52 protein-coding genes (1 of these 52 cut by a window edge) are annotated in these 57357 nt (G+C 67.7%); 37 read left to right on the top strand and 15 right to left on the bottom strand.

What is annotated here, in order from left to right:
* Positions 1-515, bottom strand: partial view of an enoyl-CoA hydratase/isomerase family protein gene (locus HFP15_RS25190; protein ID WP_168519215.1) — the 5' portion only. It extends 250 nt beyond the left edge of the window; the window shows 515 of its 765 coding nt (coding positions 1-515); it begins with the start codon at positions 513-515; its stop codon lies off the left edge, out of view.
* Between the two features lie 131 nt (positions 516-646).
* On the opposite strand from HFP15_RS25190, the gene HFP15_RS25185 reads away from it, so the two are divergent.
* The 6 genes from HFP15_RS25185 (at position 647) to HFP15_RS25160 (ending at position 7146) form a co-directional block, all read left to right on the top strand.
* A complete protein-coding gene (locus tag HFP15_RS25185) occupies positions 647-1867 on the top strand; it encodes an acetyl-CoA C-acetyltransferase (protein ID WP_168519214.1) in 1221 nt (406 codons plus the stop codon).
* Positions 1868-1992: 125 nt separating this feature from the next.
* Complete coding sequence (locus HFP15_RS25180) at positions 1993-2703, top strand: enoyl-CoA hydratase/isomerase family protein (RefSeq protein WP_168519213.1); 711 nt, start codon at positions 1993-1995, stop codon at positions 2701-2703.
* Positions 2704-2716: 13 nt separating this feature from the next.
* On the top strand, positions 2717-3676 hold the full coding sequence (locus tag HFP15_RS25175) for a phosphotransferase family protein (protein ID WP_168519212.1): 960 nt from the start codon (positions 2717-2719) through the stop codon (positions 3674-3676).
* Positions 3677-3690: 14 nt separating this feature from the next.
* Positions 3691-4983, top strand: coding sequence for an acyl-CoA dehydrogenase family protein (locus HFP15_RS25170; RefSeq protein ID WP_312871741.1), 1293 nt, complete (start codon positions 3691-3693; stop codon positions 4981-4983).
* Entirely contained in the window at positions 4983-5780 is a 798-nt protein-coding gene (locus HFP15_RS25165) for an enoyl-CoA hydratase/isomerase family protein (RefSeq protein WP_168519211.1), read from the top strand. The genes HFP15_RS25170 and HFP15_RS25165 overlap by 1 nt, the downstream gene beginning before the upstream one ends.
* 22 nt (positions 5781-5802) lie before the next feature.
* Positions 5803-7146 (top strand): MFS transporter, encoded by a 1344-nt coding sequence (locus tag HFP15_RS25160; RefSeq protein ID WP_168519210.1) that lies wholly within the window; start codon positions 5803-5805, stop codon positions 7144-7146.
* An 11-nt stretch (positions 7147-7157) separates the two neighbouring features.
* On the opposite strand, the gene HFP15_RS25155 is transcribed toward HFP15_RS25160, so the two are convergent.
* The 4 genes from HFP15_RS25155 to HFP15_RS43950 are packed head-to-tail and all read right to left on the bottom strand — an operon-like array spanning position 7158 to position 10601.
* A complete protein-coding gene (locus HFP15_RS25155) occupies positions 7158-8054 on the bottom strand; it encodes a cyclase family protein (protein ID WP_168519209.1) in 897 nt (298 codons plus the stop codon).
* Complete coding sequence (locus HFP15_RS25150) at positions 8051-8488, bottom strand: Zn-ribbon domain-containing OB-fold protein (RefSeq protein WP_168519208.1); 438 nt, start codon at positions 8486-8488, stop codon at positions 8051-8053. Before HFP15_RS25150 ends, HFP15_RS25155 begins: the two co-directional genes overlap by 4 nt.
* Positions 8485-9618, bottom strand: a complete 1134-nt coding sequence (locus HFP15_RS25145) for an acyl-CoA dehydrogenase family protein (protein ID WP_168519207.1) — start codon at positions 9616-9618, stop codon at positions 8485-8487. Before HFP15_RS25145 ends, HFP15_RS25150 begins: the two co-directional genes overlap by 4 nt.
* Positions 9615-10601 (bottom strand): acyl-CoA dehydrogenase family protein, encoded by a 987-nt coding sequence (locus tag HFP15_RS43950; protein ID WP_168519206.1) that lies wholly within the window; start codon positions 10599-10601, stop codon positions 9615-9617. The genes HFP15_RS25145 and HFP15_RS43950 overlap by 4 nt, the downstream gene beginning before the upstream one ends.
* 163 nt (positions 10602-10764) lie before the next feature.
* Here HFP15_RS43950 and HFP15_RS25135 point away from each other — a divergent pair, with 163 nt between their 5' ends.
* The 6 genes from HFP15_RS25135 (at position 10765) to HFP15_RS25110 (ending at position 17097) form a co-directional block, all read left to right on the top strand.
* The gene (locus HFP15_RS25135; protein WP_168519205.1) at positions 10765-11523 is read left to right on the top strand and encodes an SDR family NAD(P)-dependent oxidoreductase; all 759 of its coding nucleotides are present in this window, start codon (positions 10765-10767) and stop codon (positions 11521-11523) included.
* Positions 11524-11557: 34 nt separating this feature from the next.
* The gene (gene fabG / locus HFP15_RS25130) at positions 11558-12307 is read left to right on the top strand and encodes a 3-oxoacyl-ACP reductase FabG (RefSeq protein WP_168519204.1); all 750 of its coding nucleotides are present in this window, start codon (positions 11558-11560) and stop codon (positions 12305-12307) included.
* A gap of 49 nt (positions 12308-12356) precedes the next feature.
* Complete coding sequence (locus HFP15_RS25125) at positions 12357-13034, top strand: GntR family transcriptional regulator (RefSeq protein WP_168519203.1); 678 nt, start codon at positions 12357-12359, stop codon at positions 13032-13034.
* Positions 13035-13076: 42 nt separating this feature from the next.
* Positions 13077-14420: an amidohydrolase family protein gene (locus HFP15_RS25120; protein ID WP_168519202.1), complete on the top strand. Its 1344-nt coding sequence runs from the start codon at positions 13077-13079 to the stop codon at positions 14418-14420.
* Between the two features lies 1 nt (position 14421).
* Positions 14422-15411 carry a zinc-binding dehydrogenase gene (locus HFP15_RS25115; protein WP_210717821.1) on the top strand — a complete coding sequence of 330 codons (990 nt, stop codon included), beginning with the start codon at positions 14422-14424 and terminating at the stop codon, positions 15409-15411.
* A 69-nt stretch (positions 15412-15480) separates the two neighbouring features.
* Positions 15481-17097, top strand: coding sequence for a thiamine pyrophosphate-binding protein (locus tag HFP15_RS25110; protein ID WP_168519201.1), 1617 nt, complete (start codon positions 15481-15483; stop codon positions 17095-17097).
* A gap of 84 nt (positions 17098-17181) precedes the next feature.
* Here HFP15_RS25110 and HFP15_RS25105 read toward each other — a convergent pair whose 3' ends face one another.
* Together HFP15_RS25105 and HFP15_RS25100 are read right to left on the bottom strand one after the other, a co-directional pair.
* Complete coding sequence (locus HFP15_RS25105) at positions 17182-18366, bottom strand: ABC transporter substrate-binding protein (RefSeq protein WP_168519200.1); 1185 nt, start codon at positions 18364-18366, stop codon at positions 17182-17184.
* Positions 18367-18457: 91 nt separating this feature from the next.
* Positions 18458-19657, bottom strand: a complete 1200-nt coding sequence (locus HFP15_RS25100; protein ID WP_168519199.1) for an ABC transporter substrate-binding protein — start codon at positions 19655-19657, stop codon at positions 18458-18460.
* Positions 19658-19981: 324 nt separating this feature from the next.
* Between HFP15_RS25100 and HFP15_RS25095 the strand changes: the two genes are divergently transcribed.
* The 5 genes from HFP15_RS25095 to HFP15_RS25075 all read left to right on the top strand — a co-directional run bounded on the left by HFP15_RS25095 (position 19982) and on the right by HFP15_RS25075 (position 25198).
* Complete coding sequence (locus HFP15_RS25095; protein WP_168519198.1) at positions 19982-20896, top strand: branched-chain amino acid ABC transporter permease; 915 nt, start codon at positions 19982-19984, stop codon at positions 20894-20896.
* Positions 20893-22563 carry a branched-chain amino acid ABC transporter ATP-binding protein/permease gene (locus HFP15_RS25090; protein ID WP_168519197.1) on the top strand — a complete coding sequence of 557 codons (1671 nt, stop codon included), beginning with the start codon at positions 20893-20895 and terminating at the stop codon, positions 22561-22563. The genes HFP15_RS25095 and HFP15_RS25090 overlap by 4 nt, the downstream gene beginning before the upstream one ends.
* Entirely contained in the window at positions 22560-23255 is a 696-nt protein-coding gene (locus tag HFP15_RS25085) for an ABC transporter ATP-binding protein (protein WP_168519196.1), read from the top strand. The genes HFP15_RS25090 and HFP15_RS25085 overlap by 4 nt, the downstream gene beginning before the upstream one ends.
* A 4-nt stretch (positions 23256-23259) precedes the next feature.
* A complete protein-coding gene (locus tag HFP15_RS25080; protein ID WP_168519195.1) occupies positions 23260-24510 on the top strand; it encodes a YbfB/YjiJ family MFS transporter in 1251 nt (416 codons plus the stop codon).
* Positions 24511-24673: 163 nt separating this feature from the next.
* Positions 24674-25198 (top strand): nuclear transport factor 2 family protein, encoded by a 525-nt coding sequence (locus tag HFP15_RS25075; protein WP_168519194.1) that lies wholly within the window; start codon positions 24674-24676, stop codon positions 25196-25198.
* A gap of 1 nt (position 25199) precedes the next feature.
* On the opposite strand, the gene HFP15_RS25070 is transcribed toward HFP15_RS25075, so the two are convergent.
* Positions 25200-26318: an NDMA-dependent alcohol dehydrogenase gene (locus HFP15_RS25070; RefSeq protein ID WP_168519193.1), complete on the bottom strand. Its 1119-nt coding sequence runs from the start codon at positions 26316-26318 to the stop codon at positions 25200-25202.
* A 316-nt stretch (positions 26319-26634) separates the two neighbouring features.
* On the opposite strand from HFP15_RS25070, the gene HFP15_RS25065 reads away from it, so the two are divergent.
* The 6 genes from HFP15_RS25065 (at position 26635) to HFP15_RS25040 (ending at position 34482) form a co-directional block, all read left to right on the top strand.
* Entirely contained in the window at positions 26635-26955 is a 321-nt protein-coding gene (locus tag HFP15_RS25065; protein WP_168519192.1) for a Zn-ribbon domain-containing OB-fold protein, read from the top strand.
* Positions 26956-26972: 17 nt separating this feature from the next.
* A complete protein-coding gene (locus tag HFP15_RS25060; RefSeq protein WP_210717820.1) occupies positions 26973-28118 on the top strand; it encodes a thiolase family protein in 1146 nt (381 codons plus the stop codon).
* Between the two features lie 56 nt (positions 28119-28174).
* Positions 28175-28864: a GntR family transcriptional regulator gene (locus HFP15_RS25055; RefSeq protein WP_168519190.1), complete on the top strand. Its 690-nt coding sequence runs from the start codon at positions 28175-28177 to the stop codon at positions 28862-28864.
* A gap of 117 nt (positions 28865-28981) precedes the next feature.
* Entirely contained in the window at positions 28982-31849 is a 2868-nt protein-coding gene (locus HFP15_RS25050; protein ID WP_168519189.1) for an FAD-binding and (Fe-S)-binding domain-containing protein, read from the top strand.
* A 33-nt stretch (positions 31850-31882) separates the two neighbouring features.
* Complete coding sequence (locus tag HFP15_RS25045; protein WP_168519188.1) at positions 31883-32689, top strand: GntR family transcriptional regulator; 807 nt, start codon at positions 31883-31885, stop codon at positions 32687-32689.
* A 140-nt stretch (positions 32690-32829) separates the two neighbouring features.
* Entirely contained in the window at positions 32830-34482 is a 1653-nt protein-coding gene (locus HFP15_RS25040; protein ID WP_168519187.1) for an amidase, read from the top strand.
* 41 nt (positions 34483-34523) lie between these two features.
* On the opposite strand, the gene HFP15_RS25035 is transcribed toward HFP15_RS25040, so the two are convergent.
* The 3 genes from HFP15_RS25035 to HFP15_RS25025 are packed head-to-tail and all read right to left on the bottom strand — an operon-like array spanning position 34524 to position 36762.
* Positions 34524-35306, bottom strand: a complete 783-nt coding sequence (locus HFP15_RS25035) for an SDR family NAD(P)-dependent oxidoreductase (protein ID WP_168519186.1) — start codon at positions 35304-35306, stop codon at positions 34524-34526.
* On the bottom strand, positions 35303-35683 hold the full coding sequence (locus HFP15_RS25030; protein ID WP_168519185.1) for a metal-sulfur cluster assembly factor: 381 nt from the start codon (positions 35681-35683) through the stop codon (positions 35303-35305). Before HFP15_RS25030 ends, HFP15_RS25035 begins: the two co-directional genes overlap by 4 nt.
* Positions 35680-36762, bottom strand: coding sequence for an amidohydrolase family protein (locus tag HFP15_RS25025; RefSeq protein ID WP_168519184.1), 1083 nt, complete (start codon positions 36760-36762; stop codon positions 35680-35682). Before HFP15_RS25025 ends, HFP15_RS25030 begins: the two co-directional genes overlap by 4 nt.
* A gap of 195 nt (positions 36763-36957) precedes the next feature.
* Here HFP15_RS25025 and HFP15_RS25020 point away from each other — a divergent pair, with 195 nt between their 5' ends.
* On the top strand, positions 36958-37740 hold the full coding sequence (locus HFP15_RS25020; protein ID WP_168519183.1) for a helix-turn-helix transcriptional regulator: 783 nt from the start codon (positions 36958-36960) through the stop codon (positions 37738-37740).
* A gap of 7 nt (positions 37741-37747) precedes the next feature.
* On the opposite strand, the gene HFP15_RS25015 is transcribed toward HFP15_RS25020, so the two are convergent.
* Positions 37748-38776: a zinc-binding dehydrogenase gene (locus HFP15_RS25015; RefSeq protein WP_168519182.1), complete on the bottom strand. Its 1029-nt coding sequence runs from the start codon at positions 38774-38776 to the stop codon at positions 37748-37750.
* Positions 38777-39005: 229 nt separating this feature from the next.
* On the opposite strand from HFP15_RS25015, the gene HFP15_RS25010 reads away from it, so the two are divergent.
* From HFP15_RS25010 to HFP15_RS24990, 5 genes are all read left to right on the top strand, one after another.
* Entirely contained in the window at positions 39006-39242 is a 237-nt protein-coding gene (locus tag HFP15_RS25010; protein ID WP_168519181.1) for a hypothetical protein, read from the top strand.
* An 86-nt stretch (positions 39243-39328) separates the two neighbouring features.
* On the top strand, positions 39329-40504 hold the full coding sequence (locus tag HFP15_RS25005) for an NAD(P)/FAD-dependent oxidoreductase (protein ID WP_168519180.1): 1176 nt from the start codon (positions 39329-39331) through the stop codon (positions 40502-40504).
* Complete coding sequence (locus tag HFP15_RS25000; RefSeq protein WP_168519179.1) at positions 40504-41658, top strand: thiolase C-terminal domain-containing protein; 1155 nt, start codon at positions 40504-40506, stop codon at positions 41656-41658. Before HFP15_RS25005 ends, HFP15_RS25000 begins: the two co-directional genes overlap by 1 nt.
* Positions 41659-41699: 41 nt before the next feature.
* Positions 41700-43346, top strand: coding sequence for a class I adenylate-forming enzyme family protein (locus tag HFP15_RS24995; protein WP_168519178.1), 1647 nt, complete (start codon positions 41700-41702; stop codon positions 43344-43346).
* Entirely contained in the window at positions 43339-44550 is a 1212-nt protein-coding gene (locus HFP15_RS24990) for an acetyl-CoA C-acetyltransferase (RefSeq protein ID WP_168519177.1), read from the top strand. The genes HFP15_RS24995 and HFP15_RS24990 overlap by 8 nt, the downstream gene beginning before the upstream one ends.
* A gap of 20 nt (positions 44551-44570) precedes the next feature.
* Here HFP15_RS24990 and HFP15_RS24985 read toward each other — a convergent pair whose 3' ends face one another.
* Positions 44571-45896, bottom strand: a complete 1326-nt coding sequence (locus tag HFP15_RS24985; protein WP_168519176.1) for an MFS transporter — start codon at positions 45894-45896, stop codon at positions 44571-44573.
* A gap of 547 nt (positions 45897-46443) precedes the next feature.
* Between HFP15_RS24985 and HFP15_RS24980 the strand changes: the two genes are divergently transcribed.
* The 5 genes from HFP15_RS24980 (at position 46444) to HFP15_RS24960 (ending at position 49836) form a co-directional block, all read left to right on the top strand.
* The gene (locus tag HFP15_RS24980; RefSeq protein WP_210717819.1) at positions 46444-46656 is read left to right on the top strand and encodes a ferredoxin; all 213 of its coding nucleotides are present in this window, start codon (positions 46444-46446) and stop codon (positions 46654-46656) included.
* Between the two features lie 29 nt (positions 46657-46685).
* Positions 46686-47411, top strand: coding sequence for an SDR family NAD(P)-dependent oxidoreductase (locus tag HFP15_RS24975; protein ID WP_168519175.1), 726 nt, complete (start codon positions 46686-46688; stop codon positions 47409-47411).
* A complete protein-coding gene (locus HFP15_RS24970) occupies positions 47411-48595 on the top strand; it encodes an NAD(P)/FAD-dependent oxidoreductase (protein WP_168519174.1) in 1185 nt (394 codons plus the stop codon). The genes HFP15_RS24975 and HFP15_RS24970 overlap by 1 nt, the downstream gene beginning before the upstream one ends.
* 6 nt (positions 48596-48601) lie before the next feature.
* A complete protein-coding gene (locus HFP15_RS24965) occupies positions 48602-48820 on the top strand; it encodes a ferredoxin (RefSeq protein ID WP_168519173.1) in 219 nt (72 codons plus the stop codon).
* A gap of 122 nt (positions 48821-48942) precedes the next feature.
* On the top strand, positions 48943-49836 hold the full coding sequence (locus tag HFP15_RS24960; RefSeq protein ID WP_246272003.1) for a FadR/GntR family transcriptional regulator: 894 nt from the start codon (positions 48943-48945) through the stop codon (positions 49834-49836).
* A 32-nt stretch (positions 49837-49868) separates the two neighbouring features.
* On the opposite strand, the gene HFP15_RS24955 is transcribed toward HFP15_RS24960, so the two are convergent.
* Both HFP15_RS24955 and HFP15_RS43945 read right to left on the bottom strand, forming a co-directional pair.
* On the bottom strand, positions 49869-50879 hold the full coding sequence (locus HFP15_RS24955; RefSeq protein ID WP_210717818.1) for an aldo/keto reductase: 1011 nt from the start codon (positions 50877-50879) through the stop codon (positions 49869-49871).
* Positions 50880-50901: 22 nt separating this feature from the next.
* A complete protein-coding gene (locus HFP15_RS43945) occupies positions 50902-52122 on the bottom strand; it encodes a cytochrome P450 (protein ID WP_312871740.1) in 1221 nt (406 codons plus the stop codon).
* Positions 52123-52366: 244 nt separating this feature from the next.
* On the opposite strand from HFP15_RS43945, the gene HFP15_RS24945 reads away from it, so the two are divergent.
* From HFP15_RS24945 to HFP15_RS24935, 3 genes are all read left to right on the top strand, one after another.
* Positions 52367-55168, top strand: a complete 2802-nt coding sequence (locus HFP15_RS24945; RefSeq protein WP_168519172.1) for a branched-chain amino acid ABC transporter permease/ATP-binding protein — start codon at positions 52367-52369, stop codon at positions 55166-55168.
* Entirely contained in the window at positions 55165-55905 is a 741-nt protein-coding gene (locus HFP15_RS24940; protein WP_210717817.1) for an ABC transporter ATP-binding protein, read from the top strand. Before HFP15_RS24945 ends, HFP15_RS24940 begins: the two co-directional genes overlap by 4 nt.
* A gap of 81 nt (positions 55906-55986) precedes the next feature.
* Complete coding sequence (locus HFP15_RS24935; protein ID WP_168519171.1) at positions 55987-57342, top strand: ABC transporter substrate-binding protein; 1356 nt, start codon at positions 55987-55989, stop codon at positions 57340-57342.
* Positions 57343-57357: the final 15 nt, after the last annotated feature.

Raw genomic sequence — 57357 nt, 5'->3', positions numbered from 1 at the left:
TAGTAGCGGCCACGGTTCGGGCCCAGGACGTGGGTCCACACGACATGTGCGCCGTCGCCGGGCACGACACCCTTCGCGAAGTGGCCCCGGTCGGAGAACACCGCGGTCTCGGAGGCCACCACCACGTCAGACATGATCGGCAGCTCCGAATGAAACCGGACCGGCCCGTTGATGGCGGCGACGACCGGCACGGTGATGGCCAGCAGGGTGGTCAGCAGGCGGGTGCCCTCGTAGAGGATGTTGTCCCAGCTCTCCGCGGTGGTGACCTGGAAGGTCGTGAAGTCGAGGTCGTCACACCACGCGTCACCGGCGCCGGTGAGTAGCAGGACGCTGTTCTCCCGGTCGCCGGCGATGTCGGTGAACAGGTACGGCAGCTCGTCATGGACTTCCTGTGTCCACACCAGACTCTCGCCATCGGTGTGCAAGGTCAGCTCGAGGACGCCGTTTTCGTCGCGCTGCATCGCGGCGTGCGGATACCTCTTCGAGTACTGGTCGAAATCGGGCGCGTGACGCATTGACCATCCTCTGCGCGAGTTCTGTGTGATAGTTTTTGATGTGTGATCAAATGCTTCGTTGCAGACGGTAGCCCCGCCACTTGGCATGGTCAAGCGCTCTCCGGAGCGCTGTCACGACGGGAGCTGTCTTGGTGAGGGACGCGGTGATCGTCGCCGCGCACCGATCGCCGATCGGCCGGGCGGGCAAGGGGTCTCTGGCCACGCTTCGGCCCGACGACCTGGCGGCGCAGATCGTCCGGGCGGCTCTTGCCGGCCTGCCCGGCCTGGAACCGCCCGAGATCGACGATCTCGTACTCGGATGTGCGCAGCCGGCAGGAGAGTCAGGCTTCAACATCGCTCGGGTCGTGGCCGTGCTGCTCGGGCACGACCACTTGCCGGGGACGACGGTCAACCGTTACTGCGCATCGTCGTTGCAGGCCGCGCGGATGGCTTTTCACTCGGTCGCGGTGGGGGAGGCCGAGATCGTGGTGGCGGGCGGTGTGGAGACGGCATCGCGGTTTGATCGAGGAACCGCGAACGGGTGGCCCGACACCCAGAACCCCGTCTTCGCGGAGGCCGGCCGCCGTAGTGCCGCGACGGCGGCAGGCGGAGCGGAGGGCTGGACGGATCCGCGTGAGAAAGGCTGGCTGCCGGACCTCTATCTGGCGATGGGTTTGACCGCCGAGAACGTCGCGCGAGTGGCGGACGTCAGCCGCGCCGATATGGACCACTTCGCCGCCCGTTCTCAGCAACGCGCCGTGGCCTCGATCGACGACGGATTTTGGGCGCGGGACATCACTCCGGTCGTGCTGGCGGATGGAACCGAGATATGCGCGGATGACGGACCTCGGCGCGGGGTCACCTTCGAGAGCCTGTCGACACTGAAACCGGTCTTCCGCGAGGACGGCAGGGTGACCGCGGGTAACTGCTGCCCGCTCAACGACGGCGCGGCCGCTCTGGTGATCACAAGCGCCGATAAGGCGCGGGATATGGGGTGGCCGCCGCTGGCGCGCATCGTTTCGTCCGCGGTCAGCGGCCTGTCGCCAGAGATCATGGGACTGGGCCCGGTCGAGGCGACGCGGCGTGCCCTGTCCCGTGCTGGGATGACCCTCGACGATGTGGATCTGGTCGAGATGAACGAGGCCTTCGCCGCCCAGGTGCTCGCCGCACAGCGTGAACTCGGTCTGGACATGGACCGGCTCAACACCCACGGTGGTGCCATCGCCCTCGGGCATCCTTTCGGCATGACCGGCGCGCGCCTGATTCGCACGCTGATCACAGCACTGCGGGCTGACGACGGTCAGGTGGGCGTCGCCACGATGTGCATCGGCGGCGGTATGGGCATGGCGATGGTTGTGGAGCGGCTGTCTTGAGCGCCATCCGTGGCGGGGTTCAGTCTCGCGTCGCTTGGGTTCCGCGAACTTACGCAAACCTCTGTCTGTGATGTAAAATCTGTGATTAAATTTTGGCCGTGGTAAACGGAAGGTGGGCGTACTAGATGACGACGGGCATGACCGCCGTCCCGCCGCGGCGTTCCGGCGGCGTGGCGACGATCGAGCTGGGCGGTAGCGGGGGTTTCCACCCCCCGGCTGTCGCCGCGGCCGCTGACCTCCCGCGTGCCCTGCACGGATTGCTCGCCGATCGCACGGTTCGTGCCGTGCTGCTGTGCGGTTTCGGCAGTGCGGCAGTCGGCGCTGGGACCAGCCCGTCCCCCGCGGTCGCGCAGATGCCTTCGGACGTGGCCTGCTCGGTCGTCACCACGGTGCGAACCGCGCCGGTGCCTTTCGTAGCTTCGGTGGAGGGCGAATGCGTGGCAACCGATGTGCTGATCGCGCTCGCGTGCGACCTGGTCGTCGCCGCCGACTCCGCCTCGTTCGCGATTCCCGCGGCGAGCTTGGACGCGGCGCTGAGCGGAGACCTGGGGCCCTTGCTCGTCGACCGGATCGGGATCGGACGAGCATCCGAGCTGTGCCTGCTCGGCGACAAGGTCAGTGCGAAGCAGGCACTCGACTGGGGTGTGCTCAACGCCGTGCATCCGGCTGGGGAGACGCGCGCCGCGGCGGCCGCGCTTACCGCGCGGCTCGCCGCCGGGCCGACGGTGGCGCTGGCGAGCACCAAGCAAGTGCTGGCGTCGGCGGCACGCTCGGCACCGGGTGTCCGGCTCGACCGCGCGGCGACCGAAGCGACGAACGGGGACGGCCGTGGTTAGCACGGATGAAGCCTTGCGCGCGAGGCTGGAGGACTTCTGCCGGCTCGAGTTCGGGGCGGGCGACTTGAAGGTCACCGCCCTCAACCGGATTCCCGAAGGCCACTCAGGCTTCACCTATTTCGTCGACCTGGAGTGTGCGCCGTATCCGCGGCTCGTACTCCGGCTGCCGCCGCCCGGTGCCCAGCCCAAGGGGCCGGCCGACGTGGCCCGCCAGGGCCGGATCATGTCCGCCCTGCGCGCCCGCGGGCTGCCAGTGCCCGCCGTGCCGGTGATCTGCGACGACCCGCAGGCCCTCGACGGGCGGCCCTTCATCCTCATGGAGGCGGTCGACGGCGTGCGTGCCGACGTCGCCGCGTCTCGCGAGGACAACACCGAGTTGGCCAGGGCCGCCGTGGCCGCCATGAAACAGCTCCACGCGGTCCCCGCCGAGGGGACCGGGATCGCGGGGGAATCCGTTGCGGGGCTACCGGAGGAACTGAACCGCTGGAGCAAGCTGATCGACCGGGCGCCCCAGGAGCTGACCGCCCGCGCGGACGAGCTGAGGCGGAGCCTGGCGAAGACGATGCCACCCGGCTCGCCTCGCGCCGGGTTGGTGCACGGTGACTTCACCTTCGGCAACCTGCTTTTTCGTGGCACCGAGGTGGCCGCGGTGCTGGACTGGGAGATCGCCGGGCTGGGCGAGCCGTTGCTGGACCTCGGCTCGCTGTGCGTTATCGCCAAGCGACACGACTTCCCGAAAGACCCGAACCCCAGCGGCGCCGTTCGCGCGTCGGTCGAGTGGTTGATCGACGAGTACGGCGCGGCCAGTCAGCCCGTGGAGTGGTTCGTGGCGCTGAGCTACTTCAAATACGCCGCCATCGTCGGCTACAACACGATGCTGCACCGCCGCGGCAAACGACCCGACCCCATCTACGACCTCATGCCCGATACCGTGATCGGCCTGATCGACGGTGCGCTCGAGATCCTGTCGTGAAGAGGAACTGAACTGTGGACTTCAGTGTTGACCCCGAATTCGAACCGCAGCTCGAGTGGATGCGGACTTTCATGCGTGAGGAGATCCTCCCGCTCGAGGTCCTCGAGGCACCCGCGGAGGTGTTCAGCGAGTTGATCGCCGGACTCCAGGAGCAGGTGAGGGAGCGGGGCTTGTGGGCCGCGCACCTGCCGCCCGAGCTCGGCGGGCAGGGTTTCGGACAGCTCAAGCTCGCGCTCATGCACGAGATCCTCGGTGCGACTCACTGGGGCCCGCTGGTCTTCGGCAACCAGGCTCCCGAGTCCGGCAACACCGAGCTGATCGCGCTCGCGGGAACGCCGGAGCAGAAACAACAGTGGATGGAGCCGTCCCTGCGCGGCGAGATGTACTCCGGGTTTTCCATGACCGAGCCGGGCGCCGGATCCGATCCGACCCGCCTTGCCACCACGGCCGTACTGGACGGCGACGAGTGGGTCATCAACGGGCACAAATGGTTCACCGGCCACGGCTACATCGCGGACTTCGTCATCGTCATGGCCGTGACCGATCCCGATGCTCCACCCCATCAGCGTGCGTCCATGTTCATCGTGCCGAAGGGCGCTCCCGGCTTCGACCCGGCGCGCAATATCCAGAACCTGCACGATGTCCCGAACCACCCCTTCGGCTTCGGCGAGTCCGAGGTGTTCTACCGGGACTGCCGGGTGCCGAAGGAGAACCTGCTCGGCGAGCGGGGCGGCGGCTTCAAACTCGCACAGGCGCGACTGGGACCGGGCCGGATCCACCACTGCATGCGCTGGCTGGGACAGGCCAGGCGGGCGTTCGACATGCTCTGTGAGCGGGCTCTGCAGCGGGAGGTGTTCGACGGGCAGCTCGCCGACAAACAGACGGTGCAGAACTGGATCGCCGACTCGGCGGCCGAAATGCAGGCCGCCCGGCTGATGACCTTGCACGCCGCATGGCGGATGGACCAGTTCGGCGTCAAACAGGCCCGCACGGACATTTCATTGATCAAGTTCTTCGGTGCGAAGGTGCTGCACGACGTTGTCGACCGCGCCCTGCAGGTCCACGGCGCACTGGGCTATTCCGACGACCTGCCGCTGGCGATGATGTACCGACGCGCCCGCGCGGCACGGATATACGACGGCCCGGACGAGGTGCACCGCAGGACGGTCGCCCGCCAGGTCCTCAAGGGCTACCAACGCAATCCCGGCCTCTGGCCCGCCGAACACATCCCGACGCGCCGGGAGGCGGCCGAAAAGAAGTACGCCGAGGTGCTGGCCGCGCATGCGCAGCGCGCGTCACGGGCCTGATGGCCGGCGAGGGGCCCGCGGTCCGGTACGAGGTGCGGGCAGGCATCGCCCACATCCGCCTCAACCGCCCGGAGGTGCTCAACGCGTGGACACCGGATCTGGGGCGCGAGCTGCTTGCCGCGGTCCAGTCGGCGTCAGCGGACCCGGACGTGCGATGTGGCCTTGTGACGGGAGCAGGTCGCGCGTTCTCCGCGGGCGCGGACGTGAACAACGCGCGTGAGGTCACGCCGGAGGGCGCCCCGGATCTCTCGGTCCGCCTCCTGACCATCTACAACCCGATCGCGTTGGCGATTCGGGGGTCTCGCACGCCCTTTATCACGGCGGTGCAGGGTGCGTGCGCCGGGCTCGGCGTCTCGCTGGCTCTGGCCTCCGACGTCGTGATCGCGGCCGAGGACGCCTTCTTCCTGCTGGCCTTCATCAAGCTCGCGCTGTCCCCCGACGGTGGAGTCACGGCCTTTCTGACCGAACGGGTCGGGACGACCCGCGCCGCTGAGCTGTGCCTGCTCGGCGAGCGACTCGACGCGCGCCGGGCTCAGGACTGGGGGCTCGTCCGGTCCGTGCACGCTGTCGACGAGCTTGCTGCCGTGGGCGAGGAGCTGGCGGCCCGGATCGCCGCCGCCGATGCGGACGTGATCGGCAGGGCGAAGCGCAATCTGGGCCTCCACCGGCTGCCGGTGCTGCGCCGCCACCTGGAGCTGGAAGCGCGGATGCAACACCGGCACGGCATGACCCATGACTATTCGGAAGGGCGGGCCGCCTTCGCGGAGAAGCGCCCGCCGGAGTTCACGGGTTCCTGAACTCGCGAAAAGGAGCATTGGCATGAGAAGCCCGGACAGGGCCGTCCCCACGGCGGGACGGCGGAATGAAGCTCCGTCTGCAGCGGAATCGGCAACAGGAACGCGAATACGCCAAGTGGTCGTCGGTGGCGCGGTCGGCTCGTTCGTCGAGTGGTACGAGTTCGCTGTCTACGGTGTTCTCGCGTCGACTCTGGCACACGTGTTCTTTTCGGGCGTCGGCGGTATCGGTGCGTTATTGGCGACTTTTGCTGTTTTCGCGCTCGCGTTTGCCGCGCGGCCGTTGGGTGGGATTCTCTGGGGAAACGTCGCGGACCGTCTGGGCCGGCGCAGGGCGCTGACGATGACGATTCTGACGACCTCGATTGCGACTGCGCTCATCGGTGCCCTGCCGAGTGCCGCGGCGGTGGGAATCATCTCGCCGGTGCTGCTCACGCTGCTTCGCATGGTGCAGGGGATCGGTGGTGGCGGCGAGACTCCGGGCGCAGTGTGTTTCGTCGCCGAGCACTCCAAACCCGAACGGCGCGGCCTGAACGTTGCCGCCGTACAGGCCGGAGCGGTGGCGGGCACGTTGGCGGGTGCCTTGCTGCCCGGGATCATGACCCTCCTCGTGGCAAGCAACACGATGGCGGCCTGGGGCTGGCGCGTCCCGTTCCTCATCGCGTTGCCGCTCGGCTTGATCGGTCTGTACATCCGGAATCGCCTCGAGGAGACGCCGGCGTTTGCCGAGTTGGCGGAAGCGGGGAATCGGGCCAGCGCTCCGATTCGCGAGGCCCTCACGGATCGTGACAACCGCATAACTCTGGTCAAGGCTATCGGCATCCAGGCATTTGGTGGCGTAACGTTTTATCTGCTTCTTGGTTATCTGCCGAGTTACGCCAGCAACACTCTCCATTTGACCGGATGGCGAAGCTTCTCACCGACGATTATCGCGGTCGGAATCGCACTGATAACAACCTTCCTCGGCGCGTGGCTGTCCGACCGTGTCGGCCGACGGCGACTGCTCATCGCGATCGCCGTCGGGTTCATCGTGCTGTCGTACCCGTGCTTCATGTTGATCACGTCGGGAAGTCAGGGGATGCTGACGATCGGGCTGGTGGTGTTCGGCGCGCTCGCCGGCGCCGTCGTCCCCATCATCGCGGTGACATTCGTGGAGCTGTTCCCGACCAGGACGCGGACGACGAATTTCGGGATAGCCTTCAACGTTTCTCAGGCAGTCTTCGCGGGCTCGACCCCACTCCTGCTGACATCCCTGCAAAGCGCGACGAGCAGTCCCATGATCGGTGGCTATTTTGTTGCCGCGGTCTCCGTGCTCTCGTTGGTGGCGCTGCTGGCGATCAAGGAAACCGCGGGAGCGGCGCTCGACTGACCATCGCTGATTCACAGCACGGCCAGCGGGTTCAGTGGGCTGCCGACCGCACCGCGGATCTTGAGCGGTGCGGCCACGAACAGGAATTCGCCTGCGTCGTGCTCGGCGAGTTCTTCCAGGTTCAGCAGTTCCATCAGGTAAGTGCCGCAGTCTCGGATGAGCAGTTTGTGGCACTCGGGCGCCACGGATCCACCCTCGAACCGGTCGTGGGCGGTCTGCACCTCGACGGCCACGTTGTCCGACGCGATCGCCGCGATCTGCTGCTCGGCCAGCCAACGCGCGGCGTCCAGGCCGATGCCGGGCGAGGTCGCGAAGTACCGGGCAGGGTCGGTGTCGAACACGGCCCGCCACCCGGTGCGGACCACGACGACGTCGCCTGCCCTGATCGAAACCCCCGCGGCCCTCGCACAGGCACGCAACTCGTCGGCCGAGATGGCGTGGGTGTCGGCGAGGTGCGGCACACCCAGGTACCGCGCAACGTCGAGGAACACCCCACGCGTCACCAGGTGGCCCAGATTCTCGATGCCGAGCCGGGTGGCACCGTAGCTTCGCACCTTGTCCGCTGGGAACCCGTTGTAGAGCGCGCCGTCGTACCACAGGTGGCCGAGCGCGTCGACGTGCGTCGTGCCCTGGCAGGCCATGAACAGGTAGTCGTCGGCCACACCGTGACTGCTGCCGTGGATGTTGTAGCCGCTGGCGAAGTCGCCACCGTCGAGGCTCATGAGATGGGTGGCCGGGGTACGGGCCGGGGCAACCGGAACCCGGTCGCGGCGGATCTCGTCGGCGAGTGAGACGACGACGCCGCTGCGGACCGCCGACAGCGCGGCCAGTAGTACCTCGGGAGTGGCGAAGTTCGCGGCCCCGCGCTCGTCGTCCTCGCCCCAGCGGCCCCAGTTCGACGATGTCATGACGGATCCCTCCGAAGTGGACGGAAGCGGGGGAGCGCGATGGAGATGCCCTCCGGTCCGTCGCCCTTGTGGTCCACGACCAGTTCGACCTCGAGCCCGATGTGCACGTCGTCCGGGGAGCACCCGACGATGTCGCTGAGCACCCGCAGATGCGCCTGCTCGGACAGCTCTATCCATGCGACCGCGTAGGGCGCTCGTGCCGCGAAGGCAGGCGAGGTGGCGTGGTGCACGACGACGAACGACTCCACCGCGCCGCGCCCGCTGACCGGCTCGAAGGAGGTGTCGAAGCTGCCGCAAGCAGCGCAGATCGGTGCCGGGAAATGCTGGTAGCGGCGGCAGTCGCGACATCGCTGGATTCGCAGCTCGCCCGCCGCGACGCCGTCCCAGTACGGCTGGGTGTCCGCATCCGGCGCGGGCAGCGGTATCGCCGTCATCGCGGCAGCCCCAGCAGCCGCTCGCTGATGATGTTGCGCTGGATCTGGGCCGTCCCGCCGTAGATGCTCTCGGCCCTGGCGTCGATCCACGCCTTATACCAGTAGTCGACGTTGGCGCCCACCGCCGCCGCGACGAGATACCCGAACTCGACCAGCCGCTGGTGGGTCGCGGCCCACCACAGATGCGATACCGGACCGAGGTCCGCGGTCGGCTGGCCGGCCGCGACCAGGGAGACGAACCGGTAGGACAGATTACGGATACCGGCCACCTCCGCGTGCAGCCGGCCGAGCTGCTCCTGCCAGGTCCCGCGCTGCGGATGTGCTGCGCCGGCGCGCCGGATCAGCTCCGCGATTCGTGCGAGCTGGGCGGAGAAGAGTACGTACTTGCCACGCAGCGCGTAGCTCCGTTCGGACGACAAGGTGGTCATCGCCACTCGCCAGCCGTCTCCTGGTTCGCCGACCACGGTCGCGGACCGCACGACGGCACCGTCGAGGTGCAGCTCGTTGAACTCGGCATCACCGTTGGCCTGCTCGATGGGCGAGACCCGCACCCCGGGCTGATGCATATCCATCAGGAACATGGTCAGGTTCCGGTGCCGTGGTGCCTCGAGGTCGGAACGGGCCAGCAGCAGGCACCAGTCCGCGTGCTGTGCCTGCGTCGTCCAGAGCTTGGTGCCCGAGATCCGCCAGCCGTCGCCGTCGCGGACGGCCGTGGTGCGGATGCCGGCCAGATCGGAGCCAGCGTCCGGCTCGCTGAAGCCCTGGCACCAGATCTCGGTGACCTTCAGCACCGGGGGAAGGAACCGGGCTCGCTGGGCCTGCGTACCGTGCGCCATGACCGCGGGCGCCATCATCTGCTGGCCGATCCGTGAGGGCGATTTGGCGAGCTCGATGCCGGCCGTCGTGGCTTCCTCGTCAAGGATCGACGCCTCGACCAGCGAGCGCCCCCGGCCGCCGTACGAGCGGTCCCAGGTCAGGCCGAGGTACCCGCCGTCGGAGAGCACACGGTCGATCTCCAGGCGCTGCTCGAAGGTCGAGGCGTGCCGCAGCTCGTCCGGAATCGATTTCGCGATCCAGGCCCGGACCTCCGCCCGGAACTCGGCCTCGACCGGGCTGTCGTCGACGTTCATGCGGTCTCCAGGATTGCGGCGCCGATGCGGGTGGCAGCGGCGGAGGCGGGGCCGATGGCCAGCTGGGCGTCGAGTGCGGCCTTGAGGAGCCAGTGCAGGTCGCTCTCCCAGGTGAAGCCCATGCCGCCATGCAGCTGCGCTCCCGTCCGGGCCGCGGCAAGCGCCGTAGTGGCCGCCTGGTTGGCCGCGTGGTCGAGCGCGAACGGGTCGTCGGCCCACCCCACGGCCGCGTAAAGCACCGCAAGCCACGCTATTTGCGTCTCCGTGTGGACGTCCGCGCAGAGATGCTTGACCGACTGGAACTGCCCGACCGGGCGTCCGAATTGCTCGCGTTCGCTGACGTATGTGACCGTCCGGTCGAGGATCTCGGCGGCGAGTCCGACGAGCGCGGCTGACCGCAGCACGCGGGACCCGGCCTCGGTCAGCGCATCCTCAGCCGCGGGCAGCCGCAGGGGTGTGTGGTCGGTGGTACCGCCACGCAAGCGCACCCGCGCCGCGCCGACGGACAGGCCGGCTACTGGTTCGGTCTCGGTGGTGGCGTCCCTGACCCGGAGCAGGGTCGCGTTCTCGCCGTCGGTCCGCTCCACGGTGTAACGGTCGAACCCCAGCCGGGCGCCGAGCGTCACCTCGGCGCCGCCAGCCAGAAAGCCTGGTCGTTCCCGCTGCTCCGCCAGCCACTTCTTGCGGCTCCCGGAATCCTCGATCCTGGTCAGAAGGCGCGGGAGCAGCCAGCCGTTCTGGACGAACTCCTCGCCTGCCGCGACCGCACCTGCTTCGCGAGCCAGCCCGGCCAGCAGAGGCAGGTCGACGGACTCGCCGCCGTCGGGCAGGCAGGCGTGCAGCCAGCCGTCCGTTCCGACCGCCGCCCAGCCGAGCGATTCGCGGTGGCCGTCGCGGAGCCGGGAGAGCGGGAGGTGACCGCGAAACGACTCGCGCGCGTACCGATGGATCTCCAGTTCGTCCGCGGAGTATCGGAAATCCACAGGCGCCTCCGATGGCTGTGCGTGCGCGTGTTCGCGCGAAACAGGGAACAGGCGGGGTACGAAACTCCTCGCCTGATTCGGAGGCTACGACCAGGCGCTGTTATTTGACAAGTGATGTTTGATGAAATCTATACTGGCTCGACCTGATGGGAAGGGAGCCGCCATGACCGGCGCCGCCGGGCAGTTCGACGGCAAAGTCGTCCTGATAACGGGCGGAACGCGCGGATTGGGACGCGAGATGGCTTATGCCTTCGCGGCGCGCGGCGCCCGGCTCGTGATATCCGGGCGCACGCCTGAAACGTGCCGTGAGATCGCCGAGGACATCACCTGGCGGACCGGCAGTGAGGCGATCGGCATCGCATGTCACATGGCGAACTGGGACGCGATCGCCGGACTCGTCGATTCGGCGTACGAGCGCTTCGGCGCTCTCGACTGCGTGATCAACAATGCCGGTATCTCGCCCACCTACGACCGGCTCGTCGGAGTCAGTGAAGAGCTCTGGGACAAGACGATAGGGGTCAACCTCAAAGGTCCGTTCCGGCTCACCACGCTGGCTGGGGAGCGGATGAAGGCCGCCGGCGCGGGGACGATCGTCAACATCTCGAGTGTCGCGTCCATCCGCCCGGCCGCGGGCTGGCTGCCGTACTCGGCGGCGAAGGCCGGGCTGAACGCGCTGACGGAGGGGTTCGCGCAGGCGCTCGGACCCGAGGTCCGCGTCAACTGCGTCGTGTGCGGTGCCTTCCAGACCGATATCGCCAGCTCGTGGGATGAGACGGCGACGGCCCAGCGGATGAAGGACACCACCGCGCTGGAGCGCGTCGGCCGTCCGGCGGAGATCGTCGGAGCCGCGATGTACCTGGCCGGCGACGACTCCGGCTACACGACCGGTGCACTGCTCCGCGTCGACGGAGGGCGTGTGTGAACGCGACAGAACTGTTCTCGGAAGGGGATTCGGCATGGCGCAGGTAGCAATCGTGACCGGAGGGGGGCGGGGTATCGGGGCCACGATCGCCCAGCGTCTCGCGGCCCAGGGGTGCGCCGTCGGGGTGCTCGATCTGGACCTGGCCGGGGCAACGCGGGTGGCCGACGAGATCGCGGAAACCGGGATGCCGTCGACGGCGATCGCGGTCGACGTCGCCGACACCGCGGCGGTCGAATCCGCGGTCGGCGCCGTTACCGATCAGCTCGGAGCGCCGTCGATCCTGATCAACAACGCCGGGGTGACCCGGGACAACCTGCTCTTCCGGATGTCCGACGAGGACTGGGACCTGGTGTTGCGGACGCATCTGCGGGGCTGCTTCCTGATGGCGCGTGCCGTGCAGAAAACCATGGTGGCGGCCGGTTACGGGCGTATCGTCAACATCTCCAGCGCGTCCGCGCTCGGCAATCGCGGCCAGGCCAACTACGCGGCCGCCAAGGCCGGAATCCAGGGCTTCACCAAGACGCTCGCGCTGGAGCTCGGGCCATATGGCATCACCGTGAACTGCGTGGCTCCCGGATTCATCGTCAGTGACATGACCCGCGCTACCGCGCGCAGACTCGGCCGCGACTGGGAGGACTATGTCGCGGAGCGGGCCGCGCAGATTCCCGTGCGCCGGGCGGGCACGCCCGAGGATGTCGCCTCCGTGGCTGGTTTCCTCTGCTCCCCGGACGCCGGCTTTGTCTCGGGCCAGGTCGTCTACGTGGCGGGTGGGCCGAAGGGATGAGTACCGGGCCGACCCTGACGCGCGGGCGGGAACCGTATGGAGTCAGGCAATGTTCAGCGGCGTGAACGGCCGGCCGCCGAAGCGGCACCGTAAGGCGTCGGACTGGGTGGTGGGCTGGCTGCGCGATTCGATCATCGCCGGGCGCTTGCAGCCGGGGGAGCAGCTCAAGCTCGTCGCGCTCGCCGACCAGGCGGGACTGAGCACCACGCCGATACGTGAGGCGCTCAGCAGGCTCCGGGACGAGGGATTCGTGGTCGGTGACTCGCACCGCACCTTCCGCGTCACCGCCCTGAGTCACGACGAGATCCGCGACTACTACCTCCTGCACGCCTTTCTCTCCGGCGTGCTGGCCGAGCGTGCGGCCACGGCGTTGTCGAAGGGCAACCTGGCCGAGCTTCGGGCGCTCGACCAGGAGATGCGCGTGCGCAGCGATTCGCACGACGCGAGCGCCGTGCACGAGCTTAACTTCGCATTCCACCGGATGATCAACGAGTGCGGCGCGACCGACGTCATGCGGCGGTTCGTCACCGTGACCACCCGGCTCGTCTCGCGGCGCACCTACCCCGAGGTGGAGGGCTGGAGCCACTCCATCGAGGATCACGCCGGGATCCTCGAGGCGCTCGAAGCACGTGATGGCGTCAAAGCGCGCGAGGCGATGGAACTGCACATCCAGAACGTCGGCCAGGCGGTAATGGACGACCTTCTCAGCGGCGGCTGGGACGGCTGAGCGACCGAGCAGGGCCGGATCCCTTGAAGCCTGAAGGCTCCATTGATAACTTGGTATCTAACACTTGATCACATATCAACACGTCGGGAGAGGGTGAGGCGCGCCATGGGCAAGCTTGACGATTACTTGCTGGAGAAAGTGCGCGAGCACGGGCGGGGTGGGCAGACCGTGACGTTCATTCCGGAGCCGGAAGCGGAGCCACTGTTCTGTCCGATCATCTCGGTGGACGACCACGCCCTCGAGCCGGCGAACCTCTTCGAGGGACGAGTACCGGCCAAGTTCAAGGACAAGGTGCCGTTCTTGGGGCCGGGCGAAAACGGCGCGCCCTGGTGGGTGATCGACGGAGTCGAAGTACCGATTCTCATGGTCAACGGAGCCTCGGGTCGTCCGATGGAGGAGTGGGCCATCGCGGCCGCGAACTTCGACGAGTTCCGCAGGGCGATCTGGGACCCGAAGGCCCGGTTGCACGACATGGACCTCACCGGCGTCTGGGCACAACTGTGCTTCCCGTCGCTGATTTGGGGATTCGCGGGCTGGAGGTTCTCGAAGATGTCCGACCCGGAAGTCGGGCTGGCGAGCCTGCGCGCCTACAACCAGTGGATGATCGAGGAGTGGTGCGGTACCGATCGCAACCGCTTCCTTCCGTGCCAATTGCCCTGGCTGGCTGATCCGGAGATCGCCGCGAAGGAGATTTACGCCAACGCCGAGCGCGGCTTCACCTCGGTGAGCTTCTCCGAGAACCCGGAAGGCCTTGGCTACCCCAACGTCTATCAGCGCGTGTGGGATCCGTTCTTCCGGGCCTGCGAGGAGACCCAGACCGTCGTCAACCTGCACGTCGGCTCGTCCGGCAAGTCGCAGGTGCCGAGCAGTTCGTCGGCCGAGGAGGTCACGACCGCCCTGTTCCCGGTCAGCGGCCTCGAAGCATTGATCGACTGGGTGTACTCCGGCGTGCTGTTCCGCTTCCCGCACCTGAAGATCGCCCTGTCCGAGGCGGGTGTGTCCTGGGTGCCGATGGCGCTGGAGCGGTTGCGGCGTGCGTACCGCCAGACCACCGGCATCGGCAAGGGCTGGCCGGCCGATCATCCGGAGCCGACCGAGATCGTCAGGCGCAACTTCTGCTTCACCTCGATCGAGGACCCCTCGGCCTTCCAGATGCTGCACCTCATCGGTGAGGACAACGTCATGGTCGAGACGGACTACCCGCACTACGACAGCACATGGCCGGACAGTCAGGCGATGATCCGCGGAGAGCTCCAAGGCCTCGACGCCGAACTGATTCGTAAGCTCTGCTATGGCAATGCCTCGCGGATCTACCGGCACCCGGCGCCGCCGGACGAGATGATCGCACGCTCCGAGGTGGGGCTGCCGACGCCGGTGGCCGTGTGACGTGACCGGGTCCGACATGTGGGCGTTCCGGCTGAGCGCCCCCGCAGTGCTCGACAAGGTGAGCGCGGGGGCGCCCGGTCCGCAGGCGCTGCTCGATGGTCAGGTGATGGTCAAGCTCGCGGCGGGCGGACTGTGCGGCAGTGACCTGCCGTTCTTCCGTGGCGCGCGCAACGACGTCGTCCCGATGGACGACGAATCCGACTACTCGATGACGCCGATCGGGGTCTCAATGCATGAGATCGTCGGCGAGGTCGTCGCGTCGCGGGACACCGCGCTGCGGACTGGTGCGAAGGTCGTGGGCTGGGCGACGGGCATGAACGGCCTTGCCGAGTATGTCGTCACCGACGGTGCGAGCCTCGCCGAGTACGACCCGGCGCTGGCAGCGGGTACGGCCGTGATGCTCCAGCCGCTGGCCTGCGTGCTCTACGCGGTCGATCAGATGGGCCAGGTCGAAGGTGTGGACGCGGCCGTGCTCGGACTGGGGCCGATCGGCTTGCTGTTCGCGCATGTGCTGCGGTCGAGGGGAGCCTCGTCGGTCGTCGGCGTTGACCGGGTGAGCCGCTCGGAGGTCGCGGACCTGTTCGGCCTCGACCGTGCGGTGCACGCCTCGTGTGACCGGTGGGCTGCCGGGATCCACGAAGGCGCCCAGCCCGGCCTGGTGGTCGAGGCCATCGGCCACCAGGTCGGCACCCTGGCCAGCGCGATCTCGGCGGTGGCGCCGCAAGGCGAGGTGCACTACTTCGGCGTGCCCGACGACGACTGGTACCCGCTCAATATGCACCAGCTGATCCGCAAGCACCTGACGCTCCGGTCGGGCACGACGCTCGACCGTCGTAACTACCTCCTCCAGGCGGGCGAGTACCTGCGCCGGTACCCGGATCTCATGAACTGCTACGTCACCGACGTCTACCCGGTGGCCGAGGCGCAGCGCGCCTTCGAGTCCGCGATCGCACCGGCCGCCGGGCGGCTGAAGATCGTACTGGAGGTCTGACCACCTTTTCCTTCGGCGGCAGGGCCCGGGGTTGTCGTGCCGTCATCACGACGACCCCGGGAGATTTCGATGACGACAGTTCATGCCGCGGTGGCCGAGGTACTCGCCGGCCACGGGCAGGCGCTCTTCGGCGTCCTCGGCGACGCGAATATGCAATACGTCGCCGACTTCATCAATGGAGGCGGCTCCTACATCGGAGCGATCGACGAGCGCGGTGCGGTCATGATGGCGATCGGCTACGCGCGCCGTCTCCACCGCGTAGGAGTCGTCACGGTCACGCACGGGCCGGGCCTGACCAACACACTGACGTCCCTGGTGGAGGCCGTCCGCTCACGGACGCCACTGGTGCTGCTGACCGGCGACACCCCGCCGGTGCCGGATTATGTCCAGCTGCTCGACGTCGGAGCGGCGGTGGCGCCGACCGGCGCCCACTACCGGCGCGTCGTGGCCGCGGAGACCGTCGCCGACGAGCTGTCCGCCGCCCTCCGGCGCGCACAGGCAGACCGGCTGCCCGTCGTTCTCGACATCCCGTTCCACCTCTTGTCCAGGGAGGTGATCCTGCCGCGGAGGCCGGGGCCCATTCCCGAGCGGCAGGCCGTACGGCCCGATCCCGACGCGCTGGACGAGGCCCTGGGTATCATCGCGTCGGCGTCCCGCCCAGTCGTGCTCGCCGGCCGGGGTGCCGCGCTGTGCGATGCGCGCGAACCGCTCCTGGCGTTGGCGCACGCGCTGGGCGCGCCGGTGGCCACGACCCTGCTCGGTCGCGACCTTTTCCGCGGCGACCCGTGTGACCTCGGCGTGCTGGGGACCGTCAGCCACGACATCGCGATCGAAACCGTCGGAGCGTCCGACTGCGTGATCGCTTTCGGGGCCGGACTGAACCAGTACACCACCGCGCACGGCTGGCTCGCGGATGGCCGCGCCGTCGTGCACGTCGATGACGACCAGGGGCGGCTCGATCGCTACACGCCGGTCACCGCCGGGATCGTCGGCGATGCCGCGGTCGTCGCCCGCGCGATGACCGAGCAGCTGGAGGCGGCCGGGCACAGCCCGTCCGGGTTCCGGTCACCGGCGCTGGCGGACCGGCTCGCCGCCCGCGACCCGCGTGCCGATTTCACCGACGCGAGTACCACCGAATTCCTCGACGCCCGCACCGCGATGATCGAGCTGGACGAGATCCTTCCCGCCGACCGTGTCATCGTCAGCGATGTCGGCCGCTACGTCATCGCGCCCTGGAAGTACCTCCACGTACCGGAACCTTTGTCCTTCACCCACACCGCGGCGTTCGGTTCGATCGGACTCGGGATCGCCGCCGGCGTCGGCGCCTCGGCCGCCGACCGCACCCGCCCAACGGTCGTGATCGCGGGGGATGGCGGGGCCATGATGGGACTCATCGAGTTCACCACCGCGGTCCGCGAGAAGCTGCCCCTGGTGGTGATCGTGGTCAACGATCGCTGCTACGGCGCCGAGTGGGCCCAGATGGAAAAGTACGGGATCGACCCCGCCCTCTCGCTGATTCCCTGGCCGTCGTTCGAGACGATGGCCAGCGCCTTCGGTGGCCACGGCCTCACCGTACGGACCGCGGGTGACCTCAAGCGCATCCCTGACCTCATCGCGGAGGGAAAGCTGCCGCTGATGGTGGATCTGCACATCGACCCGGCGGTGGTGATCGGCGACATCCGCTGAGTCGCCGCAGTACGAGTGAGCGCCCGGCTCCCTGCCCGATCGGACAGGGAGCCGGGCGCTCGGTGTCTTCGGCTTCGGCGTAGGTCAGCTGCCGCTGACTCGCTGGAAGCTGCCGTGGCGGATGGCCAGGACCTTCGGCGGCTGGGAAGTGTTCCGCTGTTGGTCGAAGGTGAAGGTGCCATCGCCGACGACGGCGGTGGCCTTGACGTTCTGCATGGCGTCGCGCAGGGCTTGGCCGGTGACCTTGCCGGGGATGGCGGCGATGGCGGCGGCGGTGGTCATCACGGACTGGAAGCCGAGGGCGGCCCAGGAGTTGGGTGCCTTGTGGTAGGTCGCCTGATACTGCTCGCGGAAGGCCGTGGCGAGCGGGGTTTCCAGCGTGGGATCGTAGTCAGAGGTCAAGATCGCCCCCGCTGCTTGCGGTCCGCCGGCGGTGATGACGCTCTGGTCGAACATGGTGGAGTAGCCCACCCAGTGCGGGTGGTAGTTGCCGCGCTCGGCCTGCTGCATCGCCGCTCCGATCGCCGGGGAGCCGGTGCAGATGTAGATCGCCTGCACGCCTTTGCTTTGCAGCGTGCTGATGGCGGAGGTGTAGTCCTGGCTGGAGTACGGCACCGAGAACTCGACCGGAGTCAGGCCGGCCTGAATGAGGTACTGCTTGGCGAAGTTCGCCAGCTGGATGTTGCCGCCGGAGTCGCTGCCGTAGATCACGCCGACGAGCTTGTCGCCGGGAAACTGGCTCGTCATGGCCGCGACCGCGGTTCGCACGGTGCGCTCGTCGGGCTGGCTCGACACGAATACGTAGTCGCCGAGTGCGGTCAGGAGGTTCGAGCCGGCCACATAGGGCACCAGTACCGGCAGCTTGGCCTGCGTGGTGATCGGTGCGATGGCCTGGGCCTGCGCCAGGTAGAGCGGGCCGATGATGCCGACGACCTTGCCGTCCTGGACGTACTGCCGGGCGACGGTGACCGACTGGGTGGGCGCGTTGGACGCGTCGGCGTAGTCCAGATGCAGCGACCGGCCGGCCGAGCCGAGGTAGGTCTTCGGATCGGCGTTGACCATCTTCTCGGCGAGCTTCTGGCCTTCCTGACCGGCCAGCCCGATCGGCGAGGCCGGACCCGAGAGATCCGAGATCGTGCCGATCTCGATCTTCTGGGCGTCCGCGTCGGCACCGGCGCCCGTGGAACAGGCGGTGACGACGACGGCGGCGATGGTCATGGCGGCGGCGCACACCAGTCGGCTGCGGGCGGTCCGGCTCGTCCAGGGCATGGGCATTCACTTCCGTTGGTGGGGCGGGTTTGTACGTGACAAGGCGGGGCGCCCGCCGATGAACGGGCGGCCCCGCCTTGCTGCTGGTCGGTCAGCTGCCGCTGACTCGCTGGAACGTGTTGTCCCTGATCGTCAACACGGCCGGCGGCTCCGACGTCAGCCGCTGTTGGTCGAAGGTGAAGGTGCCATCGCCGACGACGGCGGTGGCCTTGACGTTCTGCATGGCGTCGCGCAGGGCTTGGCCGGTGACCTTGCCGGGGATGGCGGCGATGGCGGCGGCGGTGGTCATCACGGACTGGAAGCCGAGGGCGGCCCAGGAGTTGGGTGCCTTGTGGTAGGTCGCCTGGTACTGCTGGCGGAACGTGTCGGCGAGCGGCTTCTGCAGTGTCGGGTCGTAGTCGGAGGTGAGAATGGCTCCCGCTGCCTGTGGCCCGCCGGCGGTGATGACGCTCTGGTCGAACATGGTGGAGTAGCCCACCCAGTGTGGGTGGTAGTTGCTGCGCTCGGCCTGCTGCATCGCCGCCGCGATCGCCGGCGAGTTCGAGCAGATGTAGATGGCTTGCACGCCCTTGCTCTGCAACGTGCTGATGGCGGAGTTGTAGTCGAGGCTCGCGAACGGCAGCGAGAACTCCACCGGGGTGAGTCCGGCCGCTGTGATGGCCTGCTTGGCGAACGCCGCCAGCGGGATGTGCGCGGCGGAGTCGCTGCCGTAGACGATCCCGATGGTCTTGTCGTTCGGGAACTGCTTGGTCATCGCTGTGATCGCGGTCTGCACCGTGCGCTGGTCCGGCTGGCTCGATGCGAACACGAAGTCACCGAGGTTCGTCAGAGCCTGGGAACCAGGGGTGTAGGGCACCAGCAGCGGGATCTTCGCCTGTGTCGTGATGGGGGCCAGCGCCTGGGCCTGTGCGGTGTAGAGCGGGCCGATAATGCCGCTGACCTTGCCGTCCTGGATGTACTGGCGGGCGACGGTCACCGCCTGCGCCGGCGCGTTGGACGCATCGGAGTAGCTCAGCGTGAGGGACCGGTCGGCAGACCCCAGATAGGTCTTGGGATCCTTGTTGATGAGCGATTCGGCGATCTTCTGGCCCTCCTGGCCGGCGAGGCCGATCACGGAGGCGGGTCCGGACAGATCGGAGATCGTGCCGATCTCGATCTTCTGGGTCGAGCCCGTTGAGCCGCCGGCGCTCCCGCCCGACGAACACGCGGCCACCATCGTGATGGCGACCGTCGCTGCGGCAACGGGCAGGGCAACCCGTTTCGCGCCTCGCGCCTTGCTCAGCACTGACATCGGCTTTGACCTCCATTGGTCGAAGAGACACGAAACATTTGGTACGTGATCAAATTGATAGGTGTCGCCGTAGCTTACGTCAATGGCCGGTCGGCGATGTTGCCGAAGTGTTACCGGAGGACCGTTTCTCCTGCGTAGGACCTTGCCGAGCGTATTCGAGGGCGCACATTGCGGCGTCGCTTGACGGTGTGAAGGTGATCCAAGTAGCCTCGCTCCATTCGCAATCTCTGATTTATGATCAAAGATGGCCACGGCTTGCCAGGTGTCAGCGCCGCGTTTTCGCTGGCAGGCACGCAAGGGGCTGACGGAAGGGGTTCGGAGCGAGTGGAACTACAGCTCACCCTCGTTTTCAACGGCATTGTGGCGGGATGTGTCTATCTCCTGTTCACCGCCGGCTTCACGCTGCTGTTCGGGACGTTCCGGACCGTGAACCTCGCCCAGGGCGCGATTCTGGTGTTCGGCGGTTTTGTCGGCATTTTCTTCGACAACACGCTCAAAACCCCACTGATCGTCTCGATCGTCGCGGCGGCTGTCGGGGCCGGCCTGCTCACCGTCGTGATGGACCTCGTCGTGCTACGGCCGATCGGGCGTGCGGCGGCGGCGGGGAGCCCGCACCAGGTCGGGAATGACTTCGGGCCGATGATCGTGACCCTGTCCTTCGCGGCGATCATCTACGCGGTCCTGATCCTGCTCTACGGGCACGAGTCATATTCGTTCACCGACGCAGGGTGGTTCCTCGGACCGGCGTTCGGCATCGTGTCCCGGCTCGATATCGCACTCCTGATCGTCACCGCCCTTTTCGTGTTCGCGCTGTGGTTCGTCATCAACAAGACCAGGGCGGGGGCGCGGATCCGTGCAGTGGCCGAGGACCGGGTCATGGCCGCCGGCGTCGGCGTCCGGCCCAGCCTGGTCAGCATCGCCACGTTCTTCGTCGCCGGTGCGCTCGCGGGCATCGGTGGCGTGCTGATCGGAGTGCAGTACAGCAACATGAACGTCGCCGTCGGAGACAGCTATCTGCTGATCGCTTTCGTCATCGCCACCGTCGGCGGTCTCGGCAGCCTGGCGGGTACCGCGATCGCGTCGTTCATCATCGGGATCCTGCAACAGGTCGGTGGCGCCCATCTGAGCCAGCCGGGGGTCAACCTGATCATCTACGGGCTGCTCTTCCTCACGCTGATCGTGCGACCCTCCGGCATTCTCGGCGACAAGGTCCTGACCCAGGCGGTGAGCCGTTCATGATCGACTTCAGTATTCTCACCGGTTCCGCCTTCTTGCAGGCGTTCCTGCTCATGGTGCTCGCCGCCTACAGTCAGTACGTCGTGCTCCGCGCGGGTGTGTACTCGGTCGCGACGGTCGGTTTCATGGCCATCGGTGCCTACACCACCGCTATCGCGACGACGCGGTACCACATGCCCGCGATCGCCGCGGTGCTCTTGTCGATCGTGCTCACCGTGGTCGTCGGAGCGATCGTCGGGCGGCTCATCGAGAAGTTGCGGGGCGCGTATCAGGCGATCGCGACGCTCGCGTTCGTCATCATCGTTCAGCTCGTCATCTTCATGTGGAACAGCTTCACCGGAGGGTTCTTCGGCATCATCGGCATCCCGTTCTGGGCCGACGAGACCGTCCTGTGGATTCTCGCGGCGGTCGTCCTGGTCGCTGTGGTCGGCGTGGAGCTGACCTCGCTCGGGCGCCGTCAGCGCGCGTCCTTCCACGACGAGGTCGCCGCGGCGGCATGCGGTGTCGACGTTGCACGGACGAAGCTCTGGGCGGTGATGATCAGTGCCGGTCTCGGCGGCCTGGCCGGTGCCGCGAACGCAGGCAACCAGCTCGCCGTCGACACCTCGCTGTACGGGTTCTCACTCGTCATCGTGGTGCTTTCCGCGGTCGTCATCGGTGGCAGCCGGTCGTTCCTCGGGCCGATCGTAGGGGCCTACGTCGCGACGGCCCTGCCGCTGCTGCTCAAGGAGTACGCCACGTTCTCGGGAATGGCCGTCGCGATCGTGACGATCCTGATCATGATCCTGTTGCCCCGTGGGGTGACGTCGCCGATCCCGGTCGACGCGGCCTGGCTCCACCGGAAGCTGCGCCGCCGTGCCAGGTCCGGGTCGGGCGATGCGCACGTGATCAAGGCCGGCGATGGGATCGCCCGGCACCTCGTGGCCGAGAACGTGACGCGCCATTACGGGGCGGTCAAGGCGGTCAGCGGCGTCTCCTTCGACGTCGAGACCGGCAAGGTCGTCGGGCTCATCGGACCGAACGGAGCGGGGAAGACCACGGTGATGAACCTCGTCGCCGGACTGGCCAAATTGGACAGTGGGACGATCACGCTCGGCGGGACGCCGATCGACACGCTGCCGTCGTTCCGGATCGCGCGGCTCGGGATCGGCCGCACATTCCAGACGTGCCGGCTCATCGCCGAGAGCACCGTGTGGGAGAACGTATTGCTCGCCGCCGCATCCGGCCGCTCCCGTTCCCAGCGCCGCCGGGTGTCCGACCGGGAGCGCGTATGGGGCGCCTTGGAGATGGCCGGATGCCTCGACATCGCGGACCGGATCGCGACAGACCTGCCCTACACCTTCCAGCGGCGGGTCGAGATCGCGCGGGCGCTCGCGACCGAGCCCGGCCTCGTGCTGCTGGACGAGCCGGCGGCCGGTATGCCCGAATCCGAAGCAGAACAGCTGGCGGTCATCGTCGGAGCGATCGCGGCCTCGGGCATCGGAGTCCTTGTCATCGACCACAACGTGGGGTGGATCTGCTCGATCTCCGATTACGTGCTGGTGCAGAACTTCGGCGTCACGATCGCCGCCGGCGCACCCGGCACGATCGTCGACAACCCCGCGGTGATCGACGCGTACCTGGGCGCCGCCGAAGATCGCGGCGACCCTCAGCCGGCGGGAGTCGAATGATGCTCGAAGTCGAGAACCTGTCCGTGGCCTACAAGGGGATTCACGCGGTGAACGGCATCTCCTTCACGGTTCCCGCGGGGGGTATCACCTGCATGATCGGGCGCAACGGGGCGGGTAAGTCCTCCACGGTGGGAGCCATCGCGGGGTTCGTGAAGGCCTCCGGTGGCAGGGTCGTGCTCGACGGGCGCGACCTCACGCACACGTCCACCGCCGGGCGTTCGCGCGCAGGCGTCGCGCTCGTTCCGGAGAACCGCCGGATCTTCGGCACGCTCACCGCGGCGGAGAACGTCATGCTCGGGGCACCGTCGAGTCGCGGCGACGCGCAGGCCCGCTTTGCGGAGATCCTCGAGCTCTTCCCGGCGATCAGGACCTTCCAGGGCAGGGGAGGTCATCAGCTCTCCGGCGGTGAGCAGCAGATGGTCGCGATCAGCCGGGCGCTCATGTGCAGCCCCAAAGTGCTCATTCTCGACGAGCCGAGCCTCGGGCTGGCGCCGATCGTGGTGAAGGCGGTGTTCGCCGCCATCGAGGAGCTGGCGTCGGCCGGCCAGGCGATCCTGCTGATCGAGCAGAACGGGCGGGCGGCACTGCGGATCTCCCAGCGGGCCTACGCGATGTCGCTGGGACAGGTGCACGAGCTGGACCACCGCTCCGCCGGGTTCGACGAGCGCGAACTGCACGCGCTCTATCTCTGAAGGAGTGCGATGGGGGAGGAACGCGCCGCGGCTGCCGTCGTGGGCGCCCCCGTTCGCGTTGGTGGTGCTCGCGGCGGCGGTCTCGCAGGTTTTCGGCAGGCTGACGTTCGCGGTCCTGCTGCCACAGATGACCGCGGACTATCTGGGCGACTACCAGAGTGCGGGGATCGCGAGCGCCACGAACCTCGCCGCCTACGTCAGCGGCACGGCTTTGCTCATGGCGTGTGGCGGCCGGTACACCGGCATCCGGGTACTGCGCCTTGGGCTCGCGGTGACGCTCGGTGGCCTGGTGGCCGTCGCTGTCGTGTCGTCGTTTCCCGCGCTTTGCGTCGCTCAGGCGTTCCTCGGCTTGGGTGGCGCCGGGATCTGGCTCGCCTGTGCGCCGATCGCGGCCGATCATGCCCCGGAAGGGCGGACGGGCGTGGCGATGGGCGCGATGTTCGCGGGAATCGGGTTCGGGATCGCGGCCAACGGCGGCATCGTGTGGTGCGTCGAGCACCTGCTTGGGCCGGGGCAGTGGCGTGTGGTCTGGTGGATCGCCGCGGCCGTCACGAGCCTGACGCTCGCGCTGGCCACGCGGGTGCCGCGCCGGGCAGCTGCCCGGCCGCACAGAGGCGCGGGCAGGCCGGGGCCCAGGTCGCCGGCTCGACGTTTGGTGCGTGTCCTCTGGTTGGCGTGCCTGGCCTACCTCGCGTATGGCATCGCGTACGGTACCTATGCCACCTTCCTTACCGCCGCCTTGCACGAGCGCTGGGGCCTCGACGTAGCCACCTCCGCCAATCTCTATTCGCTGATGGGTCCCCTGAACCTGGTGGGGGCGTTGCTGCTCGGACGAGCCTCGGACTCGCGGGTGGGCAGGCTGCCGACGATCGTCGCCGGGTTCGTCGCGATGGCCATCGCGTCCGCGGCAGTGGCGACCGGGCCGCCCGTTGTCGCGATGGTCTCGCCCGTCGTGTTCGGCCTGGTGATGAGCGGGATCGCGGCCGCCGTGACCGCATACGTGCTCGAGACGCTGCCGCCCATGGACACGGGGACGGCCTATGCGTCGGTGACACTCGCCGCGGCCAGCGGGCAGGTGATTGCGCCGCTGGCCGGGGGGCGCCTCGCCGATTCGGCCGCGGGGTTCACCGCGACCTATGGGATGGGATCCGGTGCGGCGCTCTGCGGTGCCATCGCGATGTTGCTTTTTGTCCGGCGGATGCGGGCGCGAACGGTCACCGGCGAAGGTCTTGCCGACGAGCGGCATCAGGCTTAGCGTATCTGTGGTCAATGACATGCGATCGGAATGATGCGGCGCCGTCACAGGGCGGGTCGCACAACCGCTCGGAGTCGCCCGTGCGCTGCGGGCGGCATGGCCTGAGTCCGAAGACTGCCGCGTTACCGGGGCGCAGTCAACTGTGGTTCAAAGGAGTTCAATGATGAATTTCGCCGCCACATCGGCAGCTGACCCCCGTCGGCCGCTCGGGCAGCGCCCGGACGCCGCGGCAATCGAGCAGTCGTTCCTCCGCCGGTTCGCCACCGACTGGTTCGATGCCTGGAACTCGCGCGACACCGACCGGGTCCTCGCCCTGGTCCACCCGGATGTGATCTGGGAGGATTCCGCGTTCTGGCGCGAGCCGATCGAGGGGCGGAAGAACGTTCGCGCTTACGTTGAGCGGATCTGGCAGATCATGCCGGATGTGGAGTTCGAGGAGATCCAGTCCTTCACCGCGCCCTCGGACGGGCGAGGGGTGCTGCTGTATCGCCACCGCGGCAGCGGTCCTCCCGGCGTAGCGCCGGACCGCCGATTCGACGTGACCGGCTGCGTGGTCTTCATGGAGTTCGTCGACGGACTGCTGTCGTGGTACGTGACGCAATATGATCTGAACGAGATCAAGCGGCAGCTCGGCACGTTCGCGGGCACTCACGGGCCCGGCGGGCCCGAGGTCGCCGCCACCGCGTAGATCACGGGTACACGATCACCCCGCGGATGTTGCGGCCGTCGAGCATGTCCTGGTAGCCCTTGTTGATCTCGTCGAGGCTGTAGGTGGTCGTGATCACCTCGTCGAGCAGCAACTGGCCCGCGGTGTACATCGACAGCATCTTCCTGATGTCCCACATGGGTGCGACCCCACCGAACATCGAGCCCTGGATTCGCTTCTGGAACACGGTGAACTCATAGACCGGGATGTCCATCCCGACGTGCTTGGTGTCCCCGAGAGCGGTGATCACGCAGATGCCGCCCTTGCGCAGCGAGGCGTACGCGTCGGCGATGTGCGCCGGCTGCAGCTCGCCGACGGTGATGATCGTCGTATCGGCACCCTGCCCGTTGGTCAGGTGCTTGGCGAGGTCCGTCGCTTCGGCGATGGACTCGCAGGCGTGGGTCGCGCCGAATGTCGTGGCCATCTCGCGCTTGAACGGCACGGGGTCGACGGCGATGAGGTTGGTCGCGCCGGCGTGGCGGGCGCCCTGCAACGCGAACGACCCGATTCCGCCCGCGCCCATGACGATCGTCGTGTCGCCCGGCCGGACCTCGCCCATATTAACGGCCGAACCCCAGCCGGTGTTCACGCCACAGCCGACCAGACATGCCCTGTCGAGTGGAACGCTCGGGTCGATCTTTACCGCGGAGGTCACCCCGACCGTGGTGTATTCGGCGAAGGTCGATACGCCACACCACTGGCCGACCGGCTGCCCGGCAAGGGACATGCGGTAGCTCGTCGGATCGTCGAACCGGGCCCCGTAGAGGAGACTCGCGTTGAGGTCGCAGAGGTTCCCACGACCGGTGGCGCACATCCGGCAGCGGCCGCACGACGGGAGAGCGGACAACACGACGTGGTCGCCCACCGCCCAGCCAGGAGTGTTGGGACCCACCTCGACGACGGTTCCCGCTCCCTCGTGCCCGCAGCACATCGGCAGCCGCTCGACGTGGTGCGTGCCCGCCGCGATGCTGTAGTCGGATCGGCACAGACCGGATGCGGCGACCCGCACGGTCAGTTCCCCTTGGCGAGGACCGTCGAGTTCGAGCTCCACCAGCTCGAACTCACCCGGAGTGGACCGCAACACCGCGCCACGCACCTTCATGAAATGTCTCCTGCGGTTTCGGGACGACGTGCGTGCACGCCGCTGACGAGTCACATCGCTCACTGATGACCACCACTCGCGTGATTGATATGTGGTGTGTGATCAAATCTAATGCTAGGATCCGCGTACACGGCGGTCAACTGCTGATCCGGTGTCCGCCCACTGCGGCTCGGCGCCGTGCACGAATTCGCGCCGACATCGACGATTGGGGATACGTGTGACCGACGCCCGCTCCGTGGCTCCGACGTTTCTGGGTCGTTCGTCCAGTGGTCGCTGGCAGTTGCTCGGGCGACGCTGCGGCGACTGCGGTGAGACGTTGTTCGGACGGGATGACGTCTTGTGCCTGCGCTGCGGGAGCGACGCGCTCGCCGACATCGGGCTCGGTGATCGCGGGACGCTGTGGGCCTTCACGGTCCTGCGGAACCCGCCGCCCGGCGACCGGCGGGCAGCCGCCATCTCTCGCGTGCCGCAACCACTCGGCCTGGTCGAACTCGACGGCATGGCGGTCCGCGTCATGGCAAGGATCGACGTGGATGTCGACCGGCTCGAGATCGGGCTGCCGCTGCGGCTCGCCGGCTCGGAACTGTACGTGGACGGCGGCGCGCCGGTGGTCGGCTACTCGTTCGAGGAGGCATGAGCGTGTCCGCTGAGCACGTGGTCGTCGCCGGGGTGGGCATGCACCCGTTCGGCAGGTTCGAGGGGGTCACTCCCGCGCAGATGGGCCAGCTCGCGGTTACCCGGGCGCTCGCCGATGCCGGAATGCGGTGGGCAGACGTCGACGCCGCGTATTTCGCGAGCATGTACCTTCCGGCCACCTCTGGCGCCCGCACGCTCAAGCCGCTGGGCGCGACCGGTATCCCGATCAGCGACGTCGAGGCGGCCTGTGCCAGCGGCGGCGTGGCCCTGAAGCAGGCGATACTCGGGCTTCGCGCGGGTGAGTACGACTGTGTGGCCGTCGTGGGTGTCGAGAAGATGCCGCGCGGGTTCATGGATCCGGCGATGATCTTCGAGCCGTGGCAGATCGAGCTCGGCCTCTCGGTGAACCCGAGCTACTGGGCGATGCGCGCGAGCCGGCACATGCACGAGTATGGGACGACCGAGACCCAGATTGCGAAAGTCGCGGTCAAGAATCACCGCAACAGCGTGCACAACGAGAACGCGATGTATCGCAAGGAGTTCAGCCTTGACGAAATCCTCGCGTCGCCGCTGGTGTGCGATCCGATCAGGCTCCTCGAGATTTGCGCCCCCAACGAGGGTGCGGCGGCGGTCATCCTGACCCGCGGCGACAGGCCGGCGCCGGACCCGCGACCGGAGATAACGATCGCGGGATGTGCGCAGGTGCTGGCCGGCTTCTCCGCGGACTGGCGGGCACCGATGCACTCGCTCAGTGCTCGCGCGGACGACGCCGTACCGCCGACGAGCAAGGCCGCGGAGAAGGCTTACGCCGAGGCCGGGATCGGGCCCGACGACATCGACTGCTTCGAAGTTCAGGACACCGACGCGTTCTCCGAACTGGAGGCGTACGAACATCTGGGGCTGTGCCGGCCCGGTGAGGGAGGGCGGTTGATCGACGAGGGGGTGACGGATATCGGTGGTCCGAAACCGGTAAACGCCAGTGGTGGTCTGATAAGCAAGGGGGAGCCTGTCGGCGCGTCCCATCTCGGGCAGGTCGTGGAGATCGTGCGGCAGCTTCGCGGCGAGGCCCGACCGCGGCAGGTGAGTGGGGCCGCGACGGGCCTGGCGCATGTGCTGGGCGCTGCCGGGAACTGCGCTGTGACGATACTGCGCAGGTCAGCGTGAGATTGAGCAAGACGAGCCAGCTTGACTTGTGATTAAGTCAAAAATAAGCTTCGCCCGTGTCCGGCCCTCAATTCCTCCAGCCACCCCAGCGGCAACGAAAGACCTCGGACTGGATTGTCGACTGGCTGCGTGATGCCATCATTTCCGGCCAGTTGCGCCCGGGTGAGCCGCTGAAGCTGGTCGCGCTCGCCAAACAGGCCGAGGTCAGCACGACTCCGATCCGCGAGGCGCTGAGCAGGTTGCGTGATGAGGGCCTCGTCGTCGGTGACTCGCACCGCACGTTCCAGGTCGCGGCGCTGACACTCGAGGAGATCCGCGACTACTACCTGCTGCACGCCTTCCTCTCGGGCGTGCTGGCCGAACGCGCCGCCAAGACCTTGTCGCAAGCCGACCTGCAGCGTCTGCACGAACTGGATGACCTCATTCGCGAACGGAACGAGGCCGGCGATATGGCGGGTCTGCACGAGGCCAACTTCGAGTTCCACCGTTTGATCAACAAGTCGGCCACCGACGTGCTGCGGCGGTTCGTAACGGTCACGACCAGGCTGGTATCGCGCCGTTCGAATCCGAACGTGGAGGGCTGGACGCACTCGATCGAGGATCACGCCGCCATCCTGAAGGCACTCGACGTGCGCGACGGCGCCGCGGCGCGGTATGCGATGGAGCGCCACATACACAACGTCGGTCAAGCGGTCGTGGAGGATCTTCAGCAGCGGGGGCTCGACGGAGTGACCGCGAGCGCGTGAGTTCACCTCGCCCGAGGACCTCCGGCCTGTAGCGTTCCTCTCTTGCGCTCCCTTATGGTGCGCAATGCTCGTAATATCTTTTGTCAAATACCATATTCGGCAGGAGATGGGGAGCGCATGGTCGACCAAACAGAGCTTTCGGCCGCCTTGCGGGGAGCCGGTCTGCGCGATGTGGCGGACGACCCGGCCACGTGCGCGGCCTACTCCTCCGACGCCTCGCTCTACCGGCTCAAGCCCGCGGTGGTGGTGCGGCCACGGGCCGCCGACGAGGTGCTCGACGTCCTGGCCGTATGCCGTGAGCTCGGTGTCCCTGTGGTTGCGCGAGGTGCCGGGACCTCGGTGGCCGGCAACGCCGTCGGCGCTGGTGTGGTGCTGGACTTCAGCCGGCACATGGACCGCGTGATCGAAATCGACCCGGACGCGCGGACGGCGGTGGTGCAGCCCGGGGTGGTGCAGGCCCGCCTCCAGCGAGCGACCGCGGCCCACGGCCTGCGGTTCGGACCGGATCCGTCCACCTCGTCGCGGTGCACCATCGGCGGCATGATCGGCAACGACGCCTGTGGCACGCGGAGCCTGGCTTACGGCCGCACATCGGAAAACGTCCTCGGGCTGGATCTGGTGACCGCGAGTGGCGAGCTGCTCCGGCTGTCCAGGCAGGGCCGGCCAGGGCAGCGGCCAAGGGTGATCGACGCGCTCGACCACGTCGTCCGCGGCGATCTCGCCACCATACGCACGGAGTTCGGCCGACTGCGCCGGCAAGTGTCGGGTTACGCACTGGAGAACCTGCTGCCGGAGCGCGGTTTCGACGTCGCGCGCACCATCGTCGGCAGCGAGGGCACACTCGGCCTGGTCACGCAGGCGACGGTGCGTCTTGTCACCGAGCCCGCGCACCGGGTGCTGGTCGCGCTGGGGTTCGCCGACATCGCCGCGGCGGGTGACGCTGCCGCGGCGACACTGCCGTTCGACCCGACCGCCTGTGAGGGGCTCGACGCCCGGATCGTGGACGTCCTGCGAGCACGTCGCGGCGAGCAGGCCGTGCCCGAGCTACCCCGAGGTGCGGCTTGGCTGTTCGTCGAGCTGGCGGGCGACGACCGCGCCGAGTTGCGCGGCCGGGCGGCGGAACTCGCTCGTGCGTGTGACGTGATCGACTCGGCTGTGGTCGACGATCCGGTACGAGCGGCGGCGCTGTGGCGGATCCGCGCGGACGGTGCGGGGCTCGCCGGGCGCAGCCCAGCCGGATTGCCCGCTCATGCGGGCTGGGAGGACGCGGCCGTGCCGCCTGAGCGACTCGGGGACTACCTGCGGGACTTCGACCGTCTGATGCGGGAGTCCGGCGTGACCGGCTTGCCGTACGGCCATTTCGGCGACGGGTGTCTGCATATCCGCATCGACCTCCCGCTGGGCCGCGCCGGAGGCGTGTCGGTGTTCCGGTCGTTCATCGAGGCGGCGGCGACGCTGGTGGCGGGCTATGGCGGCTCGTTCTCCGGCGAGCACGGCGATGGCCGGGCGCGCAGCGAGTTGCTCCCGAGGATGTATTCGCCCGCCGCGATCCGCCTGTTCGGTCAGGTCAAGGCGGTCTTCGATCCGGAGAACCTGCTCAACCCCGGCGTTCTGGTCGACCCACGCCCGCTGGACGCGGACCTGCGGGTCCCGGCCGCGTTGCCCCGGCGCACCGGCCTGGCCTGGGCGTACACAGAGGACGGTGGCGACTTCACACAGGCGGTGCACCGGTGCACCGGGGTCGGCAAGTGCCGGGCCGACAACTCCGCCGCGGGCGGCGTGATGTGCCCGTCCTACCTTGCCACCAGGAACGAAAAGGACTCGACCCGCGGCCGCGCCCGGGTACTTCAGGAAATGCTCAGCGGCTCCGCAACGGTGGACGGGTGGGGATCTCCTGCGGTCCGCGATGCGCTCGACCTGTGCCTGGCGTGTAAGGGCTGCGCCTCGGACTGTCCCACCGGCGTCGATATGGCGATGTACAAGGCCGAAGCGTTGTATCAGGCCTACAAGGGCCGGATCCGGCCCATGTCGCACTACACGCTCGGCTGGCTGCCACGCTGGTCCCGGCTGGCCGGCCGGATGCCACGGGTCGTCAACGCCGGTGCCCGGATGCCAGTCATCGGTCCGCTGGCGCTGTCGGCCGCCGGTGTCGACCCGCGACGGCGCGTCCCGGACTACGCGCGGGAGAGTTTCCGGTCGTGGTTCGCCCGCACCACCGCGCAACGCCGGCCCGGCGGGGCCCCCGTCGTACTGTTCGTCGACTCGTTCACGAACTGGTTCAGTCCAGAGGTCGGGGTCGCGACCGTGCGGGTGCTCGAGGCCGCAGGGTACCGGCCGCGGCTGACCTCGCGGCAAGAGTGCTGTGGCCTGACCTGGATTTCCACCGGGCAGCTCGATGCGGCGAAGAAGATCCTGGGCCGAACTGTCACTGCGCTGCGCGAGGCGGCAGCGCCGGGCACGCCGGTGGTGGGGGTGGAACCGTCGTGCACCGCGGTGCTGCGTTCAGACGCCGTCGAGTTGCTCGCCACGGATGTGGCCAAGGAAATCCGCTCCGCCACGCGGACGCTGGCCGAGCTGCTCGCCGAGCGTGGCTGGGAACCGCCGTCCTTGACTGGCCGCCAGGTGGTGGCGCAACCGCATTGCCATCACCACGCCGTCCTGGGCTGGGACGCAGACGCGGCGCTCCTCGACCGGACCGGCGCCGACGTCGAGCGCCTGTCCGGATGCTGCGGGCTCGCCGGGAACTTCGGTGTCGAGAAGGGGCACTATGACGTCTCCGTCGCGGTTGCCCGGCAACAGCTGTTGCCCGCGGTCGAGCGAGTTTCCCCTGGCGTGGCCGTTTTGGCCGATGGGTTCTCGTGCCGGACGCAGCTCGCCGACCTCGCGGGACGGCGGGGTATGCATCTCGCGCAGCTGCTCGCGGAGGGGATCGATGAGTCCACTGTGTACCCAACTGTCGATTCCCAGCGTGGGCGCCTCCAGTAGGATGACGGCACCGAGCGGACGCTGGAGGGCCCGATGGCGGGACACGACGGAGCGGATCGTCTCGACCTGTTCGACGCGGCCCGCGCACGCGGACGGCTGAGCACGCAGCGCGCCCGGCCGCACGCCGATCACGCGGCACGCCGGATGCGGGACCTGTTGCGTGCGGGCATCGTGCGGAACGGGACCGTCGGCGGGAGGCTTCCGTCCGAGCAGGAGCTGATGAGCGAATACGGCGCCTCGCGGGCGACTGTCCGGCAGGCGCTCGGACTGTTGCGGGACGAGGGTCTCGTCACGCGGCTGCACGGCCGCGGAACCCGGGTGCTCGATCTCCCCGCCTTGATGTCGTTGCGTGAGTATCACGGTGTCGAGGACCCGGCCGTCGCGGACATGCTCGGCGGCCCGATCCGCTCGACCGTGCTCGAGGAACGGATGGTGCCCGCCCCGGCGGAGCTGGCGAGCTTGCTCGGCCGGACCGCGGGGGAGCAGGTGCTGTGCGTCGACTACATCGCGTCGGTCGCGGAGCGGCCTTTCGCTGTGGCCACCGACTACGTACGGCGGCCACAGGCGCAGGCGGTGGCGGAGGTGCCGTTCCGATCGGACTGGTTCGTCCGGCTGGCGGATGCCGGCCTCGTCGTAGCGGACACGGAGTGTCTTTTCGAAGCCGCACTGGCCGATGCGCACGATGCCGACCTGCTCGGGCTGCGGCCGGGTGACCCGGTCATGGTCGCGGAACAGGTGGTCCGCGATCACGCCGGCGAGATCTTCAACGTGGCGCTCGTCCGGTCGGCCGGGCGGCGGATGACACTCCACGCCCGCCTGCGGCGGGACCCGGCTGACTGAGCCGCTGTTGCGGCGCAACCGTCCCGCGCCGACGCCCGCCGTGCAGGTCGGGGCGGGCACAAGTCAGGCCGCGGCGGCGCAATCGTGGCGTGATGCGGCCGAAACAAGCGCGTGACGACCGGCGCGGAGCCTTCCAGGGCATGGCTGCCCCGACCGTCGAGCGGGCCGACGCCCGCACCGATCCGCCGCTGACCCTGTCCGACGCGTTGCGCGCTCTCGACGCGGGCGAGACGACCAGCACCCGGCTGACCGAGGCGGCGCTGGCCGCCGCCGACCGTGACGACGCGGTGCTCGGCGTCTTCATGTCGCGCTTCACCGACGCCGCACTCGCCGCGGCCCGTGCGGCCGACGAGGCTCGTGCCGCGGGAGTCCGCCTGCCGTTGCTCGGGATCCCGGTGGGGATCAAGGACATCATCGCGGCCGAGGGTGGTGAGACCACCGCGCAGAGCCTGGTGCTCGACCGCGCGTGGGCCGACGGCGACGCGCCGGCCGTGGCCAGGTTGCGGGCGGCGGGTGCGGTGATCGTCGGCAAGACGACGACGATGGAGTTCGCCTTCGGTACGCCGGATCCGGAAAAGCCCTTCCCGATCCCGCGCAATCCGTGGGACGTCGCGCGCTGGACGGGCGGATCGAGTTCGGGCTCGGCGGCAGGCGTCGCGGGGGGCATGTTCCTGGGCGCGCTCGGCACTGATACCGGTGCCAGTGTGCGGATGCCCGCGGCGCTGTGTGGAATCACGGGCCTGAAGCCGACCTTCGGCCGGGTCCCGAAATCCGGGGTCGTCCCACTCGGGTACTCGTGCGACTGCGTCGGCCCGATGGCCCGGTCCGCCGAGGACTGCGCGAAACTGCTCACCGTGCTCGCCGGAGCGGATCCGGCGGACCGATCGTCGGTCGCCGAGCCCGTGCCGGACTATCTGAACTCGCCGGGCGGTGATCTCGCCGGACTGCGAATCGGGTATGACGCCCAGACAGCCGTATCGGGCGCGGCCCGCGACGGCGCGGTCGATGGCTGTCTCGAGGCGGCGCTGGACATCCTGCGCTCCCGCGGCGCGAAGGTCGTGCCGGTCCAGCTGCCCTTGTACTGGGAGGTCACCTCGGCGACCTTGCTGACCATCCTCGGCGAGGCTGCCGCCTACCATGCGCCCGACCTGCGCGACCGCTGGTCCGACTTCTTCGCCTCGACGCGCGTTGGGCTCGGCATGTCCGCGTTCGTTTCGGCGGCGGATCTGGTGCAGGCGCTACGCGTCCGGCGAGCCGGCCAGCTCGCGCTGGGCGAGTTGTGGGACGAGTTCGACGTATTGATCACGCCGACCGTTGCCGCCCCGGCGCCACCGCTGGAAAACGCCGCCGACTACATCGGCACCATCTTCGCCAGGAGCGACCTCACATACCTCACGGCGTACTGGAACGGGCTGGGTAATCCTGTCCTCACCGTCCCGGTCGGCTTCTCGGCGGCTGGGCTTCCGCTCGCGATGCAGGTCGCGGGCCGGCCCTTCGCCGAGGACACGGTGCTGCGCGTGGGCGCCGCGTATCAGGCGGTGACCGATTGGCATCTCGCCCGCCCGGCGCCGGTCCCGGACTCGGTCGACGCGCCGCGGCCCGCCGCGACCCAGCCGCTGCCGGATCCGTCGGCGCCCGCGCTCGCCCTCCTGGAGCTGGCCGGCATGGGGATCCCCGACGCTGAACTCCCGGCTGTCGCCGCGGCGTTCTCTCTGGTCCGCGGGCACGCGGATCGCATCCGGGACGTGCCGGGGACGAGGTACGCAGACCCGGCGGCGGTGTTCCGCGCCTGAGATGGGGCTGGCACCCTCCGGCGCACCCGCGGCCCAGTTCGTCAGAGGTACTTGCTCAGGTCGGGATAGCCGGTGATCTCCCATCCGCCGTCGACGACCAGGCTCGTTCCGGTGATGTAGCGTGCGTCATCGCTGGCCAGGTAGAGCGCGGGGCCCGCAATGTCGCCGGTGTCGGCGGGGCGGCCGAGCGGGATCCTGCCGATGAAGTCGGCGCGCAGCTGCGGGTGCGCGAGGAAGCCGGCCGTGGCGGGCGTGTCGACCAGCCCCGGCAGGATGGCGTTGACCCTGATGCCATGTCGTGCCAGCTCGAGAGCGGCGTTCTTCGTGAGCATCTCGGCGCCCGCCTTGGCCGCGGCATAGGGGCTCCCGCCGAACATCGGAACATGGGCGTTGAGCGAGGAGATGAGGACGATCGCGCCGCCGCCGTCGCGGCGCATGAGCCGCGCTTCGTGCTTGGCGCTGAGGAACTGACCTTTGAGCACGAGGTCGACGGTGTAGTCCCAGTCGTTCTCGGCCAGTTCCGCGACCGGACCCAGGCGGGCCGAGCCGGCGACGTTGAACGCCACGTGCAGCGCTCCCCAGGTCTTGTCGGCGACGTGCACCATGTGCTCGACCTGGTCTTCGACCGTAACGTCGGTGGGCACGCCGGCGAAGGCGTCCCCGAGCTCGTCCCCGAGTGCCTTGAGCCCATCGGCGGCGATATCGCCACCGACCACCCTGGCGCCCTCGGCGACCAGACGCCGGGTGATGCCGGCGCCGATGCCGGAAGCCGCGCCGGTCACCACCGCGACCTTGCCCGCGAACCGATCCGTCGTGGCCGTCATGATCCGGCCCCGCTCTTCGCGGCGGGTCGCGACATCAGCAGCTCCAGGTGCAGCCGGCGTCGGCGGCGCGCGTTCTCGTCGATGCGGTCGGGTGTCCACTCCAGACCGGCGTCGCCGAGCACTTCGACCTCGGTCACCCCGGGGAGCGGGTCGAGCAGACGCCTCGCCTCGGCGACGAAGTGCTCCAGCATCATGCAAGTAGGTGAGGTCAGGCAGAGTTGTACGCGGACATGTCCGTCCTCGACGTCGATGCCTTTGACCAGGCCCATCTCGACAATGTTCATGGGGTTGGCCGAACCCACGCTGCACGGATCGATGATCTCGCGTAGCCGCACGTCGATCAGCTGCCGGAGACGAGCCGGGTCGCCGGACCTCATAGGACAGCCACCTTTGTCGTCGAGTAGGCGGGCACCGAAACGTCGGCGCCGTCGAACTCGTCGCCGGCTGCGCCGGCGGCGAGCTTGCCGAGGTCGAGGCCCGCCATCCGGGCATAGTTGCGGCCGAGGATGTTCGCCTTGGTCTCTTCGGTGATCTGCGGGACCGAGCTGAACAGGCCGCCGGAGTTCTCCAGCAGGTCCTGCGGGAACTGGAAACGGTCGAACGCGTCCAGCAGAAGCCGCGGGTGTGCCCCCATCGCACCCGTCGCCCAGACCATCCGGTCGAGCACCGGCGGCCCGCCGACACTGCACAGCCCGAGCATCAACGACGCGAAGGTCCGCGGCTTCGCGGCGAGGATGAAGCTGAGGCCTTCGAGATTCACCCAGACGTTCGGGAACCGGGCGAGCAGCCACGCGGTCTCCTCGACGAACGCCACCCCGCCGTGCACGATCTCGAAGTTCAGGTCGGGGAACGCCGCCGCGGCGGCGTCGAGGTCGTCGACCTTGTAGGACTCCATGGGTACGTCACCGAAGGGGATGGCCTTGTGGATCGCGATGGTGCGGACGCCATGGTGGCGAGCCCGCTCGAAGAAGGGGAACGCGATCTCGGGGTCGCCCATCCGCCAGCCCTCGTGGTACCCCCGTGTCCAGCTGGACGGGTAGAGCTTGAGGCCGGCCGGGGACAGCAACTCGACCTGCCGGTCGAACTCCGCGAGTGCCGCGGCGCCGCCGAGCGGGTCGACGGTCGCGTAGGTCCGGAAGCGGGACGGCCACCGCCGTACGATCGCTGCCGCCTTCTCGACCGACGTCATGCCGTCGTGGTACGCACCGATCGGGGTTGGGTGAAAGACGGCGAAGTCGGTGGCGCTCTCGCGGAACAGGAGACCGGCCACCTCGTCGATGTCCCAGTCCCGGATCCACCGCTCGGGCGCGACGGCGTAGTCGGGCGGCACGTTGACGCCCGCTACCGCGTACACCATCTGACTGATCGCATCCGCTGTCGGCCGTACCGCGTAGTTCGACACGTCCAGGTTGTAAGCGTGCACCACACTGTCGATGACGAACTTTTCGTTGAGCATCAGATCGCCTCATTCCGATCAAGGAGCCTGTAGCCAACGTAGAAGGTCGTACCGGCGGCGCGGCAGTGCACGAAGGTGGACGGGCGACAACGGCGGCTGTGCGGATCCTTGGCCGTCAAGTGAATAGGCACTAATATCGCAAAGCTGTGTCCGCCTGGGCCGGAACTGCTGTTCGCCACGATGGGGTGGGGATAGATGGTCGAAACGACGACTCGACGCCTGCGGCGCGACCGGCTGTCCGTCGGTGCGTACGAACGCGTCTTCGGTGTTCTGGAGCAATGCGACGGTGCCGCGTCGGTCGACGATTTCAAGGAGAGGTTGGTCGAAGCTCTGCCCTCGGCCTACCGGATTCGGTACGCCAGCGTGTTCGTCGGCCCGACCCTCCACGCGGCGCTCGCCGATCGGCACGCCGTGATCTCCGACCGCGCACGCGCCGATCGCATGTACGAGCTGTACCTGGAACGCTGGAGCTGGTGCGACGTGTACCGCACACCGGCCGCCGTTGACCGGCTCGTCCACAAGGGAATGGCCGTATTGAGCTCGATGGTCCATATTCCGCTCGAATCGCGGCGCTACGTCGAGAGTTTCCTCGTCCCCGCCGGGCTGACCGGCTCTGCGGCGATCCGGCTCCCGCTTGGGCCGGGGGCGGTGGCCGTGGTCGGGCTTTTCGGCCCGGACCCACGGCAGTTCGAATCGGAGGACGCATGTAGTCTCGATCTGCTCGCGCGACGCCTCGCTTCGGTTTCCCGGCTGTTGCCTTCCACTGCGGAACGCGATGTGCTCACGGGCATTCGAGGGCGGCAACGCGATGTCGCGCTGCTCGTGGGGCAGGGACTGACGAACGCGGATGTGGCAGCGCGTCTGCATCTTGCGGAGGACACCGTGAAGAAGTACGTCAGTCGCGTCCTCGCCGCCACCGGATGCCGGACGCGCACCGAGCTGGCGCTGTCCATCCGCGCGAGTACTGGTTCGAGCTGATGCGGGCTCAGGAACCGCCAATCTCCACCAGCACCTTGACCGCCCGCCCTGAGTCGAGCTGGTCGAATCCGCGCGGGACGAGCTGTTCGAACGGAATCACCTCGACCCACGTTTCGGTGGGAAAGGTCCCGGCGGCCTGCTGCCGCAGCACGTCGGGGAAGTCGTCGCGGTAGCCCATCGATCCAGTGATCGTGCGTTCGGCCATCAGCAACTGGTTGGTATCGATCGACACCGGTGCGAGGTGCGCTGCCACGATGACCATGCGGCCGTGCGGGCCTAGCACGTCGATTCCGGCAGCCACCGCATCGGGAACTCCGGCTGCGTCGACAACAGCGTCGGCGCCGGTACCCGCGAATGCCGCCAGCTGGGCCGCGAAGCCATCGGCTCCCGGGTCGATCGAGGACAAGCCGAGCTTGTCGAGCATGGCTCGCCGACTGGCCGATGGCTCGACTATGAGCAGCCGGTCAACGCCGCGTGCCCGCAGGCTCAACGCCGTTCCGAGTCCGATGGGGCCACCGCCGAACACCACCGCGGTCTGGCCGGAGGTCAACCGCGTCCTTGCCGCCGCATGCCAGGCGACCGCGAGCGGCTCGGTCAGCGCGCCTTCCAGCAGGCTGACGCCCGATGGCAGGCTGTGCACCGCGGATCGTTGCACCACGGCCGTGTCGGCGAGAAAGCCGGGGGCCATGACGCCGTAGAAGGCGGCCCCGAGGTTGTAATGGTGTTCGTCACCGGGCCTGCGGATCACCGGTTCCAGTGCGACCTGCTGACCGATGGCCACGTCCTGAACACCCTCGCCGAGCGCGGAGACCGTGCCCGAGGCCTCGTGACCCAGCGTCAACGGGCCCCGGTGCCCCGTCACCGGGTTCGCCTCATGGACCGGGATGAACAACGGGCCGTGGAAGTACTCGTGGAGGTCCGTCCCGCAGATGCCGTTGTAGGCGATCCGCACAGCTACTTCACCCGGTCCCGGCTCGGGTTCCGGCAGCTCCTCCAGTCGCACGTCCTTCTTGCCGTGAAACACCCACGCCCGCATGGCCGCTCCTTCCCGTCGCGTTGGTCAACTGTGGCGGTCCAGACGAGCGGACGGGAGTCCACAAAGGTGGACGGATCGCGATGGTCCGGTACGCCGCACTCGTCGTTGACGATGGTGCGCCCACCACTCGAGACATATAATTTTTGATCGGACAGCCGAGATGCATTTGCGGCACGGGTGCCCGTCACGGTCGGCTGTCCGATTGTGACCAGCGTGAAAGGTGGAGATCATGGCTGACTGGGTCTACGAAATGCAGCTTCCCAACGATGTTCTCGCGGACGCCGAGATGGCCGCCTATCGGAACCTGGCGGTCGAGACCTGGCGCACGGCGGCGGAGGCCGCGGGTGGGCATCCCGGGGACCCGGTGGTCGCGCTGGTCGACGCCGATCCGGCGGCCGTCCGCGCTGATCCGATTACAGGTGAGATGCCCACCCGGATCTGGCGGGTGGCCGGTCCCGTCGAGTGAGGCGATGGGCCATTGATCTGGTTGACGGGAAAACCCGCCGACGGTAACTTGTGACAAGTGATGTCTGATCAAATATACGTCATCGCATGAGCGCGAGGTCGCGGCGGATCATCGTCGTCGGGGCGTCGCTGGCGGGTGCGCACGCCGTCCATACCCTGAGGCGGGAGGGTTTCGACGGTGAAATCCTGCTGATCGGCGCGGAAGTCCACGCGCCCTACGACCGGCCTCCCTTGTCGAAGGGGTCGCTTACTGAGTCGCGGGCGTTCGACGGGCTGGGGCTGCGTTTCCTCCGCAACTGCGAGTTCGATCCGCGGTTCGGTGTCCAGGTCCGGTCGCTCGATGCGACGGCGAGGACTATCGAGCTGGCGGGCGGCGAGCGGCTCGCCTTCGACGGCCTGGTCATCGCGACCGGCAGTTCCCCGGTCCGGCTCGACCCTGAGCGGTTCCCGGCGGTCACTTACTTGCGCACGGTCGAGGACGCCGCTGCTCTCGCCGGCTGGCTTCGCGCGGCGACGGGGCCATTGGTGATCCTCGGTGCCGGCCTCATCGGGTGCGAGGTGGCGGCCACCGCGCGGGGCCTGGGCGTGGAGGTGGTCCTCGTCGACCCGCTCCTGCCGTGCGAGCGTGCGATCGGGCCTCGCGCCGGTGAGGTACTCCGCCAGATGCATGCCGAGCAGGGAGTCGCCATGTGCCTGGCTGAGACCGCTGTATGTGCGGAGCCTGACGGCAGGCTGATCTCGGTGCGCACGAGCGGCGGACGGGAGCTCGAGGCGGGTGCCGTCCTCGCGGCGATCGGTGCGCGACCCGAGACACGGTGGCTCGAAGGCAGTGGCCTGACCCTCGACGATGGCGTCGTCTGCGATGGAGAGTGCCTCGCCGCCCCCGGCATCGTGGCCGCGGGAGATGTCGCACGCTGGCGGCATCCACGGGGCCTGGCGCGGCTCGAGCACTGGAACAACGCCGTCGAGCAGGGCCGGCATGCCGCGCGGTCCCTGCTGGCGGAGCTGGACGGCAGGCCGGCTGAGCCCTACCTCCCCGTCCCGTGGTTCTGGAGCGACCAGTACGGCCACAAGATCCAGGTGGCCGGATGGGTGACGCCGGATTGCGAGCTGGAGATCGTCGAGGGCGATCCGGCAGAGTTGCGCTTCTTCGCGGAATACCGCTCGGGCGACGGTGTTGTAGCGGCGATCGGTGTCGACGCGGCGAAATCGTTCAACGCCTGGCTCGCGGAGCCCGGCCGCGCCACGGCGGGGATGCGCTGATGGCCGGCGATCCGTTGCGTGACAAGGCGGCCATTACCGGTATCGGCGCCACGGAGTTCTCGCGCGACTCCGGGGCGACCGTCGCGCGCCTGGCTTTGCGGGCGTGCTCGGCCGCGATCGCCGACGCCGGCTTGACTCGCGACGATATCGACGGCCTGGTGTGCTTCCACGACAACGACTCCAGTCTGACCCGCGACGTCGCGACCGCACTCGGTCTAGGAAAGCTGCGCTGGTGGTCGGACGCCTCGGTGGGGGGCAACTTCGCGTGCGCCGCCGTCGCCCAGGCGGCGATGGCGATCGCCACCGGCATGGCCCGGCACGTGCTGGTGTACCGGGCCATGAACGGTCGGTCCGGCAAGCGCATGGGCCAGTTCGGCGGAGGCCGTTCCTCAGGCGCTTATCAGTTCCTGGCGCCCTACGGTTTCAGCACGCCGGCGCAGATCTTCGGCATGTTCGCACGCCGGCATATGCACGAGTACGGCACGACCAAGGAGGACCTCGGGCACGTCGCGATCACGCTGCGGGCCCACGCGGCCCTCAACGAGCGAGCCGTGAAGCGGGATCCGCTGACGATGGAGCAGTACCTGTCGGCCAGGGTGATCGCGGACCCGTTCAGTCTCTACGACTGCTGCCAGGAAACCGACGGTGCTGTCGCGTTGCTGCTGAGCCCCGCGGACGAGAGCCGTGACATGCCGCACCAGCCCGTGTACGTGCATGCCGCCGTACACGGAGCGGGAAACGCACCGCGCCTGCCGTTCGACCGCTGGGACGATTTCGCGCACAGCTGCTTCGGCCGGCTCGGCGACGAGCTGTTCGCCAAGGCCGATTGTGCCAGGGAAGACGTGGATTTCGCGTGCCTGTACGACGCGTTCACCTTCGAGGTGATTCACCAGCTGGAAGAGATCGGCTTCTGCAAGCCGGGCGAGGCCGCGGGCTTTGTTCGCGAAGGCAACATCGCGCTCGGCGGCCGCCTGCCGGTCAACCCGCACGGTGGGTTGCTGAGCGAAGGCTACATCCATGGTCTGAACCACTCGGTGGAAGCCGTGGAGCAGTTGCGTGGCAACGGTGGTGCGCGGCAGGTGCCGGACGCCGAACTGGCGCTCGTGACGGCCTACGGATTCGTGTCCGGCGGGCTCTTACTGCTCCGGCGCTGACGGGTCGCGGCGAGCGGGAAACACGGTGACGAGAGGGTGAAATGGCAGACACGACGGCAGGTCCCCGCACCTATGCGCGCACGGTCGGCGAAATTCTCGATCGCGCGGCCGATCGTCGCCCCGAGGGGCTCGCACTACTGATCGGCGACCGCCGGTTGACCTACCACGAGCTGCGCCGGGAGGCCGAGGACCTCGCGGCCGGGCTACTCGCCGCCGGGGTGCGCCCAGGGGATCGCGTGTGCCTGTTCGCGCCGAACATCGCCGAGTCCTATGTCGCGCTCTTCGCGACAGCAAAGGCGGGTGCGGTGTTCGTACCGGTCAATCCGAGGCTGACCGAGCGGGAGCTGCGCCAGGTGCTGATCGCATCCGAGGCGACGACCCTGTTGTTCGTCCCGCAGTGGCAGGGGATCGACTACATCGAGCGGCTGCGCGGGCTGTTTCCCGGGCTGGGCGGGCACGACCAGGCCGGTAGCGCCGGAAACGTGCGACTGCTGGTAGCCCTGCGCGGCCAGAATCCCGGTGCGAGGACCTATTCCGAGCTCGTCGGGCTCGGCCGTAGCCCGGCGCACCGCGCCGCGCTGTCCGCCGCCGCAGCAGGAACATCGCCGGAGGACGCGGTGTTCCTGCAGTTCACCTCGGGCACGACGTCAACTCCCAAGGCCGCGCTGCTCGCGCACGGAGCGACCACGCGCATGTCCCACGAGCTGGGTGCGCGGTTCGCCCTCACGGTGGAGGACCGCTACTTCGGCTGCCCGCCGATCTGTCACCTCGGCGGGACGACGTTCTCGTTCCTTTCCGTCATGAGCCGCGCGGCCACGTTCGTCACACTGCCGGTTTTCGCGGCCGATGACGCACTGTCTACAATGGAGCGTGAACGCTGCACGGTCCTCCACGGCATCGACAGCCATCTGCGGCTGCTCATGGCGAGTCCGGGGTTCGATCCGGTCCGGCTTCCGTTGCGCTTGGTGTCGGTGTCCGCGGTGGCTCAGACGGTGCAGGAGGTGGCCGGCGCCTTCGGTGCGGCTGTCGTGATCTCGCAGTACGGATCGACCGAGACCGGTGGAGCACCGATCTGCGCGGCCGCGCAGGACCCTGCTTCAGCGCGCCTGGGAACCGTCGGGCGACCGCTGCCCGGGATCACGGCGGTTGCCGTGTCACCGGAGTCGGGACGGTTACTCGGGGCAGGCGAGGTCGGTGAGATCCGAATTGGCGGCTGGAGCCTGATGATGGGCTACCTCGGCCAGCCGGAAGCCACCGCGGCCCTGATCGACGACGATGGGCGGCTGCGGACCGGGGACCTCGGTTACGTCGACGAAGCCGGCTTCCTGCATTTCACCGGACGATTGAAGAACATGTTGCGGACGGGCGGCGAGAACGTGTCCGTGGAAGAGGTGGAGTCGGTGTTGAGCGCCTACCCCGGCGTGACCATGGCGGTGGTGGTCGGCGTACCCGACGGCAGGCTGGGTGAGGTCGGTTTCGCCTACCTGCTGTGCGACCGTTCGGTCGACGCCGAACGGGTCCGCGAGTACTGCCTGACACAGCTCGCCAAGTTCAAGGTGCCGCGGCATTTCGAGATCCGCGGTCCCGGCCGGTTGCCGATGACGGCGAGCGGGAAGGTCCAGCGTAAGGATCTCCAGAAGAGCGCGCGGGCAGCCATCGGCCTAGCGACGGAGGACGTACATGCGTGACGTGGTGATCTGCGAACCGGTGCGGACGCCGGTGGGCGGGTTCGGCGGCTCCTTACGGGACGTGTCGGTCACGACGCTGGCCTCGACGGTGATCGCGGCGCTGATGAAGCGAACCGGCTTGCCGCCGGAGTCGGTGGACGACGTGCTGTTGGGCAACTGTTACCCGACGATGGACTCGCCGGCGCTGGGGCGGGTGGCGGCATTGGACGCGGGCCTGCCGGTGACCGCCTCTGGGTTGCAGATCGACCGGCGGTGCGGTTCCGGGCTGCAGGCTGTGCTGTACGCGGCGATGCAGGTGCAGACCGGCGCCAGCGATGTGGTGCTGGCCGGTGGGGCGGAGTCCATGTCGACCGCCGCCTTCTATTCGACGTCGATGCGCTGGGGCGCCAAGGCCGGATCCGGGGTGATGCTGCACGATTCGCTGGCCCGTGGCCGGGTGACGGCGGGCGGGGCGAACCACCCGGTGGCCGGCGGGATGATCGAGACAGCGGAGAACCTGCGCCGCGAATATTCGATTCCCCGCGCCGAACAGGACGAGTTCGCGGTGCGCTCGCACCAGCGGGCAGCAGCCGCGCAGGCCGAGGGCCGGTTCGCGGACGAGATCGTCCCGGTCACGGTCAAAGGGCGAAAAGTGGACACGGTCGTGGAGCGTGACGAGCACATCCGCCCGGACTCGACCGTCGAGACCTTGGCGAGGTTACGCCCGATCATGGGCGCCCAGGACGAGGCCGCGACGGTGACGGCGGGCAACGCGTCGGGGCAGAACGACGGTGCCGCGGTCTGCGTGGTCACGTCCCCGGAAAAGGCCGCGGAGCTCGGCTTGCGCCCGCTGGTCAAGCTCGTGTCGTGGGGCGTGGGCGGCGTGCCGCCCAAGACGATGGGGATCGGGCCGGTCCCCGCCGTGGCGAAGGCTCTGCACGTGGCCGAGGTGGCGTTCAAAGAGGTCGGCCTGATCGAGCTGAACGAAGCGTTCGCCGCGCAGGTGCTCGCGTGCACGCGGGAGTGGGGATTCACTCCCGCCGACTTCGACCGCCTGAACGTCAACGGCTCGGGGATCTCGCTCGGCCACCCCGTTGGGGCGACCGGCGGGCGCATTCTGGCCACCCTGGCGCGGGAGATGGTTCGCCGAGACGCCCGCTACGGGCTGGAGACCATGTGTATCGGCGGCGGGCAGGGACTCGCCGCCTTATTCGAGCTCGTGTGAAACGGCGCGGGACCGGGCAACTACGCAACGCCCGGTTCGATGGCAACCTGGCCCTCGGCCGCGGGCGCCGGGTCTTGCACGATGTCCTTGGGCCTGATCAGGACTGTGGCGGCGAGGGAAAGTGCGCACAGTGCGGCGACGAAGACCGCGATAAGCACGGTCTGGTGCGTCGCGACCAGCAACGCCGAGGCGACAACGGGCGCCGCCGCGCCGCCGATCATGATGCCAAGCTGGAAAGTGAAGCCCATCCCGCTGTAGCGGACGGGCGCCGGAAACAGTTCGGCTACGAAGGTGGTGTGCACTGCCGTCGAGATGGCGTGCACCACCATCGCGACGACGTACCCGGCAACGATCAGGATCGTCGATCCGAGTCCGGCGAACCAGAACATGACAGGGGTCCATACGCCGGCGGCGATAATGCCGGCCAACACGAGGTTTCTCCGGCCTATGCGATCGGACAGCCCCGCGAAGTACAGTATTGCGCCGATTTCCACCGCCGCGCCGATCAGCTGACCGGTGAGCACGGATGCCTTTGACAGTCCTGAGGCGGTGATGTAGCCCGGCAGAAATGTCAGCAACACGTAGAAATAGGCACTGGTACCCACGATGGAGAAGGTGGCGAGGACCAGCTTGCGCGGTTGAGTGCGGAGGAGAGTGAAGATCGGGACCGCAACGGTGGCCCGCGCCTTTTCGAGGGATCGGAAAGTCGGCGTTTCCGAGATCTGGAGCCGGATGTAGAGCGCTACCAGGACCAGCACGCTGCTGAGCAGGAACGGGATTCGCCAGCCCCAGGCAAGGAACTGTTCGTGGCTCAGGCCGACGCTGGCCAAGAATGCGATGTTTCCGAGCAACAGGCCGGCCGGGATCCCGACCTGTGAGGAGCTCCCGCAAATTCCCAGCCGCCCCCTCGTCGCGTGCTCGACCGCGGTGACGCACGCGCCCCCTGTCTCTCCACCGACACCGAACCCTTGCAGCAGCCGTAGCGTGACGAGCAGTATCGGAGCCGCCGCACCAAGAGTGTGGTATGGGGGTAACAGGCCGATCGCGGCAGTCGACAGCCCCATGAGAAGCATTGTCACGATCAGCAGTCGTTTGCGGCCGATCTTGTCTCCGAAATGACCGAATACCAGTGCTGCCACCGGACGCGCGGCAAAACCGACGGCGAACGTCGAGAACGCGGCCAGTTTGCCGACGAGCGGGTCGAAGGTCGGAAAGAACAGCGGGCCGAATACGAGACCGGCGGCAAGCCCGTAGATGAAGAAGTCGTACCATTCGATGGCCGTGCCGGCGGCGACCGCGACGAAAACGCGGCGTGCGCCGGCACGGCCGTTGGCCCCCGCAAACATCCGATGAGACTGCGTCATTGCATCGCCTCCGGCGTTTCGGCTGAGGTCGCGCCCCCGCTGGCAGTCCGCCCGGGAAGGCAGCCATGCGCGGAGCCCGAGACGCGGGTGAGGTGTGCCCGGGATGGCGCGGAACCAGGCTTGTTCGGGTGGATGTGGCCTTGTCGTTGTTGTCAGACAGTAGGCCCGCAAGTGGTCAGCGTCAAGGTCGAACCTCGTCGGCAAATGTATGACGGTTGCGCTACTTTTGCTGGGTCGGCGAGCGCGTTGAGCGTCAATCCGCCTGGCTGGCGGACTTGTAGCCGCTTCCCGCGGACCTCCCAAGGGGCAGCTCCCACCCCTTGACCTCCATTGTCAGACTGTTTATCGTTGCGTATGCGGACGCGTGCTGGAGAGGGCTCTCTTGCGCAGCGGCGAGGCGCTCCGCCAAGGTGGCCGCGCCGGACGTCAGTAGCCGAGAACGGTGTCTGGCGTCGGCCCGCCGTTTTGAAGCGTCTGTCCACGTGGGATCGAATGGCGATGTGGGGCCATTCCCTGAAATTGAGAGGTAATGGTGAACAGGCAAATCCTGCGCGTGCTCGCTGATCAAAACCGTTGCGCCAGCTCCGGGAACTGCGCCGACGTGGCGCCTGAAGTGTTCGGTCAGGACGACGAAACCGGCGTCGTGGTCGTGCGTGACGAAACGCCCTCGGACCAGGAACGCGACCGGGTCAAGCAAGCGGAAGCACTTTGTCCTGCCCAGGCGATCAGGGTCGAGGGGTGACCATGGGCACCTCCCGTCCACTCGCCGTCGTGACCGGGGCCGCGTCCGGCATCGGCCGGGCGACCGCCCTCCGCTTCGTCGCGGACGGGTACGCCGTGGCTGCCCTGGACCGTGACCGTGAAGGTCTGGACAAGCTCGTCCACGACGATCCTTCCGCGATCGTGCCGTGGCACGTCGACCTGAGTACCCTCGAAACAATCGAGCCTTTCGCGGAAGGACTCGTGGCCCGGTCGGGTACGCCGGAGGTCCTGGTCAACGCCGCGGGCGTCGGTCTTGTCGCGACGGCGGTCGAAGCCGACCTTGACGCGTGGCAGCGCGTGCTCGCGATCAACCTCACGGCGCCGATGTTGTTGTGCCGCGCGTTCATTCCGCACATGATCAAAGCCGGTGGTGGGTCGATCGTGAACGTGGCGAGTGTGGCGGCGTTCCGGGGAGTGCGGTCACGCGCCGCGTATTGTTCCGCGAAGGCTGGTCTTGTCGGCCTTACCCGCTCGATTACGGCCGACTTCGCCAAGGTCGGCATCCGGGCCAATGCCGTCTGCCCTGGGACGGTCAGGACGGGCTATACCGATGCGGTCCTGTCCGTATCCGAGGATCCCGAGGCGACGGAAGCGTTCATGACACAGCGGCAGCTGATCGGCCGAATGGGCACACCCGAGGAAGTCGCCGACGCGATAGCTTTCCTGGCCGGCCCCCAGGCCACCTTCTTCCACGGTGCGGCGGTTGTCATCGACGGCGGCCGGAGCGTGATGTAGTGGCCGCGGACAAGAGGCGGCGGACGGTGATAGTCGGCGCATCCGCCGCTGGCGTCGCTACCGCCGAGGCGTTGCGGCGCCTCGGGTATGCCGGTGAGATCGTGATCGTGGGCGAGGAGCCCGAGCTACCGTGCGACCGACCACCGCTGTCGAAGCAGATCTTGCAGGGCGCTTTGGAACCCGCCAAGGCAGCGCTGCTGTCCCCGCAGCGCTACGAGCGGGTCGCCGCCACCTGGCGGCTCGGGGTCAGCGCCGTCGGCCTGGACACCGGCCGGCGTGAAGTCGCTCTCGATGACGACACTGTGCTGGGGTACGACGACGTCGTCATCGCCACCGGCGTGCGCCCACGGTCCTTGCCGGGCGGCGACCTGGCCGGCATCCACGTCCTGCGCACCCTTGACGATGCGCTCGCACTGCATTCCGCGCTCACCGCACAGCGGCGCCTTGTCGTCATCGGTGCTGGCTTTCTAGGGCTCGAGGTCGCGGCGACGGCTCGGCGTCTGGGTGCGGAGGTAACCGTTGTGGACCCGGACACCGAGCCGCTCATGTCGCGGCTGGGACGTGTCGCGGCGACGCGGCTTCTTGAAGTACATGCGGCGAGGGGGGTCGAGTTCCGGCTCGGCGCCGGCATCGGCGGCTTCGAGGGCGATGCCGCGGGAACAGTCCGTCGCGTCGTGCTGAGCGACGGCGAGTCACTCGACGCTCCGGTCGTTCTTGTCGCCATCGGGTGCGTGCCCAACGTCGAATGGCTCAACGATCCGGTACTGGACGTCTCCAACGGCGTCGGTTGCGATGAGTACTGTCGTGCGGCGCAAGGGGTATGGGCCGCGGGCGACGTCGCACGCTGGCGTCACCCCGTACTGAATCGCAGCCTTCGGATCGAGCACCGCATCAACGCGTCCGAGCAGGCGAACGCGGTGGCGGCGAACATCATGGGCCGCGGTATTCCGTACGCGCCGATCCCCTTCTTCTGGACAGATCAGTATGAGAACAAGGTGCAGGTGGCGGGCATAATCAACGACGCCGCCAGCGAAAAGGTGCTGGAACTCGACCAGGGTAACGGTTTTGTGTGCACCTATCATTCCGAAGGACGGCTCGCCGCCGTGCTCGCTTGGAACGCCGCCAAAGCAATGATGCCGTACCGTCAGCAGTTACGCGCCGAAAACCAGGTGCCGTCGACCTGACTGGGAATGAGTGAGAAGGGAACGCATGTGAAGCCGATTACCTTGCACGTTGATTTCTGTATTTCCAGTGGCGCCTGTGTTCTGGAATGCCCCGAGGTATTCGCACTCGGCGATGACGGTGTCGTGAGTCAGATAGATCCCCAACCCGCGGACGACCTGCTGCCGAAGATCCGGCAGGCGGCCGCGGTCTGCCCGGTGTCGGTGATCGAGGTGGCCGACGACTGAAGCGCGATGGCGCGCGACCTCGCGCCGCGACGCAGGTGACGGCACCTCGTGTTCCGGTGCGGGCGGCTGCCAGACGGTAGCTGGCTGTGACTATACTGTGCCTGCCGACTAAAGTCGTACAGATGCGGTTCGCGGGCAGTACCCTGAAACCGCGCTCCGCAGGGCGGGAGTTTGACGTGGGTTCAGCGGATACCGACCGTTCTGGCAACAGACGGCGAGCGGTGCGCCGTGGCAGGCCTGCCAGCGGCAGGTCAGCTCCGCAGGACACGTCGGAGACGCCTGATGCTCCGTCGGCGGTGGCCAGCGCGAAGGGTTTTCAGCCGGAGCCGGTCATGCGACCGCGCCAGCAGGTGGAAGCCCAGCTTCGCGAGGCCATACTGAGCGGCACGTTCAAGCGGGGGGAGCGGTTCCCCAGTGAGGCGAAGCTCGCCGAGCAGTTCCGGGTGAGCCGGGCCACCATCCGGGAAGCTCTTCGGGCCCTCGTCTCGGCCGGGCTCATCTCGACGGTTCCGGGTGCCAGCGGCGGTTCGTTCGTCACCTACCTCGACCACCACAAGCTGGGCGAACTGGTGTCCGAGCGATTGAACAACACGCTGGAGCTCGGCAGTATCCGTTACGACGAAGTAGCCGAGTTTCGAAACCTGCTCGAGGTGCCCACCGCGCGGCTAGCCGCGGAGCACCGCACCGCCGCGCATCTGCGGCAGTTGCACGACGTCATCGAGCGTGAGAAGAACACCACGGTCGACGACCCCGGAATACCGAACTTCAACGCGGAGTTTCATTCGATCCTCGCCGAGGCTTCTGGTAACCGGCTGGTCGCGACGTTCGTCGCGGCGCTGCACCGGGTCGCGCATCCGCTCGGGTTCATCGCTACGTCCGAAGAAGTCGGCCGTAACGCGGTGCTCCATCACATCGCGATCGTATCCGCGATCAAGGCCAAGGATCCCGATCTCGCGGCGAAGCGCATGGTCGAGCATCTGGAATACCTGCGTGAACACGCCGCGACCGCCGAGTAGCGTCGTCGCGCCAGCAGCCGCGTCGGCCCCGGTCAGGGCGGGTTACCGGACTCCACGATCGAAACGCTGGCAAGGTCGGCCTGTAAGCGACTGCCGAAGGCCGGGGGCAGCGTGTCCAGGTCGCGGAGTTCCTCAGCCGTGAGGTTGAGGGCAGCGGCCTTGATGTTCTCGGTCAGATACGCCATCTTTTCCATGCCCGGGATGGGGATGACGTTCTCGGCCTGGGACAGCAGCCAGGCCAGCGCGATCACCGCGGGAGCGACGCCGTGGTGGTCGGCGATGGCGCGGATCCGCTCGACATAGACCATGTTCTGCTCGATGGCTTCAGGGGTGAAGCGGGGGTTGCCGGCGCGGAAGTCGCCACTGGCGAATTTCGCTCGCGGGGTTACGTTTCCGGCCAGGAAGCCCCGGCCCAGTGGTGCGTACGGTACGAACCCCGCGCCGTGGGACCGGCACCAGCCAACGAGGGCGGGCAGCGGTTCGCGTGTCCACAACGACAGTTCGGACTCGACCGCCGAGATGGGGTGGACGGCGTGGGCGCGATCAAGTGTCGGAACGTCCACATCAGACAGTCCGATCGCGCGGATCTTGCCCGCTGTCACCTGTTCGGCGAGGAAACCGATGCTCTCCTCGATCGGAACCGCCGGATCGACACGATGCAGGTAGTAGAGGTCGACGTAGTCGGTCCGCAAGCGCCGCAACGATGCGTCCAGTGCCCGCCGCAGGTATCCCGGCGACCCGTCGCGGCTCATCTTGAAGTTCGTTCGGTCGGTGAAGTAGAGGCCCCCCTTGGTGCTCAGGACGACCCGGTCGCGGATCTCATCGATGATCGTGCCGATCGCCTGCTCGCTGGTGAAGGGACCGTAGTTGTCAGCGGTGTCGATCAAGGTGACGCCGTACTCATGCGCCCGCCGTAGAACCCTCACCGCCTCCTGCTGATCGACTTCGCCGTACCAGGCCGACATCGCGGTGCACCCGAGTCCGATCGCGCCGACCACCAACTCGCCAAGCTGGCGCGTCGGCATTGTGTCGCTGTCAAGCAACTGAGCCTCCTGCCTTGTCAGGTCACCAGGTTACGGGCAACGTGGTCACTTCGTAGTTCGAGCCGTCCTCGAAGAAGTGCAGCTCTTGCATGGGTACCGCGAGGGTCAGCGTCGGGACCCGTTTCCACAGGGTCGAGTGCACGACGTGCAGTTCCATACGTGCGAGCAGTTGCCCAGGGCATTGGTGGATGCCATAGCCGAATGCCGTGTGGACACGGGTGTTCGTGCGATGGAGATCGAGCCGGTTCGGGTCGGCGAAGACCGCGTCGTCGCGGTCCATCACGTTGTTGAGGACGATCACGCCTTCGTTGGCGTGAATGGTGTGTCCCGCGACCTCGACGTCGGTCAGCGCGACTCGACGTCGCCCGGCGTGGGTCGTGCCGAGGTACCGGAGAAACTCCTCGACGCAATTGGCGACGAAGGCCGGATCGTCGCTCTCTTTGAGTTCGCGCAGCTGGTCAGGATGCCGCAGCAGGGCCAGCACGCTGAGCCCGATCATGCCGGTCGTGGTGTCGTGACCGGCGGTCAGGAGCAGGCGGCACAGGCTCACCAGGTCGGCGCGGGCGTAGGTTCCGGGTAGCACATGCTGGTGCACCATCCGGCTCACCAGATCGTTGCCGGCCTTGGCGATCTTCAGGTCGATGAGATGCTCGACGTACTCGGTCATCTCGGCGCCCGCGACCTTGGCCGCTTCCGCGGTCGGTGCCGCGAGCAGTGCCTTGGCTCGCTCGCCGAAGAAATCCCGGTCGGAATAGGGAACGCCCAGCAATTCGCAGATGACAGTGGTGGGCACCGGAATGGCAAGGTGCTCGATCAGGTCGACCGGCGCCTCCCGCTCGAGCATGTCGTCGATGAGCTGGTCGACCAGCGTCTGCACCGCGGGACGAATCTCGGCGACGCGCTTGACGGTGAAGTCTTGAATCATCATCCGCTTCTGGCGGTCGTGCTCGGGGTTGTCGATCGTTCGGATATTGCGGTCCTGACCGATCGTGTTGAGGTAGGCGATGTTCTTCTCGGGAAAGCCGGGCACCGTGGGATCGACGCTGAACCGTTCGTCGGCGAGAATGGCCCGGCCGTCTTCGTACCGGGTTACCACCCATACTTGCTTGCCGTCCCAGGTCTGCATCTTGCTGATGGGTTCCTCGTCTAGGCGGCGCAGCAATTCGGGCGGGGGGTCGAGGGGGTACTGACGGTCCCGCGGCGGGGGAAACCGGGTGAGCGGCGCTTGCTGCTGCGAAGTCACAGTCCGCCTCCATTTGTCGCGATCGGTCTGACTCTAAATGTCCGACAGCTGATGGTCAACACGTCGATCGAGGCAGTGCACGCCCGGTGACGGCGGGCAAGCGTGGTCACCTCTTGTCCGCGCTCAACTACGGAACAGGCATCCCCTCGGCATCTGGGCTCGTCGAAGCGTGGAGTCGTCCGTTCTGCAACAACCCGAGCCTTGAAACCTGACAAGGCATCGCTTACGGTTTTTGGTCTGACGTATGTCAATAGAAAGTGATCTCCTAGACAAACATCAGGCATCTATGGGTCCACCTGCGTCCAGCGCGGAACATCGGCCTGCTGGAGTGATCAAGGGAGCCACATTGAACGACTTCCTCAAGTTCGCGCTACTGGGGCTCGGCAGCGGCGGCGCGTATGCCCTGCTGGCCTCCGGCGCCGTGGTCATTTACCGCGGCTCCGGCGTGGTCAACTTCGCGCAAGGGAGTTTCGCGCTCGTCGGGGCCTATACCTACTACGAACTGCATGGTCGGACGGCGACGTGGGTCGCGGTCGCCGCGGCCGTCGTGCTCGCCGCCGTATTCGGGCTCGCGACCCAAGAACTGATCATGTGGCGTATGCGGGCGTCGTCTCCGCTGGCCCGGATCGTCGCGACCCTCGCCATCGTCGTCGTGATCTCCCAGATCGCCGTGTTGCGGTTTGGTGACACGCTCCGGTTCGTCGACGGTTTCTTGCCCAACGGCAGCGTCCAGGTCAATTCGGCGGTGATCATTCCGGCGGGTGGGCTGTGGCTGTTCGGGATCGCTGCCGTGCTCACGGTAGGGCTGTGGGCCTTCTACCGGTATTCGAAGTTCGGTCTCGCGACGAGTGCTGTGGCCGAAAACCAGGAGGCGCTTGCATGTCTCGGCCGGTCACCGAGATCGGTCGCGCGCATCAACTGGACGATCGGCGCCGGGCTGGCGGGGCTGGCGGGCGTGCTCCTCGTGCCGATCACGGGTCTCGACCAGGCCGTCGTGGCGCTGGTGATCATTCCGGCGTTGTCCGCGGCACTGGTCGGCGGGTTCGTGTCATTCCCGCTCACACTGCTCGGCGCGGCGGTGATCGGCATTCTGGAATCGGAAACGACGCACTGGATCACCAGCCCGCCCGGCCTCAACGTCGCCGTTCCCTTCGCGGTGATTCTGTTCATCCTGCTCGTCCGGGGAAAGGCACTGCCGTTGCGCAGCTTCCGCGCGGATCGCCTGCCCAGTGTCGGATCGGGCCGCATCTCGCCGACCTGGGTGATGGTCGGCCTGGTTGTGACGGTCGGATCGCTCTACCTGTTCGACAACACCTGGTCGCAGGCGGTTACCGCCTCGGCGACCGCCGCCCTCATCGGTCTCTCCTTGGTCGTCGTGACGGGTTATGCGGGACAGATCAGCCTGGCACAGTACGCATTCGCCGGAATCGGCGGTTTCATCGCGAGTCGCCTCACCGCCGCCGCCGGTGTGCCGTTCCCGTGGTCGATCGTGCTCGGGGTGCTGGCGACGGTGCCGGTCGGCATGATCTTCGCCCTACCCGCGGTTCGTGCCCGCGGGGTGAATCTCGCGGTCGCCACACTGGGTGGTGCCGTTGTCATCGAAAGCGTCGTTCTGTCCAATACGGACTGGACCGGAGGCGTCCAGGGAACTCAATTGCCCAGCCGTGTCCTCTTCGGACTCGATGTCGACTACATCGACGACCCTCCGCGGTACGCAGCACTCTGCGCTGTCGTCGTCTGCCTCGCGGCGCTGGTGGTGGCCAACGTCCGGCGCGGTCAATCCGGCCGGCGGCTTCTCGCGGTCCGTGACAACGAGCGGGCCGCCGCGAGCCTCGGGATCAGCGTGGTCGGCGCGAAGACCTACGCGTTCGGGATTGGCGCCGGCCTGGCCGCACTCGGCGGCGGGCTTGCGGCATTTCAGTTCTCGAGCGTCGATTTCACCACTTACGCTCCGCTGACCGATGTGAACTTCCTGATGTATGCGGTCATCGGCGGGCTGGCCTACAACCTCGGCGGGATCACGGCCGGGTTCCTGGTGCTCGGCGGTCTGGTGCAGGTCATCATCGGGTACTTCGTGGACATCACGCACACCTGGGACCTGATTCTCGGCATCCTCCTGCTGATCCAGCTGACGTTCACGCCGGACGGCATTGTCCGCCACCAGATCGACGTCATCACGAAGGTACGTCGTTTCCTGCCGCGCCGGCGCCGCACGGGGTTGGCGCCGCCGCTGGCGACCATCCCGTCGTATCGGACGAAACCGAAGATGCTCGAGCTCCGTGACGTCACGGTGCGATACGGCGGCACGACCGCGCTCGATTCGGTCAGCCTCACCGTCCGGCCTGGTGAAGTCGTCGGGCTGATCGGTCCCAACGGTGCCGGAAAGACCACGTTGATCGACGCCGCGACCGGGTTCGTTCGCCCAGCGGGCGGGCGGATTCTCTTCGACGGAAAGCCCGTCGACGGGCTCAGCGTGCAACAGCGAGCGAAGCTGGGACTGATCCGTTCGTGGCAGTCGCTCGAGCTGTTCGAGGACATGAACGTCGAGGAGAACCTGCTCACGGCGTCGGAATCGCGTTCGATGTCGGTCTACCTGTCGGATCTGGTGCGGCCTCGCCGGCGAGCGCATACGAAGGCGGGCCTCGCCGCCATCGCACAGTTCTCACTCGACGATTCGCTGACGCGGCAGCCCACCGACCTCCCGTACGCGGTTCGCCGTCTCGTGGGTATCGCACGCTCGGTCGCCATGGCCCCCTCGGTGCTCTTACTGGACGAGCCGGCAGCGGGGCTCGACGACAAAAGCACCGGCGAGCTGGTGACACTCATCCGCCAGCTGGCCGCGGATTGGGGGATGGGGATCCTGCTCGTCGAGCATGACGTATCGATGGTCATGCGCGCTTGCGACACGGTGGTCGCCATCGACTTCGGACGGCACATCGTGACCGGTCCACCCGAGGACGTACGGTCCGATCCGCGCGTGATCGAGGCATACCTCGGTGGGCACGACCTGGTCGAGGACGTCGGCACCGTGAGGGCGGAGCGATGAGCAACCGGCAAACTCTGACCGCGATGGATGCGCACAACGAGTCGCCTGATGCGGTGATCGAGGCTCGCGGGCTGTGCGCCGGATACGGCGCGGTACCGGTTTTGCGCGACGTCGACCTGGTCGTACGCCCCGGCGAACTCGTCGCATTGCTCGGCGCGAACGGCGCGGGTAAGACGACCACGCTGAAAGCGCTTGCCGGGCTGCTACCGCCCAGTCGCGGATCGGTCTTCTACCGCGGTGTGCGCAGGTCGGACTCGCTGGCCAGCCGCAGCCGTGCCGGCCTGGCCTATGTGCCGGAGGAGCGCGGCATTTTCCGTGGCCTGACGACTTTGGAGAACCTGCGACTGGGCCGTGGAGATCCCGCGGTCGCGCTCGAGCTGATGCCGGAGCTCAAACCACTGGTGCGCCGGCCCGCGGGCCTGCTTTCGGGCGGCGAGCAGCAGATGCTGACGATCGCCCGCGCGCTCGCGGCCGAGCCGGCGATCTTCCTGTGCGACGAGCTGTCATTGGGACTGGCGCCGATCATTGTCGAACGGCTCCTCACCTTCATTCGCACGGCGGCGTCCCGTGGAGTGGCCGTGCTTCTGGTCGAACAGCAGGCGCGCGCCGCGCTGCTGGCGTGCGACCGGGCCTACGTACTACGTCGGGGACAGGTTGCCATGTCCGGCCGTGCCGCCGATCTCCTGCATCGCTTCGGCGAGGTGGAGGGCCAGTACCTGTCCGGCGTCACCGAGTGATTCGAGTCGGCCGGCGCCGGCGTTGGTCCAGCACCTTGACGTCCGGCTTGGCCGACTTTAGTCTGACAGTTAAATATTTTGGTGTTTGCCCTGGTCGAGCGCCGATCGCTCGCACGACACGGCACCCAAATTCCGCGAATCGGCGGGCCACTGCCTCAACGAGGAGGTTCAAGAGTGGGAAATACAGCCATCCGACGCCGACTGCGTCTCGTGTCGGTACTGTCCTCAGCCGTCCTGCTGGCGGCCGGGCTGAACGCCTGTCGATACAGCGGGTCCGGTTCGAACGCGTCGGGTTCGTCCGCCGGTGATCCAATCGAGTTCGTCCTGATATCAGGCACCGGACCGGGCACGGTCGGCGCGGACCAGTACCTCATCCCCGGTGCCAACGCCGCCGTGAGCGCGATCAACGCCACCGGTGGCGTCAAGGGCCGTCAGCTGAAAATGACCTTCTGCGATACGAAGGGAAACGTCAACGCGGCCGGTACCTGCGCGTCGTCAGCCGTTGCCAACAACGCCGTCGTCGCGTCGATCGGAAACTACAACTACCTGGGTGGCACGCAGATCTATCCCGTCTTCGAGAAGGCCGGCCTGGCGGCGATCGGTGTGCACGGCGTCGGAGACCCGGAGTACTCGTCCCCGGTGATCTACCCGACCGATGTCGGGGCGATTGGCAATGGCACGGGTGCGGTCGCCGCGCTGGCCAGCGAAGGGCTCGACCGCGCGGCGTTCATTTCCTTCAACCCGTCCTCGTACCGGACCTTCCTCGATGCCATCAACAAGTACACGATTCCGTCGCTGAACAAGGTCGGAAAAGGGTTCAAACTCGATCCGACCATCATATTTCCCGGTACCGCGACCGACCTTTCGACCTACGCCGCCCAGACGGTCGCCGCGAATCCGCCGGCCGTCATCCTGTCACTCGGCCCGACGCAGGCGATCACGTTCCTGCAAGCACTTCGGAAACAGGGTTACTCCGGGCCCGTCATCTTGTCGGCCGGCGTGACGCCCGCGTCGCAGATCAAGCAGGTACTCGGACCTGCCGCGGGCCGGATCCAGGCGATCGGCTACTACAGCCACACCTCCCCTGGCTGGCGACAGTTCGAAGCCGATATGGCCAAGTATCAGCCGGACGCACCCGTTTCCGAGACCGACGTGGACGCTTACCTCGGCGTAAAGCTTTTCGCCGACGTCGTGAAGGGGATCAATGGCGAGCTGACCCGAGAGGCGGTCGTCGAAGGCCTGAAGAAGGTCTCCGGGTACGACACGGGAGCGCTCACGCCTCGGTTGAGCTACACGAAAGAGAGCTCGATCGCCGGCCTGCCACGGGAATTCAACCCGACGATCGTCAACCTCGACTACGAGGACGGCACCTACCGCGACAAGGTTCCGACGACGTTCCTCAACGTCTTCACCGGTGAGACCGTTCCGGCCCAATAGTGGCATCAGCGAGGA

This window comes from Amycolatopsis acididurans, assembly GCF_012328925.1.
GTDB classification, from domain to species: Bacteria; Actinomycetota; Actinomycetes; order Mycobacteriales; family Pseudonocardiaceae; genus Amycolatopsis_E; species Amycolatopsis_E acididurans.
This window is presented reverse-complemented; position numbering and strand designations above follow the sequence as displayed.

Bases quoted from the DNA above. Each gene is read 5' to 3' on its own strand.
- HFP15_RS24960 (WP_246272003.1), top strand. From the start codon at position 48,943: ATGCGGTTCGCGGGCAGTACCCTGAAACCGCGCTCCGCAGGGCGGGAG.
- HFP15_RS25045 (WP_168519188.1), top strand. From the start codon at position 31,883: ATGGCGGGACACGACGGAGCGGATCGTCTCGACCTGTTCGACGCGGCC.
- HFP15_RS24980 (WP_210717819.1), top strand. From the start codon at position 46,444: ATGGTGAACAGGCAAATCCTGCGCGTGCTCGCTGATCAAAACCGTTGC.
- HFP15_RS25165 (WP_168519211.1), top strand. From the start codon at position 4,983: ATGGCCGGCGAGGGGCCCGCGGTCCGGTACGAGGTGCGGGCAGGCATC.
- HFP15_RS25105 (WP_168519200.1), bottom strand. From the start codon at position 18,366: ATGCCCTGGACGAGCCGGACCGCCCGCAGCCGACTGGTGTGCGCCGCC.
- HFP15_RS25075 (WP_168519194.1), top strand. From the start codon at position 24,674: ATGAATTTCGCCGCCACATCGGCAGCTGACCCCCGTCGGCCGCTCGGG.
- HFP15_RS25010 (WP_168519181.1), top strand. From the start codon at position 39,006: ATGGCTGACTGGGTCTACGAAATGCAGCTTCCCAACGATGTTCTCGCG.
- fabG (WP_168519204.1), top strand. From the start codon at position 11,558: ATGGCGCAGGTAGCAATCGTGACCGGAGGGGGGCGGGGTATCGGGGCC.
- HFP15_RS25020 (WP_168519183.1), top strand. From the start codon at position 36,958: ATGGTCGAAACGACGACTCGACGCCTGCGGCGCGACCGGCTGTCCGTC.
- HFP15_RS25025 (WP_168519184.1), bottom strand. From the start codon at position 36,762: ATGCTCAACGAAAAGTTCGTCATCGACAGTGTGGTGCACGCTTACAAC.
- HFP15_RS25050 (WP_168519189.1), top strand. From the start codon at position 28,982: ATGGTCGACCAAACAGAGCTTTCGGCCGCCTTGCGGGGAGCCGGTCTG.
- HFP15_RS25090 (WP_168519197.1), top strand. From the start codon at position 20,893: ATGATCGACTTCAGTATTCTCACCGGTTCCGCCTTCTTGCAGGCGTTC.
- HFP15_RS25125 (WP_168519203.1), top strand. From the start codon at position 12,357: ATGTTCAGCGGCGTGAACGGCCGGCCGCCGAAGCGGCACCGTAAGGCG.
- HFP15_RS25160 (WP_168519210.1), top strand. From the start codon at position 5,803: ATGAGAAGCCCGGACAGGGCCGTCCCCACGGCGGGACGGCGGAATGAA.
- HFP15_RS25135 (WP_168519205.1), top strand. From the start codon at position 10,765: ATGACCGGCGCCGCCGGGCAGTTCGACGGCAAAGTCGTCCTGATAACG.
- HFP15_RS25070 (WP_168519193.1), bottom strand. From the start codon at position 26,318: ATGAAGGTGCGTGGCGCGGTGTTGCGGTCCACTCCGGGTGAGTTCGAG.
- HFP15_RS24965 (WP_168519173.1), top strand. From the start codon at position 48,602: ATGAGTGAGAAGGGAACGCATGTGAAGCCGATTACCTTGCACGTTGAT.
- HFP15_RS24945 (WP_168519172.1), top strand. From the start codon at position 52,367: ATGTCAATAGAAAGTGATCTCCTAGACAAACATCAGGCATCTATGGGT.
- HFP15_RS25110 (WP_168519201.1), top strand. From the start codon at position 15,481: ATGACGACAGTTCATGCCGCGGTGGCCGAGGTACTCGCCGGCCACGGG.
- HFP15_RS24985 (WP_168519176.1), bottom strand. From the start codon at position 45,896: ATGTTTGCGGGGGCCAACGGCCGTGCCGGCGCACGCCGCGTTTTCGTC.
- HFP15_RS25155 (WP_168519209.1), bottom strand. From the start codon at position 8,054: ATGACATCGTCGAACTGGGGCCGCTGGGGCGAGGACGACGAGCGCGGG.
- HFP15_RS25005 (WP_168519180.1), top strand. From the start codon at position 39,329: ATGAGCGCGAGGTCGCGGCGGATCATCGTCGTCGGGGCGTCGCTGGCG.
- HFP15_RS25040 (WP_168519187.1), top strand. From the start codon at position 32,830: ATGGCTGCCCCGACCGTCGAGCGGGCCGACGCCCGCACCGATCCGCCG.
- HFP15_RS25085 (WP_168519196.1), top strand. From the start codon at position 22,560: ATGATGCTCGAAGTCGAGAACCTGTCCGTGGCCTACAAGGGGATTCAC.
- HFP15_RS25035 (WP_168519186.1), bottom strand. From the start codon at position 35,306: ATGACGGCCACGACGGATCGGTTCGCGGGCAAGGTCGCGGTGGTGACC.
- HFP15_RS25150 (WP_168519208.1), bottom strand. From the start codon at position 8,488: ATGACGGCGATACCGCTGCCCGCGCCGGATGCGGACACCCAGCCGTAC.
- HFP15_RS25030 (WP_168519185.1), bottom strand. From the start codon at position 35,683: ATGAGGTCCGGCGACCCGGCTCGTCTCCGGCAGCTGATCGACGTGCGG.
- HFP15_RS24995 (WP_168519178.1), top strand. From the start codon at position 41,700: ATGGCAGACACGACGGCAGGTCCCCGCACCTATGCGCGCACGGTCGGC.
- HFP15_RS24940 (WP_210717817.1), top strand. From the start codon at position 55,165: ATGAGCAACCGGCAAACTCTGACCGCGATGGATGCGCACAACGAGTCG.
- HFP15_RS25180 (WP_168519213.1), top strand. From the start codon at position 1,993: ATGACGACGGGCATGACCGCCGTCCCGCCGCGGCGTTCCGGCGGCGTG.
- HFP15_RS25100 (WP_168519199.1), bottom strand. From the start codon at position 19,657: ATGTCAGTGCTGAGCAAGGCGCGAGGCGCGAAACGGGTTGCCCTGCCC.
- HFP15_RS25015 (WP_168519182.1), bottom strand. From the start codon at position 38,776: ATGCGGGCGTGGGTGTTTCACGGCAAGAAGGACGTGCGACTGGAGGAG.
- HFP15_RS25000 (WP_168519179.1), top strand. From the start codon at position 40,504: ATGGCCGGCGATCCGTTGCGTGACAAGGCGGCCATTACCGGTATCGGC.
- HFP15_RS24990 (WP_168519177.1), top strand. From the start codon at position 43,339: ATGCGTGACGTGGTGATCTGCGAACCGGTGCGGACGCCGGTGGGCGGG.
- HFP15_RS25145 (WP_168519207.1), bottom strand. From the start codon at position 9,618: ATGAACGTCGACGACAGCCCGGTCGAGGCCGAGTTCCGGGCGGAGGTC.